Below are 45,639 nucleotides of genomic sequence, written 5' to 3' on the forward strand. Positions count from 1 at the left end.
CCGCATCGGGAAAAACGTGATTGTTGGTAATTAGAATTCCAGGTGCTACTAAAAAACCTGTTCCATAACCCGAATTTCCGTAGCGCGTTTTTATGGTAATTCTTCCAACAGATTCCGAAATTTTTAGAATTTTATAGAGGATATTGATATCCTGAAAATTTGGCACCCCATTAATTCGCTCTAAAGCAGCTGAAATAGGCATGTTTTCCCGTGCAATTCTCTTCGAAAGTTTATCACTGTCTGTTTGAATATCGGTAAGAGTGGCTTCACCCATACGATTTTCATGGATTCCTTTCTTTATACTGTCGATTTTTTCGGTTGCCTGCTGAAAACGCTCGTAGGCAAGATCATTAATAAATTTTTGGGATGACATTTTTCGGTAATTTTAGTTTTATTAATATTAAAGAGAAACGTATAAATTGAATATTGTAGAACAAACTATTTTTAAAATTTCACCTCAATCAGCTTTAGCGTTTCAGCTGATTCTTTCTTCTGTGACGGGATTTTTAATACATTATAAAAAATAATTATAAATTAACATTTCCTTAAAAAGTCGTTTAATACATTGAAATGAAGTGTTTTACCTTTTTGTACTATCAAAATTACAATAAAAATAGCTATGTTGGTCATAACAAATTAATAAACAGTGTTTTCCCCCATTAAAAAGGGTGTTTTAACCCTTTTTTAATGGTGATGTTAATTTTTTAATTATCTTTATGAAATATCAGCAAAAAAATTGCTGAAGAATTAAATATTAAAATTGAATCATGGCATTTTTAGGAGTTTTAGTCTTTTTCGGACTTATCGTTTTATTCGCATCCTTCTTCACTGTGAAGCAGGCAACGGCAGCAATTGTAGAGCGTTTAGGGAAATTTCACGTGGTACGTCAATCAGGATTGCATTTGAAAATTCCCTTTATCGATCAAGTTTCTAAACGGATGAATCTGAGAATTCAGCAGTTAGATGTGATCATCGACACCAAAACTTTAGACAATGTTTTTGTGCGGATGAAAGTTTCTGTTCAGTATCAGGTGATTTTTTCTCAGGTTGCCGATTCCTTTTACCGTCTGGAAAACCCAGAGAATCAAATCACTTCTTATGTTTTTGATGTGGTCCGTGCGGAAGTTCCTAAGTTGAAACTGGATGATGTTTTCGTAAGAAAGGATGATGTGGCAATTGCCGTAAAACGTGAACTTCAGGAAGCGATGCAAAGTTATGGGTATGACATCATCAAAGCATTGGTAACCGACATCGATCCTGATGAGCAAGTAAAACATGCGATGAATAGAATTAATGCCGCAGAAAGGGAAAAAACTGCAGCAGAATATGAATCGGAAGCACAAAAAATTAGAATTGTTGCAGTAGCAAAGGCAGAAGCAGAATCCAAAAAATTACAAGGACAAGGTATTGCAGATCAGCGACGAGAAATCGCGGCTGGTTTAGTAGAATCTGTAAAAATGCTGAATGAAGCCAATATCAATGCGCAGGAAGCTTCGGCTTTGATCGTGGTGACGCAGCATTATGATACGCTTCAAGCGATTGGTTCTAGCAATAAGAGCAGTTTGGTTTTATTACCAAATTCTCCCAATGCAGCCAATACGATGTTGAATGATTTAATGGTTTCTATGGCCGCGACACAGAAAATGGATGATGTGAAGTAAGTCATCTGAATTTTATAAAATGAAAACCAACCTGAGAAAGTTGGTTTTTTTTTTAACTATTTTTTTAATTTACTTTTTTAAATGTTAAATAATCTTAAATTTGAAAAAATTAAAAAAATTTACGATGAGTAAAACTACTATTTTGGGGCTTCTCGCAATGTTTGCGGTATTAGTTTCCTGCCAAGTAAATGTTCCAATGAACGCGGAATATTTAAATAAACCTTCCAAGGTTGGAATTTTTGTCAATGTAAATGATCCGAAAAAACATAGAGAAGGATCTCAAGGTTTATTGGATTTGGCAGTAACTTCCGGCGATAAATATCAACCCTTGTTGGATCTGGCAAAGGAAAAAATTGTTTTTAAAAATGATTTAACTGCTATTTATTCTGAGGCTTTAAAGGCGAAAGGAAAGGAAGTAATTATTATCGACGAAATTTTTGATCCTAAAACCGCAACTAAATTTAAAGGTGATAAAGCAGAAGGTAAAAAATACGCTTACTACGATTTGAGAAATTTAAAAGAAAAATACGGAGTGGATGATGTTATTTTCGTGAATGTAAATTGGGGCGTGATGATCAGTTATTACAGCATGATTGAAACCGGAAGAGGAGGTTATATTTATCTGGATAATAATGTGTTGAACACAGCGGACAATACGTTGTATTTTGCTCAAAACAATGTGAAAATGGAAATCATCAAAGGGAAATGGAATACGCCACCAAACTATGATAATGCAATCGGAAAAATTACGGAAGCGGTAAATAAAGCCTTGGATGCAGAAAAAAATATTTTCAAATAATCAATTTGAAACACAGCAAAGCCCGAGTAATTTCGGGCTTTTTTTATGCTTTAAACTTCTGTTTTCCAATTAGTAATTCAAAAAACATTTTGAAATCGGACAGTAAACTCCAAAGAGGATATTTAAAAGTTGCAGGTCGATTTTTCTCGAAAACGGCGTGACTGAACCATGCAAAACCATAGCCGAAGATCGGAATGTACCAAAGAAATCTTTCTTTCCCGGATTGAATGACGTAAATGATGACGATAAAAATTAAAAGCGTTCCAATAAAATGGAAAACCCGTGTTCCTAATCGTCGGTGTTCACTCAGATAAAATGGATAAAATTCTTTGAACGTTTTTATGCGGTCTGACATTTTTTTTTACTTTAAGTCTGCGGTAGAATTTTTGCGAAGTTTACTGTTTTTGAATCCGTAGGAGAAATAAATAACCAATCCGATTGCAAACCAAACTAAGAACCAAAACCAGTTGTTGTGGCTCATTCCCGTAAGAAGATACAGGCACGAACTTAAACCCATTAACGGAATTAAAGAAAGGTTTTTTACAAAAGCTAAAACACAAAGTCCTAGATTAATCACAATAAAAAAGAACATCGAAATACGGAATTCGCCTGCAGTTTCATGATCCCAATTCATCAAGGTGTGAAAAAACTCAGGTTGCCACCAGTAAAAGAATAGAAGTCCGCCCAAGAAAATAACGGGAAAAATAATTTTGGCATTGATGTATGGCAAATGAAATCTGCCTTTCAGTTTTTCTTTCGATGGAAGCAAGAGCACACCACCACAAACCAAGACAAACGCGAAAATAGTTCCGATGCTTGTAAAATCTAAAATAAATGATTTATCGGTGAACAAAATTGGTACACCGACCACGATTCCTGTGAGAATTGTCGCGAATGCGGGAGTTTTATGTTTGGGATGAATTTCCATGAATTTCTTTGGCATCAAACCATCGCGGCTCATCGCATACCAAATTCTCGGTTGTCCCATTTGGAAGACAAGTAAAACCGTTGTAATGGCAATAATAGCACCCAATGAAACAACCAATTCCATCCAGGCAATATTGGCATTAGACTTTTCAAAGATAAAAGCAAGCGGATCACCAATTCCTTCGAATTTTCTGTAATCGACCATTCCAGTTAGAACCAAGGTCAAAATAATGTAAATTATTGTACATAAAACGAGGGAAATAATCATTCCACGCGGAAGATTTTTCTGAGGATTTTTAGTTTCTTCAGAGAGTACACTTAATGCATCAAAACCAATATAGGCAAAGAAAACGCCAGAAACAGCACTCATCACACCTGCAAAACCATTCGGCATGAAAGAGGGAGTGTGCGTAACCGTACTTACAGGAAACCAGTTGTCGGTATTGATAAATGCAATTCCCATCGCAATCACCATTAAAATGATAAACAGTTTTAAAATAACAAAAAGATTATTTAAATTCTTTGATTCTTTAATCCCAACATAAACCAACCAAGTTATTAAACCATTAATAACCAAAGCAGGAATATCTAAAATGATTTTTAAATTTCCCACAAGTGGAGCAGTTTTCCAAGCATTAATTAATTCTAAATTTTGAGAACCACCAAAGAAAGCTTTTTTCGCTTCAGGATAACTGCAGGTTAGAAACTCGGGAATATGTACCCCAATTCGACCCATAAAGCTTGTAAAATAGTCGCTCCAGGAAAATGCAACATATATATTTCCGAAGGAGTATTCCATAATTAAAGCCCAACCAATAATCCAGGCAATCAATTCACCAAAACTTGCATAGGCATACGTATATGCGGAACCAGCGGTTGGAATTCTACTTGCAAATTCTGCATAACATAATGCGGTAAAACCACATGCAACACCACAAATTACGTATAAAACAATTACACCAGGACCACCCCGAAAAACGGCTTCACCGAGACTGCTAAAACTTCCTGCACCAATGATTGCGGCAATACCAAAAAATACGATATCCCAAACGCCTAAAACACGTAATAAACCGGAAGGATGATCATCTGCACTGTAGTTTTTTCTTCTGAAAAGCTGATTCATATAGGGAAGTTATTTACACAAATGTAAAATAAAATTTCAGAAAATTGTTTTTTTTAAATTTTAAATACTAAAACAGGTGAAAAATGGGTTATAAATAATGGCTTAAATTTGTTAAAATTTTTAGGGGATGAGGAATTTCTATGTGTTACTTTTTCTTTTTACTTTTCTGTTGGGTAATTCGCAAACAGTAAATCTTTTCAATCCGGCAGATAACATTTCTTATCCTGCACAGCTTTACTTTTGTAGCGGTGAAACATTTAATTTAAAAGTAGATGCAGTCGCCACTTCGACAGGTGATTATGCAATGACCAAAGATTTACCATCGAATTTTCCGCTTACTGCAGGTGGAACAGCAATTAGTTTTCCCGCCACAGGAACAGATAAATTCAGCACGGCTTTTCCCATCGGTTTTAATTTCAGTTTTTATGGAAAAAATTATTCCAAAGTAGTTGCGGGAAGCAATGGAAGATTGGTTTTTACCAATGATGCAGAGCTTGATAATTTGAAAGATATCACTACTTACAAAGACCGAACTTTCAGCGGAATCACGGGATATAATTCCTATTCTGCACTGCCTTCCAAAGATTACAACAAGGTTTTTAAAAATAATCCAACGCAGGAACTCAATTTGGCTCAAATCTTTTTTGGTTATACCGATTTAATTCCGAAATCCTCACAAGGTAGTGTTACTTATTTATACAAAAACATTATTGTAGGAGGGGTTAATGCACTTTTGGTTTCTTACCAGAATCAGATCCGAAGCAATGGAGTAGGTGGATTTTCGAGTGTTACTTACAACAGTAGTATTTTGCTCCTAGAAAATGGCAAAATTATTATTTACGTCAATAACAAACTAGAAGATACCTACAATGCGATTTTAGGAATTCAAAATGATGATGCTTCTAAATTTAAAGTTCCGGTACATAGCAATGCCGCGTACAATTATAACAACGGACCCTGGAAAACAGAAGGTGTTGCATGGGTTTTTTCTCCAAATCAAAATTTAACGCCGCAATTTAAATGGTTTCAAAATTCAACTTTATTAGGTGAAACATCAAATTCTTTATCTGCATTTGCACCCAATGATGGCGATATTTTAAAGGTGGAAGTAACCTATCATGATCCAAGTGGCGCGCAAATCGGAAATGCAGTTTCTGATCAAGTAACGTTCAAAAAAATTGCGAAACCTGTTATTACGACGAGTGGTGGAAGTGGCTGCGTAAGTGGCGTTACAATGACGGTTGCCAATGATCCTGATCTAAATTTCAAATGGTTTCGCGTAGGAAATCCCACTGTTCTCGGTACCGCAAATTCTTACTACGCTACCCAAACGGGAAATTATTTGGTGCAAACTTCCCGAAAAACGGCGCCTGTTTGTTCTGTAGATTCTGATCCTTTCGCGGTTAATTTAAATTCTACAATTCCCCCATTTAATGCAAACAATATCACACTCAACTATTGTGATCAAATGGGAGCACCTTCAAAGATTATTAATTTGTACACCTATTATCCGCAAGGTTCCAATTATACGCTGAATTTCATGGATGGAGCAACTCTTATTCCTGATCCTGCGAATTTCGTCATGTCCTCAAATTCAGTAAAAACATTGACCGTAAATGCGAATGATCCCACATCTGGATGTTCCATCAACCAAAATTTTACGATCCGTTTTGATTCCGTTCCCACTGCAATTAATAATTTGGCCAAAAAATATTGTTTTGGAGAAACGTCTGTAGATATTTCTAAATATCTAACCGATCTTGCAGGTGCCAATTTTGCGATTTTTGATTATCAATATTCGGTAGATGGAATCAATTTCGCTTTAAATTCAATAATTGATGTCATGCAATATCCAAAAGTTTGGGTGAAAATTTCTCCGAAAAATGGAGCAAACGGTACTTGCAATACGACTTCTACACTGGTCTTTACTGAAGATGCAAAAATAATTGCAAATACGCCTACAACGCCATTGGCGCCGCAATGTGCAAGTGCCACACAAACTTTTGATTTGGCCTCATTGATTCCTCAGATTAATCCCGATCCTAATGTGACGGTAACTTTCCATAATACTTTGCAAAACGCAGCTGATGGAATTAATCCAGTTCCGTATAATTTTAGAAGCGGCCTCAATTACACTACTTTATATATCAGAGTTGTCAGTAACTTAACGGGTTGTGTTTCACCTGATCATCCCTCGATTACGCTTTTGGTGTATCTAAAACCTAAATTGCTCATCACTGCGATCACCAAAAAAAATTGTCAGGGAAATACTCACTTTAATTTGACTCAAAATTCAGTAAATCTAACCGATGCGCAAAGTCCGATCACTGTAAATTTAGAATATTATTCTACGACTGGAACGCTTTTAACTCCAAGTCAGATCCTGAATTACGACGCCAATGCTTTTGGTTTGAATCCATATATTAAACTGATTTATAACTCCACCTGCGATGATACGATTCCTATTACGCTCAATTATATTCCCAAACCTGCAGCAAGTTCTAATCAAATATTAATCTGCGAAGAAAAAGTGTATTCGCTCCAAAATTTTCAGAATTCTGTCATTTCAAATCCGTCTCAGTATTCCTTTGTTGATGCGAGTGGAAATGCACTTCCCAATAGTTTTGATGTAAGTGTATTACCGAAAACGATCCAGTTTTTTATTAAAGATAATCTCACAGGATGCATTTCCGATGTGCAGTCGGTCACTTTTGTAAAAGGTGGAAATTCGTCATTATTGAATACCGAAACCGATTATACACTTTGCGATACTGATTTTGACGGAAAAACTGTTTTTAATTTAGATTCTAAAAAAGCAATTTTTACCAATGATCCAAATGCGGTTTTTGAGTATTTTAAAGATGCAACTTATACCCAGTCAGTTTCGTTAAATTATACGAATGAAACGGCTTTTGCACAAACGATTTACGTGAGGATTACGCTTCCCGGATTTTGTTCCTCTTCCGCAAAAATTCATTTGAAAGTGAATACGCCAAGTAAATCTTCTACATTATTACCTAAATATTTTATTTGTTACAATGAAACTATCCCGATTGATGCAGGTTCAGAAAATACCGGGTGGAAATGGAGTACAGGTGAAACAAATCAAACGATAAGTATAAGTAAACCTGGGAATTATTCGGTCGTATTGACAAATTTGAGCGGTTGTAGTTACACCCATAATTTTATTGTTTCTGATGAGAATCAACCTAAAATTGAAGTCATCAATCTAACCAATAATTCGATCGAAGTCATTGCCAGTGGAGGCGTAAAACCTTATCGGTATTATTTTAATGGCGTTCCGCAATCGTCAAATATTTTGAATAATCCAACGGACCGATCTTATGTCATCCAGGTCGAATCTGCGACAGGATGTTTCGGTCCACCGAAAACCATTTATTTTATCAAGATTAATAATGCTTTTACACCAAATTCCGACGGAATTAATGATGTTTGGAATGTAGAAAATTTAAATAAAATGGAGCAAGTTTCGATGGTAATCGTTGACCGAAACGGAACGAAAGTTTTCGAGTCTACCGATCCAAATAAAACGGAATGGGATGGAAAACAAAATGGCAGAACTTTACCGACTGCTGCTTATTGGTACATCATTTCGTGGTACGATGCAGTAACGCAAAAAACCGAACAACGACAAGGTTGGATTTTGGTAAAAAATAGAAATTAAGCCGATTAAGATTTTTATGCAAATAAAATCTACTGCTGAAAAGATGAATTAGAGTCCTGAAAAATAGATGGAAATCCGATTTAATTTCTGCAGCATAGAAAAGTTCAAAGCGAAGGATTTTATCACTTTTTATCGAAAATTATAGAAATTCATCTTTTTCATTTTCAAAGAAATAGATAGTTATCCACATTTCCACAACCATCAAATAAAGTTGTGTAGGCAATAAGTTTTCTTTATTTTCGTTGATTAAATGTGGAAATTATTCGGGGAATTTAATTCCTGAATTCTTCATTAATTCTAAAACCTTCCGAAAATCAGGAATTCATGAATTCAAAAAAAATCTTCATCGCAACGGCGATTTTCTATTTCGGTTTATCCGAGGCTCAACAATCTCAATATTTTAGCGACCGTGAAAATTACCGCTTCAATCTCGCAGAAAATCTTTACCAAAATAAAATATACAACGCGTCTCAGTTTGAATATGCGCGACAATATTTCTACAACGAAAATCTGTCCAATTCTAAAAAAGAAGCGACTCAGTTTTTCGATAATGTGATTGGCGTTATTTTGCGTAAAAATAATGCGGAAAAAGGTTTAGATGCTTTTATTAAGGAACATCCAAACTCAGCTTATTTCGCGCAGGCGAATTTACCTTTGGCTGATTTTTATCTGGCTCAAAAAGATTTTGATAAAGCTTTGGAAATGTTGAAAAATGTGAATCAGTATCAACTTTCAAAAGAAGAAAACACGCAGTATATCATGAAACTCGGTTATGCAAAATTCATGACCGGTGATTCTCAAGGAGCGATCGAAGCATTAGAAGAAGCCTACAAAACTACAGAAGGTTCCGATAAAAACGATATTGCGTACATGTTGGGACATCTGTATTATGCAGATGGTCAAAACGAGAAAGCTTTTACTTTTTTTGATCAGATTAAAGAGAACGAAAAATATGCGCGCGTGGTAAAACCTTACTATGTGCAGTTGTATTTTAATGATAAAGATTATGATAAAGCCATTGTAGAAGGAAATGCGCTGCTCAACGAAAATATTTCTGCCGATTATAAAGCGGAAGTTCACAAGATGATTGGCGAAAGTTATTTCATGAAAGGCGATTACAGTTCGGCGTATCCGCATTTGAAAATTTATTTGGAAAGTAAAGGAACGCCATCTGAAAGTGATCTGTACGAAATGGGATTTGTATCGGCTCATCTGAAAAAATATGATGAAGCGGTTTCTTATTACAACCAGTTGATCAATAGCAATTCTGCCACTTCACAGAATGCCTATTATCAGCTGGGAAATGCTTATTTTGAAGTTGGTAAAAAGCAAGAAGCGCTTTCGGCATTTCGGTCCGCTTACCAAATGACTTACGATCCTAAAGTTCAGCAGCTTGCACATTTGCAATATGCGAAGTTAAGTTATGAGCTGGGAAATCCGTTCGAATCTGCGTCTACAGTCATTCAAAGTTATATTTCAAACTATCCAAATAGTCCAGAAACAAAGGAAATGAAATCGCTTTTAGTGAAATCTTATTTGTATTCTGGTGATTACAAAGGAACTTTAGCGGCCCTTGATAAAATGCCCAATTCTACACCGGAAACAGATAAAATTGATCAGGAAGTTTCTTATTTATTGGGAACGGAAGAGTTTAATAAAGGGAATTTAGATGGAGCCGAAAAATATTTTCTTCGAAGTTTAGAATTTAATAGTAACCAGGAATTTAATTCGAGAGCCACTTATTGGTTGGCGCAAACTTATTATCAGAAAGAAAATTATCCTTCTGCGATTGTCCGTTTTGAGAAATTGCAAAAGGAAATTTTTCCGGAGAAGCAACAGTTGAATTATGATTTGGGTTACGCGTATTTTAAATCAAAGAAATTTGATAAAGCAAAACAATATTTCACGGCCTATTTAAAAGATCCACAACCGGCATTTAAAAATGATGCAGAGCTTCGATTAGCCGATACGTATTATGCAAATAATGATTTGAATGAGGCGATCGCCATTTACGAAAAAACAGAAAATGCCGATGATTATACGATGTTCCAAAAAGCCATGGCTTTAGGATTTAAAGGAGATACGGTAGCGAAAATCACGGTGTTGAAGAAATTACTAACGCAGTATAAAAATTCCGAATATATCGATGATGCACAGTTTGAAATCGGGACTGCTTATGCGGCAAATGATGATTTCACAAATGCCAATGAATATTTTTCTAAAGTCATTAAAAACAGTTCTGATAAAGATTTAGTCGCCAATTCTCAAATTTATCGGGCGCAAAACTATATCGATCAAAATGAAGATGCAAAAGCACTTTCGGAATTGAAATCTCTAGGAAATCAATATAAAAACACGGCATTCGCAAGTAAAATTGTTCAGGCAGCACGTCCTGTTTTTATTAAAAATAATGATATTACAGGATATCAAAGTTTTGCCCAAAGTTTGGGTGTACGAATTGATGCCTCAGAAATTGATGAAATCAACTTGAACTCCGCGAAATCCTTTTATGCCAGTAAAGATTACAACAGAGCCATTCCGCTTTTTGAAAAATATCTGACTCAGAATCCGACCGGTGAAGGATTGTATCAAGCGCAATATGAATTGGGTGAAAGTTATTTCCAAACGCAAAATCCTACGAAGGCTTTATTGGTTTTACAGGAAGTTGCGCAGGTTCAAAACGATTATCAGGAAGATGCACAAACCAGAATTGCACAAATTTATTTAGCACAGAATAATACCAATGAAGCCAAGAAATATTTGGTGTCTCTATCTAATTCTGCCAATATCAATGTGAAAAATTTTGCCAATGTAGAATTGATGAAAATTTATTCTGATGAAAAGGATTTCAAAAAAGCAGAATCGCTGTCTGATTTAGTGTTGCAAAATCCAAAAAATTCGGCTTCAGTCAATGAACTGGCAAAAGTAATTAAAGCCAGAAGTTTGATGAGCAACGGAAAAGATAACGATGCCAAAACAGCGTATGCAGCTTTAGAAAAATCTACGAATACCGAAGTTGCGGCAGAAGCGTTATATGCAAAAGCTTTTTATCAAAACAAAGGAAAAGCCTTTAAATCATCGAACGAAACGATTTTCAAACTTGCCAATAATTACGCTTCCGAAGAATTTTGGGGTGCAAAATCTTTGGTCTTAATGGTTAAAAACTATATCGGTTTGAAAGACAATTATCAAGCGAGTTACACCGCAGATCAGATTATCAGCAACTACAGTGATTTCCCAGAAATTGTTGCAGAAGCGAAAGATTTAAAAAAGCAGATCAAAAAATAATTTGTAAAATGTCGGCTGTACAAAGTAAAATGTACATTTTTAAACCGACCAACCATTTACCTTGTACTTTATACATTGTACAACCATACAATTTTAAAAAATGAACAAAAGATTTCAAATATTATCCCTGTTATTTTTAGGATTTTCACAGATTGCATTTTCGCAGATCAAAGACGAGAAATTGATTTTGGACCGAAAACGCGAACCGGAAGTGAAAAAAATAGAAAAGAAAAAAACCTCTATTGAAGCGGAGAAAAATTATCCGCCACAAGAAAAATCTGCGAATCCACCGAGCTACGAGATAACCAATGTTCCAGCATCTTCAGATTTTAAAACTTCAGTAATACAAGGCGAAGATATATCACCGAAATTCGATGGTGAATACCAAAATAATTATTTCCAAATTGGAATGGGGAATTACGGAAAAATTTTGGCAGATGGAAACATTTCTACCAAATTAGAAAGCGGTATGGAAGTAGGAGGTGACGTTCATTTTCTTTCCACTCAAGGTTTAAAAAAGGTTTACGACTGGAATTCTCAACAGAATTCTGGGAATGTTGGTTTATATGTTAATTCTTACGGAGAAAAAGGAAAGTTCAGTATGAATGCTGATTATGGATTGAATGATTACAATTATTACGGAATTTATGCCTTAAATCCGACTTCCTCAGATATCGATTTGAAGCAGAAAACGAATCGGATCAAAGTGAATGGGTATTATGATTTTTATTCCAATGATATTTTAAATGATGTGCGGGTGAAATCATCTTTTTTGAGCGATCATTTTGGGGCGAAGGAAAATCAGGCAGAAATATTGGTGAATTTATCGAAGCATGGAGTAGCGCTCCCAAAAATGGATGAAGTAAACTTCAATGCAGATTTGGGTTTGAATTTAGAAACTGTAAAAACGGATTTTGATGTACTCGATAAAAATTCTTCACAGTATGTGAATGCGACTTTAGCACCGAAAATAACGTTCTTTAAAGGAAAATCTTATTTAATGATTGGTTCTGACTTTTCATTTTTAAATGCTAAAAATTCAAGTTTAATTTTGGCAGGCGAAGAAAAAAACAGCAAAACCTATTGGTTTCCAAATGCAGAATTACAGTTTGCTGCAGCCGATGAATTCAAGTTTTATGCTGGAATTAACGGAGGTTTAAAACTCAATTCTTACGCAGATTTGCTGGAAGAGAATCCATACTTGGTTTCGGATCAAGAATTGCGTGCCACAGAAACCAAATATAAATTCTACTTTGGTTTGCGAGGCGATATCGATCAGAACATCAAATATGATTTCAGTGCAGGATTCGGGAAAATGAATGATCTCCTCTTTTTCAAAGCAAATGATTTGTTTAATAATAATGTTGATTACAACCGTCCGGCTTTTGATTATGCCAATACTTTTTCGGCAGTTTACGATAACGGTACGGTAAGTGAAGCGAAAGCGAGTGTGCAATACTTTCCATTGGCAAATTTAGCGCTGAATGCAGAATTGAAATTTGAGAAATATAATCTGGATAACTACGAAAATATTTTCAACAAGCCCTTGGTAAAAGTAAGTTTGGGTGGAAAATATGCGATGTTGGACAAAAAACTGAATTTGGGAGCGAAGGCGATTTTTGCGACGGATCAGACTACAAATTCATTTGAGGTGAGTAATGTTGGTATAAATCCGAACATTTTGGTCACCTCTGAAAATAAAAATGATAAAGTTGGTGGATTTGCTGATTTAAATTTGTCTGCGGAGTACAAAGTTCACAAAAATTTCAGTATTTTTGCACTCGGAAACAATGTACTTAATACCAAGTATCAAACTTACAAAGGTTATAAAGTTTTGGGAGCACAGATTTTGGGAGGAGTGAAAATTTCTTTTTAATTAAAAAAATGGCTGCGTAGTTCAACTGGATAGAATATCAGATTTCGGCTCTGAGGGTTAGGGGTTCGAATCCCTTCGTGGTCACACAAAAAAAGGATAAAATTAATTTTTTATCCTTTTTTTATTGGTAGAAAATGGCACTTATTTCGGCCTTGTCATTTTTTGAAATAGGGAACAAACAAAACGACAAAACCGGTGGTGGTTTTGTCGTTTGCATTTCGAGTAAATCAAGTTCTTCACTCAATCTTCTTTATATAATACGGTGTTTTTTACTAATTTGAATTAAATAGTAGTCACGGCCAACTTCACTTCAATATTGTTTCTTGTTGCATTGGAGTAAGGACAAACCTGATGTGCCTTTTCAATGAGCGATTGCGCTTCTTCTTGTGAAACGCCGGGAATATTTACATCTAATTCTACCGCTAAACCAAATCCACCATTTTCAATTTGGCCAATACTCACTTTCGCATTTACCGTAGTTTCCCCAGTTTCAATCTTAGATTTTCTGATGACCAAATTCAAAGCGCTGTCGAAACATGCTGAATATCCTGCCGCGAAAAGCATTTCAGGATTGGCAAAATCGTCACTTGCGCCGCCTAAAGCTTTTGGAGTTCTAACATCCAATTCTAAAATTCCGTTTTCACTTTTAACGTGTCCGTCGCGGCCACCTTTTGCAGTTACGTTTGTTGTATATAATGTTTTCATTTTTTACTTTCTATTTTTATTAATAATTTGTTGATTGTTTCTTTTAGTGCTACAAGATCATCTTCTGATAAGTTGAGTTTATCCTGCATTTTCCCGGGAATAATACACGCTTTTTTTTGCAGTTGATTTCCTTCCTCTGTTAAAAATACTTCTACAACACGTTCATCTTCTTTTTTTCGATGACGAACAATATAAGATTTGGCTTCAAGTCTTTTTAATAAGGGAGTCAATGTTCCGCTGTCTAAATATAGTTTTTCGCCGATTTGATTCACGGTTAATCGCTCAAATTCCCAAAGCACCATCATTACTAAATATTGGGAATAAGTAATGTTTAATTCCTCCAAATAGGGACGATACATTCCTGTAATTTCTTTCGCAATCACATAAAATGGAAAGCACAATTGATTTCCTAATTTCGGGGTTTCTTGATTTTCCATGTGTTCAAATTTGGAAGAATTATACGTTCTTTTATTTTTTGATGATAAATTCTTCCATCGGAATTCTCACCTTTTTCATGTGCGCCAAATAATCTTTCTCCTCATCTCTGTAACCAAGGTAGAGTAGCGTAACACTTTTTAAACCGAGTTCTTTCAAATCTAGCATTTCGTCCACTACTTCATTGCTGAAACCTTCTGCAGGAGTACTGTCAATTTTTAATTCCGCCGCTTGAGCCATTGCTAAACCGAGTGCAATATAAGTTTGACGGGCAGTATGAGCGAAATGCTCATCTGTGGTTTGACTGTTGTACATTTTTTTAATTTGATCGGTATAACTTCCGAATCTTCCACGTGGTAAATCTCTTACATCGGTGTGATGATCGTACACTTTGTCGATTTTTTCATCAGAATAACTGTTCCATGCGGCAAAAACAAGCACGTGAGAACTATCTCTCATTACTTCTGGGTTGAGTGCGCCTTGAACCATTTTTTCTTTGAGCTCCTGATTTTCTACTACAATTACACGAAACGGTTGTAATCCCGATGAAGTAGGCGCTAATCTTGCCGCTTCTAAAATTAAATTAAGGTCTTCTTGTGATACTTTTTTTGAGGAATCATACGCTTTTACAGCGTGTCTCCATTTTAAATCTTCGATTAATGACATATTATTTTTTTTGATTGTTGTTATATTTAAAGTGCAAAGATAGTAAACAATTATATTGCGCACAATTTAATTAATGATTTTTTTTATTTCATTCAAGATGAAGTTGAAAAATGATGTTTGTAATTCTTCTATAAAAAGGGTGTTTTAACCCATAAAAAAACCCTATTTAATTTTTAAATTTGGTGCAACACAAATGACATGAAAAAATTTACCTTTTTTCTGATTACGCTATGCAGTATTCAGATTTTTTCCCAAATTACCATGACGAAAGATTCTTCATTTGGCAATGAAGGAGGATTTATTACATCATTTAATACGAACCAAATCGTTTTAAATAGCCATTTGATCGTATTGAAAGATCAATCGATTCTATACTTGATCAATACCACTGATAATGATTATATTTTTAAACTAAAACCAAACGGAACTCTTGATTCTAATTTTGCAAATAATGGAAAACTAGAATTTGAAGTGAACAATTTTTTTAATGCAGTGCTGCAAGGCGATAAAATTTTGGTCTATTTCGGGCCAAAAAACGTTGTAAATAATCCATTTGAAGATTCTAAAATTCTAAGGTATCATCAAAATGGAACGTTAGATGCTACTTTTGGAGATAATGGCGTTTTAAATGAGATTACGGAAAGTACGAATCCACAATCATTAAGTGTTTTGGTTCTTGCAGATCAAAGCTTGATGGTTACTAATTCTAATAGTTCCAATGCCAAGAAATTTACAATTGATGGACAATTAGACCCAAGTTTTGGGAACAATGGAGAAATTAATTATCCCTATCATTTCCCTTTAGGACAGGCTGATAATGGCAAGATTGCAACTTGCGATATCAATTCGCTTTCCTCTTCGATTTTTTCCTTTTATGATTTACATTCTTTGGAAACAAATACCATTCTTAACTTGAATCATCATTCCTGTCATTATTTAAATGGATTACCGTTGCAGAATAAAAATAATCGATCATCGAAAATGACGCATAGTGGTTTGGTTTATTCGGTGTTTGAATATAACAATTATCCGCTTCCCGATTTTTCCCGATTAATTGTGATGAAAGATGAGCATATTGATTCTAATTTCAATGAAAATGGTTTTGTAACTTCTGCAGATTACGAGCAGTTTTTAGATGTTGGTTTTTCAGAGCAACAATTTTTTGTTTTGAAACAAAAAGATCAGCAAAAATCTTTGATTGCGTATTCATCCACTGGAACTTCTTTAAAAATAAATGGAAACCGAGATTTCGCACTTCAATCTGGACAAGAAATCGAAGTGAAACCAACTTATATTTTGGTGAATTCTATCGTTCAAGATGAAAACAACCTTCTTAACCGGGTAAAAATAGAAAAATTTCTTTTTCAAAATAATAATCTTTCCACGTCAAATAATCAGCTAAAAAATGTCGAAATTCAAAATCCAGTGAAAGATATTTTGAATATTAAAAATGGAGAACTTGCCGAGAATTTTGAAATTTATAGTACAGATGGACGAAAAATTTTACAATCCAAAAACTTTAAAAACATCAATATTACAAATCTTCCGAAAGGAATTTACATCTTAAAGATACGTTTGAAATCTGGAGAAATAGTTTCTAAAAAATTAATGAAGAATTAAGATTTTCCACAAAAAAAACCGCCTGAAAATACAGACGGTTTTGCTATTTTTAAAAGAGAAACTCTTTTTAACTTAATTTTTTTGCATCAGCAACAAACTGCGCTAAACCTTTATCAGTTAAAGGGTGATTCAATAGATTTAAAATAGAATCCAAAGGCGAAGTAATTACATCTGCACCAATTTTCGCACAGTTGATAATGTGCATTGGCGAACGAATTGATGCTGCCAAAATTTCGGTATCGAACATATAATTATCAAAAATAATTCTGATTTCTTCAATTAAATTCATTCCGTCCACAGAAATATCATCTAATCTTCCTAAGAAAGGAGAAACATAATTTGCTCCTGCTTTTGCTGCCAATAAAGCTTGTCCGGCGGAGAAAATCAAAGTACAGTTGGTTTTGATTCCTTTATTTGAAAAATATTTTAACGCTTTAATTCCGTCTTTAATCATTGGAATTTTCACAACGATATTTGGGTGAATTGCTGCTAATTCGTCACCTTCTTTGATCATTTCTTCATAAGTGGTGCTCAAAACTTCGGCAGAAATATCTCCGTCAACAATTTCGCAAATGGTTTTGTAATGGTTCAAAATTGCTTCTTTCCCACTGATTCCTTCTTTGGCCATCAATGATGGATTGGTGGTAACTCCATCTAAAATTCCTAAATCTTGTGCTTCTTTAATTTGCGCCAGATTAGCGGTGTCGATAAAAAATTTCATAGTACTTTTTGTTTGTGCAAAGGTAAGATTTTCGGATGCAATAGGGAAATGAATTCTATTTAAAAATAGAGAATAATTATTTTGCAGCAAGCTTTTCTTCAATCACCATTAAAGCTGATTGTACATCGCGCATTTTTTCCATGGAGTCTGCATCGATTTCGATATCAAAAACTTCTTCCACATCCAAAATCACATCGACTAAGTTGGCAGAATTGATGTTTAAATCATTGATGAAATCTGTATTTTCATTAATGTTTTCTAAAGCTTCCTCATTTTTCACGTAAGGTTTTACAATTTTTTTTAGTTTCTGAATCGATTCGTCCTTGTTCATATTTTGATTTAATTTTTGTTAAGAATATTTTTTAAAGATAACACAACCATTCACGTCGCCAAAGCCAAAACTTACTTTCGCCGCAATATTGATTTCTTTTTCTAAAAGGTTAAGCGGAATACAATCGGCATCGATCATTGCAGAAATTTCTTCATTCAAATCTTCACAATTGATATTTGGCGCAATGAAATTTTCAGAAAGTTGTAGAACAGTTGCCACACATTCAATACTCGCCGCTGCGGAAAGACAATGTCCAGTCAACGCTTTCAAAGAATTAATAGAAGGGAAATTTTTTCCAGAGCGGTTTAAAGCCGTCGACAAATTTTGAATTTCTGTTGCATCTTTGGATGTTGCGGTTAAATGTCCGCTGATATAATCGATGTCTTTTGCTTCAATTCCAGAATCTTTAAGAGCGTCTTTCACACATTTTTCTACGGCTGTTGAATTGGGAGCAGTCATACTTCCACCGCCACGTTGACCGCCACTATTGATATTTCCACCCAGAATTTCACAATAGATTTTCGCATTTCTTGCTAAAGCCGACTCTAAATCTTCAATGACCAAAGCTCCAGCTCCGCTTCCTGGAACAAAACCCGCTGCAGAAGCACTCATCGGACGAGAAGCTTTTTTCGGATTTTCATTTGACTTAAAATTGCACACTTTTATCGCATCAAAACCTGCCCAAATATAGGGACCAGAATCGCTTGTACTTCCGGCTAAAATGCGTTTTGCTTTTCCGGATTTAATTCGATCAAAAGCCATTAAAATACTTTCTGTTCCGGTTGTACATGCCGAAGAATTCGTAGTCACCTGATTTCCTAAACCTAATTTTCCACCTAAGTAAGCGCTAATTCCGCTGTTCATCGTTTGTGAAACTGCAGTGCTTCCTAATCTTCGAGTTTGAAGGGCGTCAATTTTATAAATACTTTCCCGAAATTTTTCAATTCCCGAAGTTCCTGCTCCGAAGATCGTTCCGGAATCCCAATCTGGATTTTCATCTGCTGGAATTTCTAAACCGGCATCTTTCCAAGCGTCTAAACCCGCGATAACGCCGTACATTATTCCGGTCGAATTAAAATTTCGAAGTTCTAAATCGGTAAAATATTCGTGTAAGTTTTCTTTATCAATGGGCGGCGTTCCAGAAACCTGACAAGAGAATTGTAAGTCGGCTAATTGCTGGTCAAACCGAATTCCGGAGCGACCTTCTTTCAAGGCAGATCGGAAATTTTGCAAACCAATTCCATTTGGAGCAACTACGCCTAAACCGGTGATGACAACTCTTCTTTCTTTCATAATTTTTGCACTCAATTTTATTGCAATTTCTCAGACGAATTAGTATTTCTCGCACAGATTACACGGATTTTCACAGATTATTTAAACTTCCTGAATCTGTGCAATCTGTGTGCGATATTTTTCAATTTTATTTTGTAAAATGCAATTCATACTACATGATAATTCCAGCGATTGTTCCTTCACAGACGATTTCGGATTTTTCGTTCAACATCTTCACTTTGGATTTTAATTTATTAAACCGAAAATAAATTTTCTCTGAAATCACCGTGACTTTTTCGCCCGGAAAAACGGGTTTTAAATATTCAATTTCAGTTGAAGTTAAACCGATTTGACTGTTTTCATTTAAATCTTTTCCTACCAGAAAAATTCCTAAACAAACCAGTCCAATTTGAGCCATGGTTTCTGTTAAAATAACGCCGGGTGTAACTGGATTATTTTTAAAATGACCTTTGTAAAAATCTAAATCTTCTTTAAAAGTAAAATTTCCTGTTGCGCCATTTTCATCCACGCTCACCAAATCATCCACAAATAAAAATGGTGGAGAATAGGGGAGTTTCGCTAAAATTTCTGATGTATTCATTAACTTAAATGTTCCCCACCATCGACGGGAATTACACAACCATTGATCCACGAAGCTTCATCTTGACACAATAAACTGACCACATTTGCCACATCTTCTGGCATGGTTAATCTTTTGAAAGGATTTCTCTTTTTCGTATATTCTTTAATTTCTTCACTTCCCGGAATCATTTGCAAAGATCTTGTATCGGTAACTCCGGCTTGAATACAGTTGGAACGTAACCCGAATGGTGCAAATTCTAAAGCAATATTTCTGGAAATGGCTTCTAAAGCAGCTTTTGCAGCAGAAACTGCGCCGTAATGATTGATCGGTTTAGTGCTTCCTTCACTGGTAAAAGCCAAAATTCTCGCGTCTTTTGCAAAGATATTTTCATCAAAAATCAATTTCGTCCAGTTGTATAAACTAATTGCCATCGCTTGAAGCGTAATGGAGAAATCATCAGTTGAAAGACTTGCACTTTCATTTCCGATCATTGGTTTTAAATTTCCTTTGGCGATACTGTGCAAAAGACATCGAATCTTTCCGTCTGCTCCTAAAGCGGTTTTTAATTCCGATACAATATCCTGTTGATGTTGAATATTTAAAGCGTCTTTATTCAAACTTAAAAACTGAATGTTTTCATTTTTAAGAAATGAGAATTCTTGATTAATGGTTTCCATTTCTGCACGGGAACTGCGGTGAATAATACAAATATTCATTCCTTCGCTCGCTAATTTTTTAGCTGAAGCCAAACCTAAACCTGAACTTCCGCCCAGAATTAAAGTCCAATAATTTGTATTTTCAAATTTTCTTACCATTGCAATAAAACTCTTTGCGCAGAAAATCCTGGTCCGAAACTGAGCATTAAACCAATTTCGCCTTCCTGCGGATTTTTATTAATAATATCTTCCAAAACATATAAAACCGTTGCGCTCGACATGTTTCCGTATAACCGTAAAATTTCTTTCGTCGTATCAATATTTTTGCCCAATTCCGAAAATAAACCTTCCACCATCTGAACGATTTTTTTTCCGCCCGGATGAAAAATCAAATGATCAACATCGTCAATTTTTAAATGTTGTTTGGCTAAAAAGGGATGCACGATTTCAGGAAAATGTGCGCCAATCGTATCGGGAACTTCGATATCGAGAATCATTTTTAAACCAGAATTGGTGAGTTGAAAACCCATCATGTGTTCATTGTTATAAAAATGGTACATTTCTTCGGCAATGATTTTTGGACCTAAATCTTCTTCGTACGAACTTAAAAGTGCACAACTTGCGCCATCACCAAAAATCGCGGCACTTACAATATTTGCCATGGAAAAATCTTCCAATTGAAAAGTTGCAGTTGGTGCTTCTACCGCAATCACGGCTGCTCTTTTATTTGGATTCGCTTCCAGGAATTTTTTAGCATAAATCATCCCCGAAACTCCCGCTGCACAACCCATTTCTGTAACCGGAAGCCGAACGATATCCTGACGAAGATTTAATTTATTAATTAAATAGGCATCCAAAGAAGGAATCATAATTCCGGTGCAACTTATGGTGATGATATAGTCTAAACTTTGTCCGTCCCACTTGGCTTTTTCAAGCGCTTTTTGTAGAACCTGTTCCCCTAAAATCACGACTTCGCGCGCATAAATGTTATTTTTTTCTTCGAAAGACGTCACGGTAAAAACTTCCATCGGATCCATGATCGAATAGCGCTCATCTACTGCGGCACCTTCGAAAATTTTCTTTACTTTTCGTCGAAACCGATCATCATGGTTGACCAACCATTGGTCTAAAAACGGTAAAACTTCTTCAGTTTTTCGGGAATATTTTGGCAGTTGTTTGGCAACTGAAACTACTTTTACACTCATTAATTATTTATATTTAACCACATTTTTTCAACCACAAAGTCACAAAGAAATACTTGACAAATTGCTTCAGAAAAGTTCACAAAATAAAAAATACTTAGATTTTTCTTCTTTGTAAACTAACTTTTTTATCTCACTTTTAACCAAACAAATCTTTGTGACTTTGTGTTTCAAACTTTTACAAGGCTTTAAAAAAACTTTTTAATTTATTTTCTTATAATCCATTGGTAGCGAAACGCCCATTTCCATTTGATACTGTATTTTTTTAACCCTAAATCTTTTGAAAATTTCTCCAGATCTTCTCTTTTGAAACCCCGTAAAATGGAAATTAAACCATCATTTGCGGTCATTTTTTCTAACCTAAAGATAAAGATAATTGCTTGAAAAAGTCGGTAAGCCAATTTACTTCTTTGCAAATCATTGACCACGATTCCTTTTTTGACTAAATTAAAAATAACTTTCATTATTTTTATGATTTCGTCATTTTTAAAGTGATGTAAAGTAAGCGTAATTAGGGCGATGTCAATACTCAATTTTGAAAAATCGTACAAAAAGATATCTTCGGCTAAGTAAGAAATGTTTTCAAAATTGGTGGAGCATTTTTCTGCGTGACGAATTGTGGCTTCATTGGCATCAATTCCGATCAATTTAAAATTTAAGTGGTTGTCTTTCCCATATTTCGAAAGCATTCTCAACATGTCGCCGCTTCCACAACCGAAATCGATGATGGTGATGACTTGATCTTTAGGAAAATCTTTAATTAAAGTTTTCACGCCATCTAAAGTCACAGCATTTCCACCGAGCAATTGATTAATTCGGGCAATGTCGTCTAAAGCGGTAACCAAACCTGCATTATCCATGGAAAAGTCATCCATCGATTCTTCCAAATCTGTTCTGTAAGTAGTGTCTAAAGCCATTATTTTTTGATGGTAATTTCCTTACCATGGGTTTTTCTAATAATTAAAGGTAGAAGAAATGGAACATAGGTAATTAAGGTCGTCAAAGTTTCTGAAAGTTTTGAATGTTCCAGGATACTACCCAAAATTCGGCCATACCATAATCTTTTCTTGAAATTTTTGTTCCAGTTTAAAGAATAGTTCTTTTCCATTTCAGGTCGTGAAATTTTTCCAGTTAAAAATTCTATGGCTTGTTCTGAAGCCAATTTTGCACTGTGAATCGCCATTGCCATTCCGTTTCCGCACAAAGGATGAATTAATCCGGCGGTGTCGCCCATCATTAAAATATGGTTTTCAATATTCTTTTTTTTCTTAAAACAAATTTGACTGATGGTTAAAGGTTTTTCAAAAACAGAAGTAGAATTTTGCAGAATATTTTTTAAATGAGGACTTTGAGAAACCACTTTTTCCTGGAATTCTTCAATATTTTTATATTTTTTGAACGATTTAAAATTGGTTAAATAACAGATGTTGAGCAAATTATTTTCCACTTTTGAAACACCACAATAACCGCCTTTAAAATTATGAAGTCCTACAACTTTTTCATCAAACTCACCTTTATAATGGGACTTTACACCCAACCACGGCGATTTTTTCTCAATAAAATTTCGCTTCATTTTCACATCTAAATTGGAACGCTTTCCAAATCCACCCAAAACGACTTTCGAGGTCAATGTTTTTCCAGAACCTAAATGAACTTCAAAAAAATCATCTTTAAAAATGACTTCATTGACCTGATCTTCTAAAATTTCGCAGTTTTGGGAAAGTGCTTTTTGGTATAGAAATTCATCTAAAGTAAATCGACTGATCCCAAAACCACCGAGCGGAAGTGGCGTTTCAATTGTTCGTCCAGACTCGGAAGAAAATTGCAGATTTTTGATGTGAGTTGGTTTTAATTCTTCGATATGAATCTGCAGCCAAGCGAAATAGGGAAGAACTTCATTGGAAATATATTCGCCGCAGACTTTGTGTTTTGGATAGGAATTTTTTTCGATAACAATCACTTTACATCCCATTTTCGTGAGGTGAATCGCGCTTGTTAAGCCGGCTAAACCGCCGCCGATAATTAAGATTTGGGTGTTTAAAGGATGATTTTTCAAATTAATTTGATTCGATTATTATAATCAGATTTAAAAATAAAATTATTGTAAGATTTGAAATATTTTACTGCGAATTTGTCATCAATTCAACATTAAAATTAACTTTTGCTTTCATCGCTCCAAATACTTTTAAAATAGTTTCTACCGTAAAATTAGAATTGTTGTTTTCAAGTTTTGAAATTTGAGCACGTTGCACTCCTATTAATTTACCTAATTCTTCTTGCGTTAAATTTCGCTCTAAGCGAACGGTTTTTATCATGTCTCCTAAAACATCCAATTGTAATTCTTGCTCATATTTTATTCTTTTTGTCGAACCGATTTCACCTATAAATTCATCTTTTATTTGGTCAAAAGTGAATATTTCTAAATCTTTTACTTTAGTTGCCATTATTATCTATTTTTCTGTTCAAAATATTTTAATCTTATTTGCTTTGCTTTTTCAATGTCCTTTTCAGGTGTTTTGCCCGTCTTTTTAATAATTCCATGTGTTGTTAAAACCAAAGTTTCACGCTTCTCTTCTTTATCCCAAAATGCAAATAATCTGCAGTGGGTGTTATTGTACAATGTTCTGAATTCCCAAATTTCTCCTTTTAGTTTTTTAAACAAATTATTATCATTTGTAATTTTAGCTTTATCAATATTAAAAATGACTTTATTTCTAGACTTTTCATCCATTTCTAATAAAAATTCTCTTGCTTCCGTCAAAAACAAAACTTCAAATTTTTTCATCAAACCCTAAATGTTTCCATACAAAGATACATATAATTTGAAGTGAACTAAATTTATTTTCATTTTATTTAGTATGAAATTCAGACTTCAAACAAAAAAACCTCACGTTTCCGCAAGGTTCTATAATTTATTGTAGATTTTAAACATCCATCATCAGACATCCATCATCCAACAATCTTAAATCTTCTCATTCTTAATCTCCTCCACAATTTCCGGGTTCAAAAGGGTAGAAGTATCCCCGAAATTCGCAAAATCACCTTCCGCAATTTTACGCAAAATACGGCGCATGATTTTTCCGGAACGCGTTTTTGGTAATGCAGAAACAAACTGAATTTTATCCAGTTTTGCAATGGGTCCGATCGTATCTGAAATTACATTGTTAATTTCTTTTCTCAAATTATCTTTATCGCGTTCTTCACCGGTATCTTTTAAAATGACATATCCATACAATGCACTTCCTTTCACATCGTGCGGATAACCAACAATCGCAGATTCTGCAACAGCTGGATGTAAATTGATGCTGTCTTCAATCGGTGCAGTTCCCAAATTATGTCCAGAAACGATGATTACGTCATCAACTCGACCTGTAATTCTGTAATACCCAACTTCATCTCTCAAAGCACCATCACCAGTGAAATATTTTCCTGGAAATGCCGTGAAATACGTTTCTTTATACCTTTGATGATCGCCCCAAATTGTGCGTGCAATTCCCGGCCACGGAAAACGGATGCATAAATTTCCATCGACTTGATTACCCGAAATTTCATTGCGTTTATCATCCATCAAAACAGGCTGAATTCCCGGCAAAGGCAAAGTTGCGTACGTTGGTTTTGTAGGTGTGATAAATGGTAAAGGGGAAATTAAAATTCCGCCGGTTTCAGTTTGCCACCATGTATCAACAATTGGGCATTTTTTCTTACCAACATGATCATTATACCAATGCCACGCTTCATCATTGATCGGTTCACCAACAGAACCAATCACTCTTAAACTCGATAAATCATGTTTTTCTACCCATTCGTAAGATTCTTTTGCCAAAGAACGAATGGCAGTTGGAGCCGTGTAAAATTGAGTGATTTTATGTTTATCAATAACTTCCCAAAAACGATCCGGTTCCGGATAAGTTGGAACTCCTTCAAAAATTACGGTCGTCGCGCCATTTGCAAGTGGTCCATATAAAATATAGGAATGTCCTGTAATCCAACCAATATCTGCGGTACACCAATAAATATCATTTTCTTTATAATTGAACACATTTTTGAATGTGTATGCAGTATAAACCATGTAACCTGCAGTGGTATGCAACATTCCTTTTGGTTTTCCTGTAGATCCAGAAGTGTATAAAATAAACAACGGATCTTCCGCATCCATGATCACAGAAATAAAATCAGACGGCGCTTTTTCGTAAAGAGGTTCCATCCAAAGGTCGCGTCCTTCTTTCATTTTCACTTCGCTTCCCGTTCTTTTTACGACCAAAACTTTTTCTACGGTGGGACATTTTTCTACGGCTTCATCGATGATTCCTTTTAAATCGATGGATTTTGTGCCGCGGAAACTTCCATCGGAACAGACAATCATTTTCGCGCCGCAATCATTCACTCTCGATTCTACTGCCTGTGCAGAAAATCCTGCAAAAATAACGGAATGAACCGCACCCAATCTTGCACAAGCCAACATGGTCACTGCTAATTCTGGGATCATTGGCAAATAAATACAAACGCGGTCGCCTTTTTCTACACCCAAATCCCGAAGTACATTGGCGGTTTTGCAAACGCGGTCCCGAAGTTCGGTGTAAGAAATATGTTGCGCAGGTTCTTTTGGATCATTGGGCTCAAAAATAATGGCTGTTTTATCGCCACGTTCATTCAGATGCCGATCGATGCAATTTTTTGTAATGTTGAGTTTGGCGTTTTTGAACCATTCAATTTTGGCATTTTCCATGTCATACTTTACGACTTTATTCCAGCGTTGATACCACACGAAATTCTCATCGGCAACTTTGTCCCAGAATTTTTTCGGGTTTTTGATCGATTTTTTGTACTGTTTAAAATAATCTGGTAAATCGTCTATCACGTAATTTTTCATATTCTTTTATTTTTAGTTTTCTTATTTTTTAGGAGCCGGGAACCTGCTTTCCACTGCAATCTGTCATTGCGAGAAAAGAAGCAATCCGTTGAAATTTTTCGCACGCAATGCCAGGATTTCCGTTGCAATCAGGGCTAGTTACGACCCGGTTTTTTATCAATTTTTTTTAAATTTACAGATACTTCTTTTTGTATTCATCCATTTTTACCTGTAATTCTTCCACAATGCTTTCATCATCAATTGTTGAAGGCATTTGATACTCTTTTCCATCCAACATGGTTCTGATGAGTTTTCTCAAAATTTTTCCGGAACGTGTTTTTGGTAAACGATTGACGACCAAAGCATTTTTCATACTCGCGACGGCTCCAATTTTATCCCGAATTAAGAGGACAAGTTCTTTTTCCAAAGCTTTTTCATCAATAGAAGAACCAGATTTTAAAACTGCGATTGCAAACGGAACCTGTCCTTTCAGATCATCATCAATTCCAACCACGCAACATTCGGCAACTTCTTTATGAGCCGCCACAACTTCTTCCATTTCTGAGGTGGAAAGTCGGTGACCTGCAACATTGATCACATCATCAACTCTTCCGGTCACGAAAACATAACCGTCTTCATCTTTAATAGCGCCGTCTCCCGAAAAATAATAGCCAGGAAATCTGGATAAATATCCAAGTTTAAAGCGTTCCGGATCGCCCCAAATTCCCATCATCGCACCTGGAGCTAAAGGAAGTTTGATGACCAAATAACCTTCATGATGCGCTTCCAATTCATAGCCTTCTTCGCTGAAAATTTTAATATCATATCCTGGAATTGGTTTTCCAGCAGAAGCTCTTTTTATTTTTACGTCTTCAATTCCGGGCATTAAACCCAACATTGGCCAACCTGATTCCGTTTGCCACCAATGATCAATGGCAGGAACTCCCACAAATTCATCGTACCAATCCAATGTCGCAACATCACATCTTTCTCCTGCCAAAAATTGGGTTCTCAATGATGATAGATCGTATTTTTTTACAAATTTTCCGTCTGGATCTTCTTTTTTAATGGCTCTGATCGCAGTTGGAGCGGTAAACATGATCGCTACTTTATGTTCTTCAATGACGCGCCAAAAAGTTCCGGCGTCCGGAGTTCCAATCGGTTTTCCTTCAAAAAGAATGGTCGTGTTTCTGTTAATTAATGGGCCATAAACGGAATAACTGTGTCCAACTGCCCAACCAATATCGGAAGCTGCCCAGAAAGTTTCGCCTTCTTTTGCGCCGTAAATATTTTTTATTGAAAATTTCATAGCAACTGCATGACCACCATTATCACGAACAACACCTTTCGGTTTTCCCGTCGTTCCGGAAGTGTAGAGAATATACAACGGATGCGTGGATTGTAAAGGAACGCAATCGGTGGGTTCAGATTCAGTCATTAATTTTTCAAAATCCGTCAATGAAGGATCATTTTTAAAATCAACGCGGTTTCCTAATAATTTTCTATCAAAAGCAATGATATGTTGTGGTTGATGTTCAGCCATTGAAATCGCTTCTTTCACAAAAGGCAAATAAGGAATTCTGCGCGAAACTTCCATTCCGGAACTTGCGGTAATAATCGCTTTTGGATTGCAGTCATCAATTCTGATCGCCAATTCTTGTGGAGCAAATCCGCCAAAAACAACGGAATGTGTAACGCCTAATCTTGCACAAGCGAGCATTGCAAATACAGATTCCGGAATCATGGGCATGTAAATAATTGCGGTGTCTCCTTTTTCTAAGCCTAATTTTTTCAGTCCACCCGCTAATTTAGAAACATGCTCTAAAACCTGACTGTACGTATATTTGATGATTCTGTTCGTGACCGGAGAATCGTAAATAATTGCAGTTTGCTCCCCAAATCCATCGTTCACATGTTTATCAACTGCAAGAAAACAGGTGTTTAATTCTCCGTCTTCAAACCAGGTTGGGTAATTAGTTCCATCATCGGTTAAAATTTTGGTTGGCTTTTTAAACCATTCGATATTTTCTGCCTGTTCTGTCCAGAATTTTTCTTTTTCAGAGATACTTTCTGTAAACATTTGATTTGCATTCATGATGATTTATTTTAATTTTTAAGGTTTTAAAGTCTGAAGACCGAAATCCGAGGACTGCATTTCTCTAAATTTTAGATTCTATTTTTAATCTTCAGACTTCAGACTTCGATTTTCTGCCTATTTTAATAATTCTTCAACCCTTTCCGTCAGTTTTTTAATCGAGTAGGGTTTGGTAATGTAATCGTCTGCACCGAGTTCCAGACCTTTTTTTACATCAGCTTCTCCGGTTTTTGCAGAGAGGAAAATCACCTTGGTTTTGTCTAAATTTTTATCTTTTTTTATTTCTGCAAGTGTGGTATAACCATCAATATTGGGCATCATGATATCCAATAAAATCATATCGGGGATTTCTGTTTTCAACAATTCTAAAACTTCAGAACCGTCGCGTGCAATAAAAACTTCGTAACCGGCTTTCTTAAAAGCATACTCCAAAGTCATGATGATCTTGTGTTCATCGTCGGCAATTACTATTTTTTTCATATTTCTTACATATTTTGGTCATCTGCATTTGGTACAGACTCGTTTTCTTTTGGTAAATAAATCTCGAAGCTGACACCGATTTCTTTATTTTTCACCTCAATATTTCCATTTTGGGCAATCATAATTTTTTTACAAATCGCCAAACCTAAACCGCTCCCAATAGGTTTGCGAAGATTTTGATTTTTCGACTGATAAAATTTATCGAAAATAAACTCCAGATCTTCTTCTGGAATCGTTTTTCCAGTGTTGAATATGGAAATTTTTAGCTGATCATCTTTCTCCTGAAATTTGGTTTGAATCATTCCCTGCTCATTGGTAAATTTCAGGGCGTTCCCAAGAATATTTTGGAAAACCTGAATCATTCTTTGTTCATCAAATCGATAAATTTCATTTTCCAAAAGATGAACTTCCGAGTGATGAAGATGCCTTTGATCAAAAAGATGAAGCAAGGGTTTTAATGATTTTTTGAACGTTTCTATAATATTATTTTCACTGATATGGAGCGAAATGGTTCCAGTTTCCAGTTTATCCAGATAAAGAATATCATTGATGATTTCATTTAAACGATCGGATTCTGAAATGATATTTTTCAGAAAATCTTTTTTTAATTCTGCGGGCATATCTTCATCATCCAACAAAATTTCACTTGTAGCGCGGATCGCGGTGAGTGGAGTTCTTAATTCATGAGCAACGCTGTCTAAAAATTCGTCTTTCTGCTGATCTTTTTCGATAAGATTGATATTTGCAACTTGCAAATCGCCCGATAATTTTAACAATTGAGAAGATTGCTCACTCAATTGTTTATTGATGGAAATATTTTCTTTGGATTCTTCTAAAATTTGTAAAACTTCGGGGAGCGAAATTTTATCTTCTTTGGTTACTCCTTCAATTAAAATTTTTGCAGAAGCTGTACCGATTCTTCCGCTCAAAAGATTTTCGGAAAATTTGATAAAACGGGAATCCGCAGTATCACTTTCATCGGTGATGTTATATTTTAAATTAAAGATTTTCAACGCTTGCTCCGTTTTCTTCTGACCTAAAAACCGACCTAAAATCTTTTGAATATCGGAAACATTTGCGGTTCCTTTCCAGATATAAGCATTTTCGTGATTTTGAATATAATCATCAATATCTACATATAATTCGGCATAATTTCTTTCGCGATAATTAGAAACAGTGTTCGCTGAAATTAAGATGAATAAAGCAGAATTGACCAACATGCTCCAAAAGAAAATCTGCGTAATAGGCGATAAATAAGGGATTTTGAAAAAGCTGAAAAATTCACTTTGATAAAATTCGCTTTGAACAAAATTTTCGGAAAAACTCGGTAAAATTAAGCCTAAAAAGCAAAGTAAAACCCCAACAATAATTCCGGAAACCGAACCTGCATACGTTCCTCTTCTCCAAAAAATAGCACCAAAAAAGGAAGGTCCTAATTGCGCGATCAAAACAAAGGAAACCAGTCCGATGCTGAATAAACTTTTGCCTAATAATAAATATTTATAAAAAATAAATCCACTGATAATCAATAAAAAAATGCTGACTTTTCTAATGTTGACAATACTTTTGGTATTGTCTGTGTCGTTTTCAGATTTAAATTTATCCAACCAACCGTAAGGTATAATAATGTTGTTTGAAAGCATAATAGAAAGCGAAATACTGGAAATGATGATCATGGAAATACACGCACTTAATCCGCCGAAAAAAACCAAGGTAGAAATAAAAATATTTCCAAATTTTTGGGGAATAAGAATAGAGTAGAGCTCTGGATTTACATCTTGACCGAAAAACAAAATTTTTCCGCCCCATGCAATCGGGAAAACAAAAAAATTGAAAATCAAAAGATAAAGTGGGAAGAGCCAAATAGCAGTTTTGATGTGTTTTTCTTTTCTGTTCTCAATAATTGCGGTGTGAAATTGTCTTGGCAAAAGAAAAATTGCAGACATGGAAAGCATGAGCATCAAGAACCAATTGAAACTTCCTTCCAAACCGTTGAAAGAATTTTTTGCAGCGAAATCTGGTAGTTTTTCTGCCTGTCTGTAAATATCTTCGAAACCATTAAAAACGCCGTAAACCACAAAAAGACCGAGAATAACAAAGAAAATTAATTTAAAAAAACTTTCAGCTGCGACTGCCGAAATGATTCCGAGTCTTTTTTCCGAAGCATCTACATATTTTGTCCCGTAATAGCTTGAAAACAAGGCGATAATGATGACAACATACGTGGAAGAATCGAATAAAATACTGGTGGAATTTTCAGTTTCGGTAATGAGGTGAAAAGTTTCTGAAATTGATTTGATTTGCAATGCGATGTAAGGAATAATTGCGAGGATACAAACCAAAGCAATTATGGCACTTAAAGATCTGCTGTTTCCGTAGCGTAAACCGATGAAATCTGCAATACTGCTGATTTTATTCACGCGGGAAATTCTGATAATTTTTGAATTTAAATAAATCCAGGAAGGAATGATAATGATAGGTCCCACATAAATCGCCATATATTCTAACCCTTGATTTGCGGCAACTCCGATGCTTCCATAGTAGGTCCACGCGGAACAGTAAACCGCCAAAGAAAGGGAATAAACGTACGGATTGTTTACCCAGAAACTGCTTCTTTTTTTCTCTGCGAAATAGGCAATGAAAAATAGAATTCCGAGGTATAAAATAACCAGTGCGAAAAGTAGATAACTATTCATTATATTTTTTGAAAATCAAGAATGAACTGACACAAGATGCGCCCCAAACAAGAAAAAGGTAGATATAAATCAGCGGCAAACCAACTCCGATCTTTGGATTATTGAACAGTAACAAAACGGGTGCATTAAACAAAATTAATAATGCAATGCTTAGAATAACCAGTTTTTGTTGATGTCTTTTTTTCATCGCCGAAGAAATTGATTTAGTATTTATAAAAGTTTCAGGGAAAAATGTTCTCCCTGAAACCTGATCATCTCATTTAAGATTTCATTTTTACAATTTGTCATCGGAATATTCTCCTTGCAAAGAATACCAACCGAAAACTCCTAATCCACCAACAATAATTGGTAAGAGTATAAAGGTATAAATAATTGCAGGAATTAAATCTTCTGTTTTACCTGTTTTAAATTTCGGTAAAGACTGTTCTTCTAAAAGGTAATAGCCTGCAAAAAGCGCCATTGCGATCCAAACTACTCCTAAAAACTTTTTTAAAATATTCATAATTTCTAATTTTACAATATTAATCGTGTGCGGTGTTATTTTTATTTTTCAAGTAAACAATTCCAATGCATAAACTCACGGCTCCAATAATGATCGGGTACCAAAGTCCTTCCAGATAAGGTTTGTCAAACGGAATTCCTAGTCCTGCAGCTTCAGCAATTTTATTAGCGGTTTTCGCATTTAAAACTAAAGCTGTTGCAATTGCGGGCAATAATCCTCCGAAAATTCCATTTCCGATATGATAAGGTAAAGACATTGAAGTGTAACGAATTTGTACTGGGAACATCTCCACCAAAAATGCTGCAATAGGTCCGTAAACCATGGTTACAAAAAAGATCTGTACAAAAATCCAAAAAATCAAAGTCCATTTTCCTGCAGAATTCACGGTTGCCTCAATTTTCACATCCATTTTTTTCTCGCCTTTATCATTTAGAATTACTTGTTTTTGGCTGTTTAATGGAAATGTTTTGGTTTCTTTCCAGGTAGTTCCATCGGTAAACGCTTTGGAGGTGACATAAACACTGTCACTTAACGTTTCATTTACGATTTTAATTTCTGCACTTTTAGCTGCTTTAGCTACAATTTCAGTTTTATTTTTTACATCGTTAATTTGGTACATGCTTTCATAGATAGGTCTGTACGAAATAATGGCGATGAAAATACCCGTCATCATAATCCATTTTCTACCTATTTTATCACTTAACCAACCGAAGAACAAGAAAAACGGTGTAGCAAAAGCAATTCCCCAAAGCATTATGGAACCTACTTGCTCTGATAATCCCATTACTTTTTCCAAGAAACTCATTGCATAGAATTGTCCGGTGTACCACACAACACCTTGTCCCATTACTGCACCAAATAATGCCAATAAAACAAATTTGAAATTGTATTTATTTCCGAAAGATTCTTTTAATGGATTCGTCGAAGTTTTGCCTTCTTCTTTCGCTTTTGCAAAAACTGGAGACTCTGCCATTTTTCTTCTGATGATAAATGAAACGGCAATCATGACGATAGAAACCCAAAACGGAACACGCCATCCCCAATTTAAAAATGCTTCTTTAGACATGGAATATTTGGTCAACATAATCACCACTAATGAGATGAAAAGTCCTACCGTTGCGGTAGTTTGTATCCAGGAAGTCATAAATCCTCTTTTTCCCTTCGGCGAATGTTCTGCGACATAAGTTGCAGCACCACCATATTCACCACCCAATGCCAAACCTTGCAATAATCTTAAAGTTAAAATTAAAACCGGCGCCATAAAACCAATCGTTTCGTAAGCTGGAATACAACCAATTAGAAAAGTTGCTCCACCCATCAATAATAAAGTAAGCATGAAAGTAAATTTCCGACCAATTAAATCACCTAATCTTCCGAAAAACAAGGCACCAAATGGTCGTACCACAAAACCAGCGGCGAAAGTTGCCAAAGTTGAAAGAAAAGCGGCAGTTTCATTTCCTGGCGGAAAGAATTTAATGGAGATAATTGTTGCCAAACTCCCGAAAATATAAAAGTCATACCATTCAATCATCGTACCTACAGAAGAGGCGGTTATTACGCTGAAAATTGAGGATTTTTTTTGTGTAGAATTATCCATATTCGCTATTTTTAAAATTTTTGTTTAATTAAAATGAGTACATTACTCTTACCATTCCACGGAAATTACCGACTTCTTTTAGATTGTTTTGAGCTTTTCCTTCTGCATTTACATCGCCCCATTTTGCTGATGTATATTCGATTTCCGGAGAAACACTAAACTTATTCTGTTTGAAATCCACTCGTGCTGAAGCGCGCCAAACATTATCAATCACTCTTCCTGCAGAAGCACCTCTGATGTATAAATTTTTGTAACCTGAATCAACTCCATCGTTTTTGGTGTACCCAAAGAAAACACCCGGAGCAATTTTCGCATTTGCACTTGCAATATCTACCCAGAACGCCGATGTTTTGGTGGGTTTATAAGATTCCTGACCATTAGATTCGGTGTATCCTGCAAAACCTCCAAGCATTACCAAGTGGTGAAGATTTCCACCAGAAATTCCGTAAAATTTGGTGATTATTTTTTCATTCGCATATTTGAAATACCCGAAATACATTCCAGAATTTACCGTTTCATCGGAAGCCAAACCACCTGATTCGATCACGGGTTTTAAAGACTGATATTCTGCGCCGATTCCAGCGGTGATGTTTTTCTTTTTGTATTGAAGTTGCCCGTGAAAAGTGGGCATTGAAGAGTTAAAGGTTGCACTGTTTGTAGAAGCTCCAGTTGCATTTGCCGTTTGAAATTCCCGGTCTTTGTAGGCAACGACACTTAAAGTTAAATCTGAACTTAATTTTTGAGCCACTTTAATTTGTCCAGCCCAACCAAAAGGATTGAACATAATTCCGGTATTAAAATTGGCAACTCCAGGAAAGACATCCGGAACAAATGTTGGATACCAAGTTTGCCCGAAAGTCACCGCAGTTTTTGGCCAGGCTAAAGTTGCAGTTGCATGTCGAAGTCTCAGCAAACCGATACTTCCGCTTCCGGCTGAAGTTTTATTCAATTCTGTATTCCCGAAAAAATCTGCTTCAATGTTTCCGCTCGCTTTTGCTCCCCAAACATCTGGACCTTTAAATTTAACACCAACTCTAGAAGTAATTGCTAAAAAGTTACTCGCACCCGCTCCATTGATGTCTTTTCCATTAGCATCTAATTTTTCATCTAGCGGATAAAGATTAAGATTGTATTCTCTTGCATACGCAGATTGGCGGCTATCAAAGTTATATTCTGTTCTTACCCAACCGTATAATGTAGCGTCCCATTCCTTTGGTTTTGCTTTTTCTGCTTCTAATGCTTCGATTCTTTTTAGTAAATCTTTATTTGAGGGAGTTTCTTGCCCCTTAAAATGATTAGATAACCAAAGAGAAGAAACGATTCCTAATAAAATTGTTGATTTCTTCATAGATTAATATGTTTTAGTTTGTTTTTTTTGTGAAAACGAAATTGAAACTAAAATTTTAATTGAAGAAATGTAATATATATCAGTGTAATGAATATAGTTTTAATTAAAAATTTCTGGAAAATGTGGTTTTACTTTTTGAATCGTTCCCATTTTATCATCATGTATTTATCTCCAAACTCAGTGATAACGAGTCCGGAACCTTTTAAATTTTCCTCTTTAGACATGTATTCCACCAATTCAGTTTGTTTGAAAACTTTGTATACCGGATGAAAATCGGAATGAGGTGGTCGCGTAATATTATACTTCTTGATCCAGGAACTTACGGTATTGTGGGAAACACCAATGATTCTTTCAATTTCTCTGTAGCTTAAACCTTCTAGATATAGTTGTAATGCTTTGGTAACAATATAATCATCAATCTGTTTTCCTAATTTCTTTACAGTGAAATAATAGTTGCAGTCTTTGCACAAAAACCGTTGTCTTTCATTGATAATTCCACTTTTAACAATGTTTTGTTCGTTGCATTTCGGACAGGAATTTGGCATAACTATATCTTTTTAGCAAATATATAATAAATTAGCAATATTTGTATAAAGCGACATAAATTTCATCCTTAGTTTTTGAGATGTAAATTAAAATTCTATCTTTGCACCTAATGAAAAGAGTATTTCCATTAGACGATTTATACAAAGGCAGTAATGCCGATATTCACGATATTTATTAACACAACGAAGTCATTTTGGCTTCGTTTTTTTTTGTTTTAAAATCTAAAATTATGTTCAGAACCGCCGATTTATCAGTAGAAGAAATTAATAATCTCCTTCAGCAAGCAGGTGAATTCTCCAAAGGAAAAGTTTCAAAAGCGAAAACTGAAATTTTTGTTTCCAATCTTTTTTTTGAAGACAGCACCCGAACCAAAACCAGTTTTGACGTTGCTCAGCGGAAATTAGGATTACATGTAGTTCCTTTCGATGTTTCCGCAAGCTCTGTTAACAAAGGTGAATCCCTTTATGATACCGTAAAAACTTTGAAAAGTATAGGAATTGATCTTTGTGTGATCCGTCATAAAAAGGAAAAGTATTACAATGAATTTGAAGGTATCGATATCTCAATAATCAACGGTGGCGATGGAACGGGAAACCATCCTTCTCAAAATATTTTAGATTTAATGACCATTCATCAGGAATTCGGGAAATTTAATGGATTGAAAGTTGGAATCGTGGGAGATGTAAAACACAGCAGAGTTGCTAATTCAAATGCCGAAGTTTTGAGAAAATTAGGGTCAAAAGTCTATTTTTCCGGACCCGAAAAATGGTTTGACGAAGGTGCAATCATTAATGGAACCTATTTAGATATTGATGATTTGATAAAAGAAGTTGATGTTTTAATGTTACTGAGAATTCAGCACGAAAGACACGACGAAGAAAAGGTGAAATTTTCTCCAGAAAAATATCACAAAAAATTTGGTTTAACTGTAGAACGGGAAAAAAAGATGAAGAAAAACGCCATCATTATGCATCCAGCGCCGATTAACAGAGGGGTGGAAATCGCTGATGAATTGGTAGAATGCAAACGCTCCAGAATTTTCAAACAAATGGAAAACGGCGTTTTTGCAAGAATGGCCATTTTGAAAACCGCATTGGAAGAAAAGGGATTTGAGTTTAAATAAATGTAAAAAGTACAGTGTATAATGTACATATTGCAATTACTTTTAGAATAAACTACATGGTACTTTTTACATGATACTTTGTACAAAAAAATAAAAATGAAAAAGAAATTAATATTAGAATCAGGAGAAGTTTTTTACGGAAATAGTTTCGGAAGAGACCTTGAAATTGAAGGTGAAGTAGTTTTTAATACGGGAATGACTGGTTATCAGGAATTAATTTCGGATCCATCGTATTGCGGACAAATTGTTTGTATGACGTATCCACTCATCGGAAATTATGGAATCAATCGGGATGATTACGAAAGTATAGAACCTGCAATTAAAGGTTTAATCGTGAAAGAAGTTTGTGATTTTCCTTCCAATTTTAGAAGTCAAATGAGCTTAAATGAATTTTTTCTAAAAAGAAAATTATCAGGAATTTCTGGAGTTGACACGCGGAGATTAACCAGAGTTCTTAGAAATTTCGGCAGTGTAAAAGGAAGAATCGTTCACCACGATGTAGATGATAAGGAAGTCATTGAATCAATGAAAAACACCATTTTATCTACGGATCAAGTGATACAGGTTTCTACGAAAACCGCCTATGCAAGTCCAGGAAGAGGTTTGAAGGTTGTTTTGGTTGACTACGGTTCCAAACTGGGAATTTTGCGGGAATTAACCCGAAGAGATTGTGACGTTATCGTGGTTTCTCAAAATACCACTGCGGAAGAAATTCTTATGATCGATCCAGATGGAGTAATGCTTTCCAATGGTCCCGGAGATCCACAGGATGTTCATGGAGCTACCAAAATGATTCAAGATTTATTAGGAAAAATTCCAATTTTTGGGATTTGTTTGGGACATCAATTGATTGGTTTAGCTTGTGGCGCCACAACTTTCAAACTAAAATTTGGTCATCGTGGCGGAAATCATCCGGTTTTAAATATAAAGAAAAATAAAGTCGCGATTACTTCCCAAAATCATGGTTACGCCGTAGATCAGGAATCTTTAAAAAACACCGATTTAGAAGAAACGCATATCGCATTAAATGACAGAACCAACGAAGGTTTCAAACATAAAATTCACCCGTGTTTTTCCGTGCAATATCATCCAGAAGCAAGTCCAGGACCAGAAGATGCGAATTACCTCTTCGATGAATTCATTGATATGATGTACCAATTTAAAAATGTAACAGTGTAACAATTTAAAAATTTGACAATTAAAAAAAAATAATATGATCAATTTTGAGAATAATCCTTTAATTACAAAAACGGTTCAATTTTCTTTAGATATAATTGATTATTGTGAATTATTGGATGAGAAGAAAAAATACGTTATCTCAAAACAATTATTACGTTCTGGAACGAGCATTGGAGCAAATTCATTTGAGGCTCAAAATCCGTACAGCAAAAAAGATTTCATCAACAAAATAAAAATTGCAGCCAAAGAATTAGAAGAAACCAAATATTGGTTGTATTTGTGCAAACATTCTAAAAATTATCCATTCAATGAAAATTTAGAATCGCAAATTACAGAAATAGGAAAAATTATTTACAAGATTTTAAGTACGAGTTTATCAAAGGAAAACATATTGTAAATATTGTTACACTGTTAAACTGCTACATTGTTATATTAAATATATGAAAAGAACAGACATAAAAACCATATTAGTGATCGGTTCCGGTCCAATCATCATCGGACAGGCCGCAGAATTTGATTACGCAGGAACGCAGGCTTGCTTGTCTTTAAGAGAAGAAGGCTATAAAGTGATCCTCATTAATTCCAATCCGGCAACGATTATGACGGATGTGGAAATTGCCGATAAAGTATATATCGAGCCAATTTCACTTGAATTTGTTTCCAGAATTATCCGCAAAGAACGTCCAGATGCGCTTTTGCCAACTTTGGGTGGACAAACCGGTTTAAATATGGCCGTAGAATTAGAAAATTCTGGAATCCTTGAAGAATGTAAAGTGGAGGTTTTAGGAACCAAACTTTCTGCCATCAATCAAGCGGAAGACCGCGATTTGTTCCGGAATTTAATGCACGAATTGAACGAACCTGTTCCGGATTCAGATATTGTAAATACCGTTCAAGCAGCTTTGGAATTTGCGCACAACATTGGTTATCCCGTGATTGTTCGTCCCGCTTTTACCATGGGCGGAACCGGTGGTGGAATTGCAAATAACGACGATGAACTGAAAGAAATTGCAAGTTTCGGTTTAAAATATTCTCCTGTTACCCAATGTCTGATCGAAAAATCAATTGCCGGTTTCAAGGAAATTGAATACGAAGTAATGCGTGACAAAAACGACAATGCGATCGTGGTTTGTAATATGGAAAACATCGATCCGGTCGGAATTCATACTGGAGATTCCATTGTGGTTGCACCTTCGCAAACGCTTTCTGACAGAGAATATCAAATGCTCAGAAATTCTTCATTAAAAATTATTCGCGCTTTAGGAATTGAAGGTGGCTGTAATGTTCAATTGGCTTTAGATCCACATTCTTACGATTATTATATCATCGAAGTAAATCCAAGAGTTTCGCGTTCATCGGCTTTGGCGAGTAAAGCAACAGGTTATCCGATTGCAAAAATTGCAGCAAAAATTGCGGTGGGATTAACGTTAGATGAAATCATGAATCCTGTCACCGGAACTTCTTACGCTTGTTTTGAACCTGCTTTGGATTACGTCGTAACGAAATTTCCGCGTTTTCCTTTTGATAAATTTGAAACTGCGGATCGCAGACTTTCAACCCAAATGAAAGCAACCGGAGAAGTAATGGCAATCGGTAGAAACTTCGAAGAATCTTTGCAAAAAGCCATCCGATCTTTAGAAACGGGTTTAAGACATATTGGTTTGAAAACGAAAGACGCTGCAGCTTTAACTGAAGAAGAAATCGAAAGACGAATCCGCGTTTGTGATGATGAACGTTTGTTTATTATCGGAGACGCTTTAAGACGTGGTTACGACTGGCAAAAAATAGTAGAGTGGAGTAAGATCGATAAGTTCTTTATCTGGAAAATTAAAAAACTCATCGATTTCGAAAAAGTTATTGCTGAAAATAAATTTAATAAAAATACCTTATTAGAAGCCAAGAAATTAGGTTTTTCGGATCTTAGCATCGCAACTTTATGGAATTCTACTCAAAAAGAAATTTTTGAATACCGAAAAGAAAATGGCGTAATGCCGGTTTACAAAATGGTCGATACCTGCGCTGCAGAATTCGAAAGTGAAACGCCATATTTCTACGGAACGTATGAAGAGGAAAACGAAAGTATTCCTTCCAGTAAAGAAAAAATCATCGTTTTGGGGTCTGGTCCAATCAGAATTGGTCAAGGTGTAGAGTTCGATTACGCCACAGTTCACTCGGTTTGGGCGATCAAAGAAATGGGTTACGAAGCCATCATCATTAATAATAATCCAGAAACCGTTTCCACAGATTTCTCGATTTCGGATAAACTTTATTTTGAACCTTTAACGGAAGAAGATGTGATGAACATCATCGAATTGGAAAAACCAAAAGGCGTTGTAGTACAGTTTGGTGGACAAACCGCCATTAATTTAGCTGATAAATTAGCAGCTCATGGCGTTCAGATTTTAGGAACTTCACTCGAGGATCTGGATCGCGCCGAAAACAGAAATAAATTTGAAGCCGCTTTACAAGAAATGGGAATTCCGCAACCTTTGGGAAAAACCTGTTTTACAAAAGAAGAAGCTTTAATGATCGCGAATGAAATCGGTTTCCCGGTTTTGGTTCGTCCGAGTTATGTTTTGGGAGGAAGAGCCATGGAAATCGTTTATGATGAGCACGAACTCGATCATTATATGACGAACGCAGTAAAAGAAAATTCGGAACATCCTATTTTGATCGACCGCTATTTAACTGGAAAAGAAGTAGAAGTTGACGCCATTTCTGATGGTGAAACCGTCGTAATTCCAGGGATTATGGAGCATATCGAAAGAGCGGGAGTTCATTCCGGAGATTCAATTGCCGTTTATCCGCCGCAAAATATCAACGCTGAGCAAATTGCTACTTTGGTTGATTATACGGAAAGATTAGCGAAAGGATTGAATGTCATTGGTTTAATGAATATTCAATATGTTCTTTACCAAGGCGGAGTTTACGTCATCGAAGTGAATCCAAGATCGAGTAGAACCGTTCCTTTTTTATCGAAAATTACCGAAATTCCGATGGCAAATTTAGCCACGAAAGTTATTCTCGGACAGAAATTAAAAGATTTAGGTTACAAAAACGGTTTGGCTCCTGTGAAAGACGGAGTTTATGTAAAAGTTCCGGTTTTCTCTTTCTCAAAATTAACGAGAGTTGATATTTCCCTCGGACCAGAAATGAAATCGACCGGAGAAGTGATGGGAAAAGATATAACCTTGGAAAAAGCTTTGTACAAAGGTTTGATCGGCGCGGGAAGAAAAGTTCCTCTGCACGGTGCCATTTTGTTTACAGTTGCAGATAAACACAAAGCTGAAGCTTGCGAATTAGCCAGAAGATTCAAGGAAATAGGCTTCAAAATTTGGGCAACCGAAGGAACTGCCAATTATTTTGAAGAAAACGGTGTTCGCACAAAAATCGGTTACAAGATCGAGGAAAATCCTGAAATTAATCTGATCGATCTCATCCAAGCTGGAAAAGTGCAATATATTGTAAACACCATGACCAAAGGAAAACAAGCCGAAAGAGATGGTTTCCAAATTAGGAGAACTTCGGTAGAAAATGGCGTTCCATGTTTAACATCGATGGATACCGTTGAAGCGATTTTAAAAGTGATCGAAAGCATGAGTTTTAAAATGGAAATGATGTAGGTTTCGGATTGCAAATGTTACTATAAATCAACGCCGCAGGTTTTTTAATCTGTGGCGTTTTTATTTTTTTATAGCTGCTTCCTTTAATTTTTGACCTCATTTTTGAGATTTCCAAATTCTATTTTATTATTTACAAGGGCTTCCTAATTATCTTCTTGAACTGATTTTATGTGATAATTTCTTGCAACGCAACCTTATTCTTTCAAATTTAATTCGCCTTTTGTAACAAGCTTACGGAGTTTCGCTGAATGCGTTTCATTAAAATTTATTCCATTTGCGTACGTTTTTGTATTCCCTAAAAATTAGAGAAAGAATATTGATAATCATTGATGAACTTTTCAAAATTGATCCTTTAAGCGAGAAGGATTATAAAAAAAACCGTTTCATTGAATCATGAAACGGTTGCTTTTATAATCGTATAATAGGGATTCTTTAAATCGTTCCCATTACATACATTTCTTCCATTGTTGGTGTAGGATTTCCGCCTTCTTTTTCAAGAGTGATGGCAAAAGCTTGGGGATTTTCAACTGATTTCATCGCTTGAATTGCAATTGATTTTTTCGAATCATACATTCCCATATCTACTGGTTTTCCATCTACGATTGCCCACAATTGGTATTGTTTTCCAGTCGGAGCTGCGGGTAAATTTTTAATATCGAGGTAGACTTTTTTCGAAGAATCCCAATAAACTTCAGCTAACATATTCGGATGTTTTTCAACTCCTTTCAGCTCAATTTTTTTAGAATTCATAAGCATCGAATTCATTTCTTCTAAACCAGAAACTTTTTTGGAAAGTTCCGTGTTACTTTGAGCAATTTTTTCAATTTCTGCATATTTCGAACCCACTTCATAACCCAAATAACCTAAGCCAAATAAAACTGCTACAGATGCTGCTTTCATCCACGTTGGAAATTGGCTGGTTGTTTTTTGCTCCACACGGTTTGTATGCAGAGGTACAATTTTCCCCTTCACTTCAGCTGGAACTGAAAAATCTAATTTTTTCAGCAATTCCGCTTTAAGGTGAGTTGGAGGTATGATGGCGGTTTTGGTCGCTAATTCTTCAAAAATTTGTTGGTATTCCAATACTGCGCTTTTAACTTCGGGATTATTGGCCATCACGCATTCTAAAATAGAAGATTCCTCTTGAGAAATATTTCCCAAAACGTAGTCTTCTATAACTCCTGATGATATGTAATTTTTAATATCCACTTTTATTTAAGTATAAAAAATAAAATAACAAATTGAAAATCTCTCAAAACATTTTTTAATTCTAATAATGCTGCTCTTGTTCTTGTTTTCACGGTTCCTAAAGGAATTCCTAGTTCTTCTGCAATTTCTTCTTGAGTAAAACCTCCAAAATAAGCTTTGTTGATCAAAATACGATAATCCGACTTCAATGTGTTCACTAATTTCTCTACTTCGTTGAACTCATGTTTTTGTTCCGTAGAGAGTGACTTGTTATCATCTACGAAATCCGGAATGCTTTGGTTTTGTAAATCGTTCTGAAAAGATTTTGATTTTAATCGATCGATTGCAGAATTTCTAGCAATATTGAGCATCCAGGTGTAAAGTGTTCCTTTATTTTGGTCGAAAGAAGTGATGGAATTCCATATTTTCACAAAAGTATCTTGCAAAACTTCGTTGGCTTCCTCTTCATAGTTCACAATACGAAAAATCACCCCATAAAATGCAGGTGAATAATTGTCATATAAATAATTGAATCCCTTCTCATCCCTACTTAATAGTAAGGTAACAAGTTGTTCGGTAGTAAGAGATACTTTCTTCATATAGATTAGGAATGGCAAATATATAGTTTAAATTCAAAAATAAAACCAATTTATCTCTACAATCGTAAATAATTGCAACAAAATTTCATCTAATGAAAAATATAATTAAAACAGCAGCATTACTAATTCTAGGTTCAGGATTTTTTTATAGCACAAACGCGCAAAAAATTCAGGTTGTAAATGGAAAAAGCATCGTAAATCCCTATTATTCCAGAACGAATACTCAAATATTAAAAATTCCAAATTCAACGTGGAAAAAAGTTTTAGGCGGAGATTTATATTCTGTTTCCCGATTGGGCGAAACCGAAGAAGCCTTCACCGGAAAGTACAATCAATTTGATGGGAAAGGAAATTATTTTTGTGGAGCATGCGGAAATGCACTCTTTCGTTCCGATGCAAAATTTGGTAGTACTTGTGGTTGGCCAAGTTTTTTTGAACCAATTCGACCGAAATCTGTCATTTATAAAAAAGATGAGTCTTACAACATGGTAAGAACTGAAGTAAAATGCGGCAGATGCGATGCTCATTTAGGTCACGTATTCGACGACGGTCCGAAACCAACAAGAAAAAGATTTTGCATGAATTCGATCGCTTTAGAATTCGAACCGTTAAAAAAATCACAAAATTAAATCCAAAAGAAAATTGTTCTCGTAAATTATAGCAACAACAAATTATATAATTAACATTAAATTTTTTTATTATGAACTTCTTAAAAATCACAACAGCCGCTTTAGCTCTAACAATGACTTTAGCAATCGGAAACACAGCCAATGCACAAAAGATGGCTAAAAAAGAAAAAACAGTAATGGTAGGTGGAGCTCCAATGTATCCTTCTAAAAACATTATTGAAAACGCAGTTAACTCCAAAGATCACACGACTTTGGTTGCCGCAGTAAAAGCTGCAGGATTGGTAGAAACTTTACAAAGCAAAGGACCATTTACCGTTTTTGCTCCTACCAATGCAGCATTTGAAAAATTACCTGCAGGAACAGTGGAAACATTGGTAATGCCAGAAAATAAAGAAACCCTTACCAAAATCTTAAGCTATCACGTCGTTCCAGGAAGAATTTCCTCTAAAGATTTGATGGCTTGGATGAAGAAAAATGGGGGAAAATACATGGCAAAAACAGTTCAAGGTGAAGAATTAACTTTCTGGATGAAAGGAATGAACTTGTATGTTAAAGATACAAAAGGAAACTCTGCTAAAATTACAACAGCAGATGTTAATCAGTCAAATGGCGTAATTCACGTAATCGATACGGTTTTGATGCCATAGTTTCATAGTTTTATTTTTAATGGGGCCACTTCAATTTCGGTTGAAGTGGCTTTGTTTTTATACAGACTTCAAAAATATTCTCTACTTTTTATTATCTTTATCCAAATTAAATATTTTATGAAAAAATTACTTCTTACGGCATTTTTAGCAGTTTCAGTAACCGCTTATTCCCAATGGTCAAAACCTGCTGCAAGTCCAAAACAATCGATTGAGCAACAATTTTCACTCTCCAAAATTTCAGTGGAGTACGGAAGACCAGGTGTGAAAGGTCGCAAAATTTTTGGCGATCTCGTTCCTTTCAATCAAGTTTGGCGAGCAGGAGCAAATGCGGCAACAAAAATTACTTTTAGCCAAAATGTAAATTTTGGTGGAAAAATAGTGAGCGCAGGATCGTATAGTTTATTTGTAACACCAACCGAAAAAGAGTGGAAAATTATGCTAAATTCTGTTGCAAATCAATGGGGAGCTTATGAATATAATGAAAAGATGAACATTGCAGAAGTTTCCGTTCCTGTTCAAAAATTAGGGGATAAACAAGAATATTTTGAAATTTCTTTGCAACCTGTAGATGATCATTCCGCGAATATGATCATGAAATGGGACATGACTCAAGTACTGATTCCTATTAAAGAAGCAAAACCTGAAACCATTTTGAAAATTATTGAAAAACTAAATGATATCAAGCAAATCGAAAAAGATGCCGCTGCGAAAAAATAAAAAAAAGTGAACTTCGGTTCATTTTTTTTTCATAAAATAGTAGATAATTGTTTTTTGGGCGTCTTTCCCGATCCCGAAAGCTTTCGGGATTATCGGGACCGACTTCCACTCCCAATCTTTTTTGAGGCAAAAAAGGATTTCCGTTCCTTTAGATTTGTAATCGATAAAATTATTAAATTTAGAAAGAGAAAAGCATTTAATTAAACTATGTTCCGCTCAGAGTAAAACTCAAGGCTTGATTCAGAATTAAATGCTCTTCCTTTCATTAAAA

General features: G+C 35.3%; 39 protein-coding genes and 1 tRNA gene (1 of these 40 cut by a window edge). 14 read left to right on the top strand and 26 right to left on the bottom strand.

Features of this window, described 5'->3' with window-relative positions:
- On the bottom strand, nt 1–373 hold the start of the coding sequence (locus tag BW932_RS11345) for a S8 family serine peptidase (protein ID WP_076387630.1). 2,474 nt of this gene lie to the left of the window's left edge; only the first 373 of its 2,847 coding nucleotides appear in the window; it begins with the start codon at nt 371–373; its stop codon lies beyond the left edge, outside the window.
- 394 nt (nt 374–767) lie between these two features.
- Between BW932_RS11345 and BW932_RS11350 the strand changes: the two genes are divergently transcribed.
- Together BW932_RS11350 and BW932_RS11355 are read left to right on the top strand one after the other, a co-directional pair.
- Nucleotides 768–1,661 (top strand): SPFH domain-containing protein, encoded by an 894-nt coding sequence (locus BW932_RS11350; RefSeq protein ID WP_076387632.1) that lies wholly within the window; start codon nt 768–770, stop codon nt 1,659–1,661.
- Between the two features lie 124 nt (nt 1,662–1,785).
- Nucleotides 1,786–2,460, top strand: a complete 675-nt coding sequence (locus tag BW932_RS11355; RefSeq protein ID WP_076387634.1) for a hypothetical protein — start codon at nt 1,786–1,788, stop codon at nt 2,458–2,460.
- Between the two features lie 43 nt (nt 2,461–2,503).
- On the opposite strand, the gene BW932_RS11360 is transcribed toward BW932_RS11355, so the two are convergent.
- Both BW932_RS11360 and BW932_RS11365 read right to left on the bottom strand, forming a co-directional pair.
- Nucleotides 2,504–2,815 (bottom strand): DUF962 domain-containing protein, encoded by a 312-nt coding sequence (locus tag BW932_RS11360; protein ID WP_076387636.1) that lies wholly within the window; start codon nt 2,813–2,815, stop codon nt 2,504–2,506.
- 6 nt (nt 2,816–2,821) lie between these two features.
- A complete protein-coding gene (locus BW932_RS11365; protein ID WP_076387638.1) occupies nt 2,822–4,510 on the bottom strand; it encodes an APC family permease in 1,689 nt (562 codons plus the stop codon).
- 127 nt (nt 4,511–4,637) lie between these two features.
- Between BW932_RS11365 and BW932_RS11370 the strand changes: the two genes are divergently transcribed.
- From BW932_RS11370 to BW932_RS11385, 4 genes are all read left to right on the top strand, one after another.
- Nucleotides 4,638–8,195, top strand: coding sequence for a T9SS type B sorting domain-containing protein (locus BW932_RS11370; protein WP_076387640.1), 3,558 nt, complete (start codon nt 4,638–4,640; stop codon nt 8,193–8,195).
- 324 nt (nt 8,196–8,519) lie between these two features.
- Nucleotides 8,520–11,483, top strand: a complete 2,964-nt coding sequence (locus BW932_RS11375; protein WP_076387642.1) for a tetratricopeptide repeat protein — start codon at nt 8,520–8,522, stop codon at nt 11,481–11,483.
- Nucleotides 11,484–11,583: 100 nt separating this feature from the next.
- Complete coding sequence (locus BW932_RS11380) at nt 11,584–13,359, top strand: porin family protein (protein WP_076387644.1); 1,776 nt, start codon at nt 11,584–11,586, stop codon at nt 13,357–13,359.
- Nucleotides 13,360–13,369: 10 nt separating this feature from the next.
- Nucleotides 13,370–13,443 (top strand) — tRNA-Arg (locus BW932_RS11385).
- A 198-nt stretch (nt 13,444–13,641) separates the two neighbouring features.
- Here the strand turns inward: BW932_RS11385 and BW932_RS11390 are convergent.
- From BW932_RS11390 to BW932_RS11400, 3 genes are read right to left on the bottom strand one after another with little or no spacing between them, the layout of a single operon-like run.
- Nucleotides 13,642–14,064, bottom strand: a complete 423-nt coding sequence (locus BW932_RS11390) for an organic hydroperoxide resistance protein (protein ID WP_076387646.1) — start codon at nt 14,062–14,064, stop codon at nt 13,642–13,644.
- A complete protein-coding gene (locus BW932_RS11395; protein ID WP_076387648.1) occupies nt 14,061–14,501 on the bottom strand; it encodes a MarR family winged helix-turn-helix transcriptional regulator in 441 nt (146 codons plus the stop codon). The genes BW932_RS11390 and BW932_RS11395 overlap by 4 nt, the downstream gene beginning before the upstream one ends.
- A 31-nt stretch (nt 14,502–14,532) precedes the next feature.
- Entirely contained in the window at nt 14,533–15,165 is a 633-nt protein-coding gene (locus tag BW932_RS11400; RefSeq protein WP_076387650.1) for an NAD(P)H-dependent oxidoreductase, read from the bottom strand.
- A gap of 198 nt (nt 15,166–15,363) precedes the next feature.
- Here BW932_RS11400 and BW932_RS11405 point away from each other — a divergent pair, with 198 nt between their 5' ends.
- Nucleotides 15,364–16,785 (top strand): T9SS type A sorting domain-containing protein, encoded by a 1,422-nt coding sequence (locus BW932_RS11405; RefSeq protein ID WP_076387652.1) that lies wholly within the window; start codon nt 15,364–15,366, stop codon nt 16,783–16,785.
- Nucleotides 16,786–16,852: 67 nt separating this feature from the next.
- Here BW932_RS11405 and fsa read toward each other — a convergent pair whose 3' ends face one another.
- The 18 genes from fsa to BW932_RS11500 form a co-directional block, all read right to left on the bottom strand.
- Nucleotides 16,853–17,506 carry a fructose-6-phosphate aldolase gene (gene fsa / locus BW932_RS11410; protein ID WP_076387654.1) on the bottom strand — a complete coding sequence of 218 codons (654 nt, stop codon included), beginning with the start codon at nt 17,504–17,506 and terminating at the stop codon, nt 16,853–16,855.
- A 76-nt stretch (nt 17,507–17,582) separates the two neighbouring features.
- A complete protein-coding gene (locus tag BW932_RS11415) occupies nt 17,583–17,837 on the bottom strand; it encodes an acyl carrier protein (protein ID WP_076387656.1) in 255 nt (84 codons plus the stop codon).
- 18 nt (nt 17,838–17,855) lie between these two features.
- A complete protein-coding gene (locus BW932_RS11420) occupies nt 17,856–19,130 on the bottom strand; it encodes a beta-ketoacyl-[acyl-carrier-protein] synthase family protein (RefSeq protein ID WP_076387658.1) in 1,275 nt (424 codons plus the stop codon).
- Between the two features lie 151 nt (nt 19,131–19,281).
- Entirely contained in the window at nt 19,282–19,710 is a 429-nt protein-coding gene (locus tag BW932_RS11425) for a 3-hydroxyacyl-ACP dehydratase FabZ family protein (protein WP_076387660.1), read from the bottom strand.
- The gene (locus tag BW932_RS11430) at nt 19,710–20,507 is read right to left on the bottom strand and encodes an SDR family oxidoreductase (protein WP_076387662.1); all 798 of its coding nucleotides are present in this window, start codon (nt 20,505–20,507) and stop codon (nt 19,710–19,712) included. Before BW932_RS11430 ends, BW932_RS11425 begins: the two co-directional genes overlap by 1 nt.
- Nucleotides 20,501–21,553, bottom strand: coding sequence for a type III polyketide synthase (locus BW932_RS11435; RefSeq protein ID WP_076387664.1), 1,053 nt, complete (start codon nt 21,551–21,553; stop codon nt 20,501–20,503). Before BW932_RS11435 ends, BW932_RS11430 begins: the two co-directional genes overlap by 7 nt.
- A gap of 203 nt (nt 21,554–21,756) precedes the next feature.
- A complete protein-coding gene (locus BW932_RS11440; RefSeq protein WP_076387666.1) occupies nt 21,757–22,467 on the bottom strand; it encodes a methyltransferase domain-containing protein in 711 nt (236 codons plus the stop codon).
- The gene (locus BW932_RS11445; protein WP_076387668.1) at nt 22,467–23,606 is read right to left on the bottom strand and encodes an NAD(P)/FAD-dependent oxidoreductase; all 1,140 of its coding nucleotides are present in this window, start codon (nt 23,604–23,606) and stop codon (nt 22,467–22,469) included. The genes BW932_RS11440 and BW932_RS11445 overlap by 1 nt, the downstream gene beginning before the upstream one ends.
- A gap of 64 nt (nt 23,607–23,670) precedes the next feature.
- Entirely contained in the window at nt 23,671–23,994 is a 324-nt protein-coding gene (locus tag BW932_RS11450; protein WP_076387670.1) for a helix-turn-helix domain-containing protein, read from the bottom strand.
- A 2-nt stretch (nt 23,995–23,996) separates the two neighbouring features.
- A complete protein-coding gene (locus tag BW932_RS11455) occupies nt 23,997–24,335 on the bottom strand; it encodes a type II toxin-antitoxin system RelE/ParE family toxin (RefSeq protein WP_076387672.1) in 339 nt (112 codons plus the stop codon).
- Between the two features lie 177 nt (nt 24,336–24,512).
- Nucleotides 24,513–26,420: an acetate--CoA ligase gene (gene acs, locus BW932_RS11460; RefSeq protein ID WP_076387674.1), complete on the bottom strand. Its 1,908-nt coding sequence runs from the start codon at nt 26,418–26,420 to the stop codon at nt 24,513–24,515.
- A 172-nt stretch (nt 26,421–26,592) separates the two neighbouring features.
- The gene (locus BW932_RS11465) at nt 26,593–28,494 is read right to left on the bottom strand and encodes an AMP-binding protein (protein ID WP_076387676.1); all 1,902 of its coding nucleotides are present in this window, start codon (nt 28,492–28,494) and stop codon (nt 26,593–26,595) included.
- Nucleotides 28,495–28,611: 117 nt separating this feature from the next.
- Nucleotides 28,612–28,974, bottom strand: a complete 363-nt coding sequence (locus BW932_RS11470) for a response regulator transcription factor (protein WP_076387678.1) — start codon at nt 28,972–28,974, stop codon at nt 28,612–28,614.
- A 5-nt stretch (nt 28,975–28,979) separates the two neighbouring features.
- Nucleotides 28,980–31,670, bottom strand: coding sequence for an ATP-binding protein (locus BW932_RS11475; protein ID WP_076387680.1), 2,691 nt, complete (start codon nt 31,668–31,670; stop codon nt 28,980–28,982).
- A 274-nt stretch (nt 31,671–31,944) separates the two neighbouring features.
- On the bottom strand, nt 31,945–32,172 hold the full coding sequence (locus BW932_RS11485; RefSeq protein WP_076387684.1) for a DUF6814 family protein: 228 nt from the start codon (nt 32,170–32,172) through the stop codon (nt 31,945–31,947).
- A 19-nt stretch (nt 32,173–32,191) separates the two neighbouring features.
- The gene (locus BW932_RS11490; RefSeq protein WP_076387686.1) at nt 32,192–33,769 is read right to left on the bottom strand and encodes an MFS transporter; all 1,578 of its coding nucleotides are present in this window, start codon (nt 33,767–33,769) and stop codon (nt 32,192–32,194) included.
- Between the two features lie 28 nt (nt 33,770–33,797).
- Nucleotides 33,798–35,117, bottom strand: coding sequence for a hypothetical protein (locus BW932_RS11495; RefSeq protein ID WP_076387688.1), 1,320 nt, complete (start codon nt 35,115–35,117; stop codon nt 33,798–33,800).
- 128 nt (nt 35,118–35,245) lie between these two features.
- Nucleotides 35,246–35,662: an IS1/IS1595 family N-terminal zinc-binding domain-containing protein gene (locus BW932_RS11500; RefSeq protein WP_076387690.1), complete on the bottom strand. Its 417-nt coding sequence runs from the start codon at nt 35,660–35,662 to the stop codon at nt 35,246–35,248.
- Between the two features lie 230 nt (nt 35,663–35,892).
- On the opposite strand from BW932_RS11500, the gene BW932_RS11505 reads away from it, so the two are divergent.
- The 4 genes from BW932_RS11505 (at nt 35,893) to carB (ending at nt 41,588) form a co-directional block, all read left to right on the top strand.
- The gene (locus tag BW932_RS11505) at nt 35,893–36,786 is read left to right on the top strand and encodes an aspartate carbamoyltransferase catalytic subunit (RefSeq protein ID WP_076387692.1); all 894 of its coding nucleotides are present in this window, start codon (nt 35,893–35,895) and stop codon (nt 36,784–36,786) included.
- A gap of 96 nt (nt 36,787–36,882) precedes the next feature.
- Nucleotides 36,883–37,965 (top strand): carbamoyl phosphate synthase small subunit, encoded by a 1,083-nt coding sequence (locus BW932_RS11510; protein ID WP_076387694.1) that lies wholly within the window; start codon nt 36,883–36,885, stop codon nt 37,963–37,965.
- Nucleotides 37,966–37,999: 34 nt separating this feature from the next.
- Entirely contained in the window at nt 38,000–38,362 is a 363-nt protein-coding gene (locus tag BW932_RS11515; protein ID WP_076387696.1) for a four helix bundle protein, read from the top strand.
- A 43-nt stretch (nt 38,363–38,405) separates the two neighbouring features.
- Complete coding sequence (gene carB, locus BW932_RS11520; RefSeq protein ID WP_076387698.1) at nt 38,406–41,588, top strand: carbamoyl-phosphate synthase large subunit; 3,183 nt, start codon at nt 38,406–38,408, stop codon at nt 41,586–41,588.
- A gap of 432 nt (nt 41,589–42,020) precedes the next feature.
- Here carB and BW932_RS11525 read toward each other — a convergent pair whose 3' ends face one another.
- Nucleotides 42,021–42,797, bottom strand: a complete 777-nt coding sequence (locus tag BW932_RS11525; protein WP_076387699.1) for an anti-sigma factor — start codon at nt 42,795–42,797, stop codon at nt 42,021–42,023.
- Between the two features lie 2 nt (nt 42,798–42,799).
- Nucleotides 42,800–43,375 (bottom strand): RNA polymerase sigma factor, encoded by a 576-nt coding sequence (locus BW932_RS11530; protein ID WP_076387701.1) that lies wholly within the window; start codon nt 43,373–43,375, stop codon nt 42,800–42,802.
- Between the two features lie 92 nt (nt 43,376–43,467).
- Between BW932_RS11530 and msrB the strand changes: the two genes are divergently transcribed.
- From msrB to BW932_RS11545, 3 genes are all read left to right on the top strand, one after another.
- Entirely contained in the window at nt 43,468–44,004 is a 537-nt protein-coding gene (msrB, locus tag BW932_RS11535; RefSeq protein ID WP_076387704.1) for a peptide-methionine (R)-S-oxide reductase MsrB, read from the top strand.
- Nucleotides 44,005–44,075: 71 nt separating this feature from the next.
- The gene (locus BW932_RS11540; protein WP_185113919.1) at nt 44,076–44,651 is read left to right on the top strand and encodes a fasciclin domain-containing protein; all 576 of its coding nucleotides are present in this window, start codon (nt 44,076–44,078) and stop codon (nt 44,649–44,651) included.
- A 117-nt stretch (nt 44,652–44,768) separates the two neighbouring features.
- Nucleotides 44,769–45,368 carry a DUF2911 domain-containing protein gene (locus BW932_RS11545; protein ID WP_076387706.1) on the top strand — a complete coding sequence of 200 codons (600 nt, stop codon included), beginning with the start codon at nt 44,769–44,771 and terminating at the stop codon, nt 45,366–45,368.
- The last annotated feature ends 271 nt before the right edge of the window (nt 45,369–45,639 follow it).

This window comes from Kaistella chaponensis, from assembly GCF_900156725.1.
In the GTDB taxonomy this organism is placed as follows: Bacteria; Bacteroidota; Bacteroidia; order Flavobacteriales; family Weeksellaceae; genus Kaistella; species Kaistella chaponensis.

Bases quoted from the DNA above. Each gene is read 5' to 3' on its own strand.
- BW932_RS11350 (WP_076387632.1), top strand. From the start codon at position 768: ATGGCATTTTTAGGAGTTTTAGTCTTTTTCGGACTTATCGTTTTATTC.
- BW932_RS11355 (WP_076387634.1), top strand. From the start codon at position 1,786: ATGAGTAAAACTACTATTTTGGGGCTTCTCGCAATGTTTGCGGTATTA.
- BW932_RS11360 (WP_076387636.1), bottom strand. From the start codon at position 2,815: ATGTCAGACCGCATAAAAACGTTCAAAGAATTTTATCCATTTTATCTG.
- BW932_RS11365 (WP_076387638.1), bottom strand. From the start codon at position 4,510: ATGAATCAGCTTTTCAGAAGAAAAAACTACAGTGCAGATGATCATCCT.
- BW932_RS11370 (WP_076387640.1), top strand. From the start codon at position 4,638: ATGAGGAATTTCTATGTGTTACTTTTTCTTTTTACTTTTCTGTTGGGT.
- BW932_RS11375 (WP_076387642.1), top strand. From the start codon at position 8,520: ATGAATTCAAAAAAAATCTTCATCGCAACGGCGATTTTCTATTTCGGT.
- BW932_RS11380 (WP_076387644.1), top strand. From the start codon at position 11,584: ATGAACAAAAGATTTCAAATATTATCCCTGTTATTTTTAGGATTTTCA.
- BW932_RS11390 (WP_076387646.1), bottom strand. From the start codon at position 14,064: ATGAAAACATTATATACAACAAACGTAACTGCAAAAGGTGGCCGCGAC.
- BW932_RS11395 (WP_076387648.1), bottom strand. From the start codon at position 14,501: ATGGAAAATCAAGAAACCCCGAAATTAGGAAATCAATTGTGCTTTCCA.
- BW932_RS11400 (WP_076387650.1), bottom strand. From the start codon at position 15,165: ATGTCATTAATCGAAGATTTAAAATGGAGACACGCTGTAAAAGCGTAT.
- BW932_RS11405 (WP_076387652.1), top strand. From the start codon at position 15,364: ATGAAAAAATTTACCTTTTTTCTGATTACGCTATGCAGTATTCAGATT.
- fsa (WP_076387654.1), bottom strand. From the start codon at position 17,506: ATGAAATTTTTTATCGACACCGCTAATCTGGCGCAAATTAAAGAAGCA.
- BW932_RS11415 (WP_076387656.1), bottom strand. From the start codon at position 17,837: ATGAACAAGGACGAATCGATTCAGAAACTAAAAAAAATTGTAAAACCT.
- BW932_RS11420 (WP_076387658.1), bottom strand. From the start codon at position 19,130: ATGAAAGAAAGAAGAGTTGTCATCACCGGTTTAGGCGTAGTTGCTCCA.
- BW932_RS11425 (WP_076387660.1), bottom strand. From the start codon at position 19,710: ATGAATACATCAGAAATTTTAGCGAAACTCCCCTATTCTCCACCATTT.
- BW932_RS11430 (WP_076387662.1), bottom strand. From the start codon at position 20,507: ATGGTAAGAAAATTTGAAAATACAAATTATTGGACTTTAATTCTGGGC.
- BW932_RS11435 (WP_076387664.1), bottom strand. From the start codon at position 21,553: ATGAGTGTAAAAGTAGTTTCAGTTGCCAAACAACTGCCAAAATATTCC.
- BW932_RS11440 (WP_076387666.1), bottom strand. From the start codon at position 22,467: ATGGCTTTAGACACTACTTACAGAACAGATTTGGAAGAATCGATGGAT.
- BW932_RS11450 (WP_076387670.1), bottom strand. From the start codon at position 23,994: ATGGCAACTAAAGTAAAAGATTTAGAAATATTCACTTTTGACCAAATA.
- BW932_RS11455 (WP_076387672.1), bottom strand. From the start codon at position 24,335: ATGAAAAAATTTGAAGTTTTGTTTTTGACGGAAGCAAGAGAATTTTTA.
- acs (WP_076387674.1), bottom strand. From the start codon at position 26,420: ATGAAAAATTACGTGATAGACGATTTACCAGATTATTTTAAACAGTAC.
- BW932_RS11465 (WP_076387676.1), bottom strand. From the start codon at position 28,494: ATGAATGCAAATCAAATGTTTACAGAAAGTATCTCTGAAAAAGAAAAA.
- BW932_RS11470 (WP_076387678.1), bottom strand. From the start codon at position 28,974: ATGAAAAAAATAGTAATTGCCGACGATGAACACAAGATCATCATGACT.
- BW932_RS11475 (WP_076387680.1), bottom strand. From the start codon at position 31,670: ATGAATAGTTATCTACTTTTCGCACTGGTTATTTTATACCTCGGAATT.
- BW932_RS11485 (WP_076387684.1), bottom strand. From the start codon at position 32,172: ATGAATATTTTAAAAAAGTTTTTAGGAGTAGTTTGGATCGCAATGGCG.
- BW932_RS11490 (WP_076387686.1), bottom strand. From the start codon at position 33,769: ATGGATAATTCTACACAAAAAAAATCCTCAATTTTCAGCGTAATAACC.
- BW932_RS11495 (WP_076387688.1), bottom strand. From the start codon at position 35,117: ATGAAGAAATCAACAATTTTATTAGGAATCGTTTCTTCTCTTTGGTTA.
- BW932_RS11500 (WP_076387690.1), bottom strand. From the start codon at position 35,662: ATGCCAAATTCCTGTCCGAAATGCAACGAACAAAACATTGTTAAAAGT.
- BW932_RS11505 (WP_076387692.1), top strand. From the start codon at position 35,893: ATGTTCAGAACCGCCGATTTATCAGTAGAAGAAATTAATAATCTCCTT.
- BW932_RS11510 (WP_076387694.1), top strand. From the start codon at position 36,883: ATGAAAAAGAAATTAATATTAGAATCAGGAGAAGTTTTTTACGGAAAT.
- BW932_RS11515 (WP_076387696.1), top strand. From the start codon at position 38,000: ATGATCAATTTTGAGAATAATCCTTTAATTACAAAAACGGTTCAATTT.
- carB (WP_076387698.1), top strand. From the start codon at position 38,406: ATGAAAAGAACAGACATAAAAACCATATTAGTGATCGGTTCCGGTCCA.
- BW932_RS11530 (WP_076387701.1), bottom strand. From the start codon at position 43,375: ATGAAGAAAGTATCTCTTACTACCGAACAACTTGTTACCTTACTATTA.
- msrB (WP_076387704.1), top strand. From the start codon at position 43,468: ATGAAAAATATAATTAAAACAGCAGCATTACTAATTCTAGGTTCAGGA.
- BW932_RS11540 (WP_185113919.1), top strand. From the start codon at position 44,076: ATGAACTTCTTAAAAATCACAACAGCCGCTTTAGCTCTAACAATGACT.
- BW932_RS11545 (WP_076387706.1), top strand. From the start codon at position 44,769: ATGAAAAAATTACTTCTTACGGCATTTTTAGCAGTTTCAGTAACCGCT.